Source organism: Dyella subtropica (genome assembly GCF_026283965.1).
GTDB lineage: Bacteria > Pseudomonadota > Gammaproteobacteria > Xanthomonadales > Rhodanobacteraceae > Dyella_D > Dyella_D subtropica.
On record NZ_JAPDPD010000021.1, the window covers coordinates 57672 to 104680 of the forward strand.

Annotated in this window: 21 protein-coding genes (1 of these 21 only partly in view); 6 read left to right on the top strand and 15 right to left on the bottom strand. The window is 63.3% G+C overall.

Annotated elements, in window-relative coordinates:
* A protein-coding gene (locus OUZ45_RS17120) for an NAD(P)H-quinone oxidoreductase (protein ID WP_266171377.1) crosses the window boundary here: on the top strand, window positions 1–154 show its end. Its footprint begins 851 nt before the window's first position; 154 of the gene's 1005 nt are visible here — the last part of the coding sequence; its start codon lies off the left edge, out of view; the stop codon is at window positions 152–154.
* 177 nt (window positions 155–331) lie between these two features.
* Here the strand turns inward: OUZ45_RS17120 and OUZ45_RS17125 are convergent, their stop codons facing one another.
* Together OUZ45_RS17125 and OUZ45_RS17130 are read right to left on the bottom strand one after the other, a co-directional pair.
* Entirely contained in the window at window positions 332–601 is a 270-nt protein-coding gene (locus tag OUZ45_RS17125) for a BON domain-containing protein (RefSeq protein WP_266171378.1), read from the bottom strand.
* 249 nt (window positions 602–850) lie between these two features.
* Window positions 851–2206 (bottom strand): hypothetical protein, encoded by a 1356-nt coding sequence (locus OUZ45_RS17130; RefSeq protein WP_266171379.1) that lies wholly within the window; start codon window positions 2204–2206, stop codon window positions 851–853.
* Window positions 2207–2264: 58 nt separating this feature from the next.
* Here OUZ45_RS17130 and OUZ45_RS17135 point away from each other — a divergent pair, with 58 nt between their 5' ends.
* Complete coding sequence (locus OUZ45_RS17135) at window positions 2265–2969, top strand: response regulator (protein WP_266171380.1); 705 nt, start codon at window positions 2265–2267, stop codon at window positions 2967–2969.
* 26 nt (window positions 2970–2995) lie between these two features.
* Entirely contained in the window at window positions 2996–4330 is a 1335-nt protein-coding gene (locus OUZ45_RS17140; RefSeq protein ID WP_266171381.1) for a HAMP domain-containing sensor histidine kinase, read from the top strand.
* Between the two features lie 153 nt (window positions 4331–4483).
* Here OUZ45_RS17140 and OUZ45_RS17145 read toward each other — a convergent pair whose 3' ends face one another.
* Window positions 4484–5947 carry a phytoene desaturase family protein gene (locus OUZ45_RS17145; protein WP_266171382.1) on the bottom strand — a complete coding sequence of 488 codons (1464 nt, stop codon included), beginning with the start codon at window positions 5945–5947 and terminating at the stop codon, window positions 4484–4486.
* Between the two features lie 137 nt (window positions 5948–6084).
* On the opposite strand from OUZ45_RS17145, the gene OUZ45_RS17150 reads away from it, so the two are divergent.
* Window positions 6085–6687: a TetR/AcrR family transcriptional regulator gene (locus tag OUZ45_RS17150; RefSeq protein WP_266171383.1), complete on the top strand. Its 603-nt coding sequence runs from the start codon at window positions 6085–6087 to the stop codon at window positions 6685–6687.
* 198 nt (window positions 6688–6885) lie between these two features.
* Here the strand turns inward: OUZ45_RS17150 and OUZ45_RS17155 are convergent, their stop codons facing one another.
* The 7 genes from OUZ45_RS17155 to OUZ45_RS17185 form a co-directional block, all read right to left on the bottom strand.
* Entirely contained in the window at window positions 6886–9480 is a 2595-nt protein-coding gene (locus OUZ45_RS17155; protein WP_266171384.1) for a S53 family peptidase, read from the bottom strand.
* A gap of 785 nt (window positions 9481–10265) precedes the next feature.
* Window positions 10266–11663, bottom strand: a complete 1398-nt coding sequence (locus OUZ45_RS17160) for an MATE family efflux transporter (protein WP_266171385.1) — start codon at window positions 11661–11663, stop codon at window positions 10266–10268.
* Between the two features lie 17 nt (window positions 11664–11680).
* Window positions 11681–13144, bottom strand: a complete 1464-nt coding sequence (locus tag OUZ45_RS17165; RefSeq protein WP_266171386.1) for a cytochrome P450 — start codon at window positions 13142–13144, stop codon at window positions 11681–11683.
* 209 nt (window positions 13145–13353) lie between these two features.
* Window positions 13354–37302, bottom strand: a complete 23949-nt coding sequence (locus OUZ45_RS17170) for a non-ribosomal peptide synthetase (RefSeq protein WP_266171387.1) — start codon at window positions 37300–37302, stop codon at window positions 13354–13356.
* A 42-nt stretch (window positions 37303–37344) separates the two neighbouring features.
* A complete protein-coding gene (locus OUZ45_RS17175; RefSeq protein ID WP_266171388.1) occupies window positions 37345–37506 on the bottom strand; it encodes a hypothetical protein in 162 nt (53 codons plus the stop codon).
* Between the two features lie 458 nt (window positions 37507–37964).
* On the bottom strand, window positions 37965–38177 hold the full coding sequence (locus OUZ45_RS17180) for an MbtH family protein (RefSeq protein WP_266171389.1): 213 nt from the start codon (window positions 38175–38177) through the stop codon (window positions 37965–37967).
* Window positions 38178–38560: 383 nt separating this feature from the next.
* Window positions 38561–38695, bottom strand: coding sequence for a hypothetical protein (locus OUZ45_RS17185; protein ID WP_266171390.1), 135 nt, complete (start codon window positions 38693–38695; stop codon window positions 38561–38563).
* Window positions 38696–38961: 266 nt separating this feature from the next.
* On the opposite strand from OUZ45_RS17185, the gene OUZ45_RS17190 reads away from it, so the two are divergent.
* The gene (locus OUZ45_RS17190; RefSeq protein ID WP_266171391.1) at window positions 38962–40083 is read left to right on the top strand and encodes an NHL repeat-containing protein; all 1122 of its coding nucleotides are present in this window, start codon (window positions 38962–38964) and stop codon (window positions 40081–40083) included.
* A gap of 126 nt (window positions 40084–40209) precedes the next feature.
* Here OUZ45_RS17190 and OUZ45_RS17195 read toward each other — a convergent pair whose 3' ends face one another.
* Window positions 40210–41955 (bottom strand): ATP-binding cassette domain-containing protein, encoded by a 1746-nt coding sequence (locus tag OUZ45_RS17195; RefSeq protein WP_266171392.1) that lies wholly within the window; start codon window positions 41953–41955, stop codon window positions 40210–40212.
* A 436-nt stretch (window positions 41956–42391) separates the two neighbouring features.
* The gene (locus tag OUZ45_RS17200) at window positions 42392–42667 is read right to left on the bottom strand and encodes a hypothetical protein (protein WP_266171393.1); all 276 of its coding nucleotides are present in this window, start codon (window positions 42665–42667) and stop codon (window positions 42392–42394) included.
* Window positions 42668–42676: 9 nt separating this feature from the next.
* On the opposite strand from OUZ45_RS17200, the gene OUZ45_RS17205 reads away from it, so the two are divergent.
* Complete coding sequence (locus tag OUZ45_RS17205) at window positions 42677–43438, top strand: nickel-dependent hydrogenase large subunit (RefSeq protein WP_266171394.1); 762 nt, start codon at window positions 42677–42679, stop codon at window positions 43436–43438.
* A 39-nt stretch (window positions 43439–43477) separates the two neighbouring features.
* Here the strand turns inward: OUZ45_RS17205 and OUZ45_RS17210 are convergent, their stop codons facing one another.
* The 3 genes from OUZ45_RS17210 to OUZ45_RS17220 all read right to left on the bottom strand — a co-directional run bounded on the left by OUZ45_RS17210 (window position 43478) and on the right by OUZ45_RS17220 (window position 46781).
* Window positions 43478–44923 (bottom strand): dienelactone hydrolase family protein, encoded by a 1446-nt coding sequence (locus OUZ45_RS17210; RefSeq protein ID WP_266171395.1) that lies wholly within the window; start codon window positions 44921–44923, stop codon window positions 43478–43480.
* A gap of 5 nt (window positions 44924–44928) precedes the next feature.
* On the bottom strand, window positions 44929–45240 hold the full coding sequence (locus tag OUZ45_RS17215) for a cysteine peptidase family C39 domain-containing protein (protein WP_266171396.1): 312 nt from the start codon (window positions 45238–45240) through the stop codon (window positions 44929–44931).
* A 140-nt stretch (window positions 45241–45380) separates the two neighbouring features.
* Window positions 45381–46781, bottom strand: coding sequence for an ABC transporter transmembrane domain-containing protein (locus OUZ45_RS17220; protein ID WP_266171397.1), 1401 nt, complete (start codon window positions 46779–46781; stop codon window positions 45381–45383).
* Between the last annotated feature and the right edge of the window lie 228 nt (window positions 46782–47009).

The following is a 47009-nucleotide window of genomic DNA, read 5'->3' on the forward strand; positions in this document are numbered from 1 at the left end:
CGAACCGCTTGAACGAGGCGAAATCCGGCCAGTGATTTATGCCACTCACCCCATCGCCGAGGTAGCTCAGGCTCAGCACCTGATGGAAAGCCATCAGAACATCGGCAAGATCGTGATCGCCGTTCGCGATGCGAACGGACGGATGTTGTTGTGAGCAGGCGCTGCGGGGTGTTTTTTGAGTTTGCGTTCTCCAGGTCGCGATAGCCCAAAACCAAAGCAAGAAACCGCGAACCAAAGGCTTACCTCCCCATGCAGCCTGATTAGCGTCGACTCTCAGCTGGTGCGGTTTTGCCCCTCCCCTTGCTTGCGACGCAAAGCTAGTCCCGGCGAATCAGCGGGCCACAGTCACCCCACTGTGCACGTCGCTGACACCTGGCGTATCCAGGGTGAGTGTTAAGGCTTTTGCCAGCACTTCGGGGTTGGTGGTGAAACCGGTCAACATGACATGGCCTTCGTCGCTATGGACACTGAGCTTGGCGTCACGCGTCATGGGATCATCAGCTAGCCTGCCTCGTACCGCTTGGGATAGCTTGTTATCCGCATTGAGATCCAACCAGTGGACGCCGACACGCGAATCAGCCGAATGGTCGGCAATCCGCATCACGCATCCACCCAGGCTACTCACCAATAATTCGGCTACTAAAACGCCGCGCAGCAATTTCGTACTTGCTCCTTTTCGGTCTCCGAAGATCAGGGCTTCTGCGGCCCCCTGGATTCAGCGCGCACGCTATGGTCATACGCTGGGGAGTGGCTTCAACATGCCGGTTGTCACGTAGCCTGCAAGATCGGCGTGCGCATCGATCCGCTCTATTCCTTCGTTCGCCGATGAGTACTGCTGTGCCAGCTGCAGTCATTCTCGTCGAACGCCCCCGTCCCGCAGAATCCACCCCGGAGAAAGCTTCAGGTTCCAGCCCTTACCGCGATACTCGCCACCTTCGAAGGAGACGGTGCCTGGCACCGAGGCTGTCTTACCATCGGCGGCCACGAGCACGCCATCGCTTACCGTAAGCGTTCCCCACTCGTCGCGGATCACGACGGTCGGATACACGGTGCCGCTGGGTGGCAAGGCAAATAGGTTCCGGGGGTCAAACTGGAAACCTGTGTGTATAAGCGGCAGCCGGATCGTAGGGCCGTCGACCAGCAGGGTTTTCCACTGAGCTGCCTGACGATCGTGCGCTTCTTCCTTTGTTCGCTCTTCCTTGCTGATATCGGCGTAGCCATACCGGTCACGGATCGATGCGACATCGGGTAGCGCGGCATCGGCGATCGAATGATGCAGTATGGCGCCGAGATCGCTATCGGAACGCAGCTTCATACGCCAGCTCGGTGCAAGAGCATCAAGCAGCAGCCCATAGGCAGGGCCGGACGCATAGGCAAAGCTGCGCATGTAGCCGTTGCGTTTGTCGTAACTAGCCAAGGTCTCGATTGTCGAATGGGCAGGATCGGTCGTGTCACCAAGGCGCTTGCCCGTGTATTCGGCCAGCCCTTCGTTGATTTCCAACGCATTTTCACGCTTTGCAGCATCTTCGACCTGCTTCCGACGCCAGGCACGAAAGGCCAGTGCATCGCGCGCGGCTACCAGTCGATCCTGTCCGCGCGTTTGCAACGCGAGCGCCAGCGCCCGCCATTCGAGCCGCATGGCCACACGCTCGTCATAACCATCGAGATGATCCGGTAGTGGCAGGACAGGCGGCGGAAGTCGATGCGGCTGAATGCGATGATACGCTTCGTGCATCAGCAACTCTGCGCGCTGCTGCCGATCGGGCGGAAGTGGAAGCTGAAGCATCGTCCAACGGACCCCGGCCCATTCTGTCGCGGTGTTGGCAACGCTGATGTCTGCGGGTAGCGAGCCGGTAAATATCTTGCCTTGCCGACGAAGTTCGTGGCCCGGTGTGTCGCGATCGGTGTAAATGGCGCGTGTGTCACGATTCACCAGCATGATCGGTCCGCAGAGGCTCATCCCCCATAGACGGCCGCCATCGCGGGTGCATAGTGTCCGATACTCGTCGATCGCAGACGATGCCGACTGCGCCTGAGACGAGGAGAACTGCTGGGTTGGTGATGCCGCGGCCAGCGCACATCCGAACATTGCTCCGATCGCCAGGCTAAAGCGATAACGATTCTTTGCGTGCATTGTTGTTTGAACTCGCATCGGTAATGGAGTTGTCTTTGTAGACGACGATGGTGTCGCGAGCATGCCGGCCATGTATCAAAGATTCGCATCGCGACATAATCGCGATACGTTCTCTTTCTATAGTTAAGACATGTCGAGCAAAGCAGCCAGGATTATCCTCGTCGAGGACGACGACAGCGTGCGCGAAGCGATCGTCGCTTATCTCGGCCGGCACGATTTCGACGTGTCGGGCGCTCGCGATGCCAGTGAATTCGACGCCCTATCAAACCATCGCCGCGCGGACATCATCATTCTCGACATCATGCTTCCGGGGGAAGACGGATTATCGATCTGTCGCCGGCTGAGGGACGGAGGGCCACCTGTTCTGATACTGAGCGCTTTAGGCGACACGACCGATCGCATCGTCGGCCTGGAGATCGGCGCGGCGGATTATCTGGCCAAGCCGTTCGATCCTCGCGAACTGCTCGCTCGCGTGCGGGCCATCCTGCGCCGTGAGGCACCGCGAACCCAGACATCCGAGCAGTCCTTCCAGTTTGAAGGGTGGCTGTTCGAGCCCGGTGCGGCTCGCCTGACCGCGCCCGACGGGACACTGGTGCCCCTACCCGCTGGCGAGCTGCGGATGCTGCTCGCCTTCGTGCAGCATCCGGCGCAGGTTCTCAGCCGGGACAAGCTGCTCGATCTGACGCATGAAACGCCAGATGGCCCCTTCGATCGGGCGATCGACATCGCGGTCAGCCGGTTGCGTCGAAGATTGTCCGCTGCTGACGGATCGGCGCTGATCGAAACCATGCGCGGTCTCGGCTACCGCTTTCGTGTCCCGGTCCTGCGCCGGTGAGGCGGTCGCTTCCCATTCTGGCGCAAGTGGCGGCGCTGGCATTCAGCACCCTCGTCCTCGCCTTCACCCTGTGCTTCGGCATCGTACTGTTGACACCGGCGCCTACCCCCATACGGATGACGATACGCGAGGCGGCGATCGCCCTGCGCGGCGATGCAAGTGACGGGTTCCAGACCGCCGTTCGCGCTACGCCGCCGACCGGCCCGTATGTGCGAGAGGTGGAAACCGCGCTGGCACAGGCCATGCGCGTCCGACCCGAACGAGTACGCGTGCGCTGGCTGGACGGCGATGGTGCCGGGAAAGCGAGTGGAACGGGGCAGAGCGTCGTCTTGGTTGGCGACCGGACATTGCTGGTGGACAGCGATGCCGGCGGCTTCCGGATGCGCTACGGTGCCGACGCCCTGATTGAACCGGATGCGGAGATGCCGGCATTCGAAGCATCCATTCAGCAGATGGATGGTCGCTGGCGTTCGGTCACGCCCACCGACCGGCACCTGGCCGCATGGCGCCTGAGGATGATGTTGGCCTTCGCTGCGGCGCTCGGCTTATTGGCAGTCCCGGTGTGGATCGCCGCACGCAGTCTCTCCAGGCCCGTCCGGAAATTGGCTGAAGCCGCGGCGCGTAGCGGTCTGAATACGAAAGCGCCCTTTCCCCTCGACGGCCCGCCCGAAGTCGAAGCGGTCGGCGCGGCCATGAACGCCATGCACGCGCGATTAGCGAAACAGGCCGAAGAACGGTTCCGCGATTTCGCGGCGGTCGCGCACGACATACGCACACCGTTGACGGCCCTTCGCATCCGTGCCGAACTAGTCCCGCAAGGCGAGCGCCAGCGCATGATCGATGACCTCGACCGTATGGCTGCCATGATCAGTGAGGTGCTTGACTATGCGCGGATCGATCGGCAACCGGCCAGCCTCGACAGGATCGACCTGACCAGCTTCGCGGCAAAGATGGCGGCCGACCGGCGCTCGCTTGGGCAGGATGTCAGCGTCATTTCCGGCTCGGCCCATGCCTCCGTGTTGGCCGATGAACCGATGTTGCATCGAGCCATCGACAATCTTGTCGACAACGCTTTGCGCTTCGCCGGAAGCGCCGCGCTGACGATCGAGGATGCGGGCGATCAGGTCGAAATTCACATCGACGACAACGGCCCCGGGATCCCAGCCAATGCGCTTCCCGGTATCGTCGCTCCCTTTCAAAGGATGGAACCTTCCCGCAGCCGTTCAACCGGAGGCGTTGGCCTCGGTCTGGCCATAGCCGATCGCATCGCAACGGCGCATGGCGGTCGGCTGATATTGACGAACCGTGTACCGCATGGGCTTCGCGCAACGATCACCCTTATGTCACGCAGCTCGGCTTAGCGCCTGTTTTCGCGCCATCCTCTCGAAGCCTGTTCAAAATCTCCGCGTAGCCCGTTGCAGGAGATTTTGAACAGACTCTGAGCTGACGGGAACGGTTGGGGGACCGTATGGACGAAGCATCCATGTTCCGACCTACGAACTCCGCCCTGAGAACTAACGGTCCGCTGTCAACAAGCCTGCTGCAGCCTGTAGGCCCGACAGCATCGCCGTGGGTACGCCAAAACCCGGAAACGTCGTCTGGCCCGCCAGATGCAGGCCCGGCAGCGCGGTGCGATGCGGAAAGTAAGCATTGGGATTCGCGCCAGGTGCGATGCCGTAGAGTGCGCCTTCGTGTAGATGCCGTTCGCGCGCGAAGGTGGCTGGATCGATGGTTCTCATCGTCTCAACTTCCATGGCCGGCAGATGCTTTCGCAACGCGGTCAGATGCCCTTCGAGCGCACGCTCTGTCATGGCCGGCGTCCACTGTTCGGCGTGATCTATTCCGGACACCGGCGCATACAGTTCAATGACCGCCCTGCCCGCTGGCGCCACGCTCCTCAACACCTGGCTCGGCGATGTCCAGGAAAGCCAGCGGGGTGTACCGGTCCCGACCCGATGCAACTCGCCTTGCCGGCTCATGGCAGGAACGTGATTGACGATGAAGGATCTGGAGGCCGCGTCGAAGCAGCCACCAAGTTGCACGGCGACGGCCCGATGCGACAGCGGTGCCTTGCGCACGACGCGCTGCAATGCACGCGGCACGGCGGTCGCCGGCAACAAATGATTGACCACGCTGAAACCGGCACAGGTGGCGATGACGTCGCGTGCTGGCAGGTATTCGCCGCCTTCCAGCATCACACCCGTCACGCCACCGCTGCCCACTTCGATCCGCTCGACTTTGCAGCCGCAACGCACAGGCACACCCAACACCTGTAGCGCGCGATGCGGCGCGGCGGTAATCGCGCCCATCCCGGTCTTCGGCAAATGGAAGCCTTCCTCCAGCAAAGCCAGCAGACCGATCAGCTGGGAGGACGGCAGGCGCTCTGGCGCGGTGCCGGTGTAGAGCAGGATAGAAGCCACTGCCGCCTGCAGGGAGGGGTCGGGAAAGTAGCGGGCGATCAGGCGATCCGCACGGCCAGCCAGCTTCGGCAGATAGCGCCAGAGTTGCGCCAGCGTTCGCGGCAATGACGGCTCGAACGGCAGCACGTCATCAAGCAGCCGGCGATAGATGGGTTGCCAGTCGCCCTGCAGTTTGCGCAGGCCGTCGCGCAATAGTGCAGTACGAGATGATGCCTGAAGCCCCTCCACCCGCGCCGTTTCGAGTGCCCCAAGATGCACCGTCGTGCCATCGTCGAGATGCGTCTCGTGCGGATGATCGATAGGCACCAGAGGCACCTCCGCGTCGAAGTCCAGCCCGAGCTGCTCAAACGTCAGGCGAAGTAGCGATGGCACGGCCACGTAGACAGCGCCATTGTTAAACGTATAGCCGTCCACTTGTGCGGTGGAACAGCAGCCCCCCGGTTGATCCGCCGCCTCCAGCACGATCACTTCGCGGCCAGCACGGGCCAGCGCCAGGGCGGCAGAAAGGCCGGACAGGCCGGCGCCGATCACGATGACGGGAGTAGTGTTGCGGGACATGGGTAGCCTCGTCCAAGCGTTGTGAATGCGGGAGCGCACGCACGGCCGGCGGGCGACCATCGCCGCGCCATGGTATGCTCGCTCCACCATAATTGAACAATGCCCAATTATGGGCATTGTTCAATATCGAGTCAGACATGTCCACACCCACCCGAACCCTCGGCAAGCGCGACCGCACTCGCGAACACCTCTCCGCAATAGCGCTGGCGCTGTTCTGGCAATTTGGCTACGAGACCGTCACCATGGAGCAGATTGCAGCCGAAGCGGGTGTCGCACGCGGCACGTTGTACAACCACTTCCCCGTGAAAGAGGCGGTACTCGTGCACGCCTTGCACGGCGAACTGGCTAACGATCTCGGGCCATTGCTGCGCAAGGCGATGGCGCGTCGCACCCTACAGACGCGACTTGCCGCGATCCTGGATGCCTCGGCGCAATGGTGGGAGTCGCACCGCGACTATGCCGCGCCATACATTCGCTACCGCTTCCAGGCCATCGGGAATGAACAGCCTGGGCAGAGCGACTCCGACATGTTGCCGCTCTACGCGCAATTGATCGCACAGGCGCAGGCGGAAGGCGAAGTCCGCAACGATATCGCCGCCCCACTCCTGGCCAGCCACCTGCATTTCCTCTATCTCGGTGCAGTGCTTCGTTGGCTCGACGATGACTCGGTAAGTTTGCCTGCCGAGCTTGCGCGGACGCTGAAATTCTTCATGGCGGGAGCAACTGTGCCGAAGCTCTAGACACATCGCTCAATGAGCATCACCTAACCCACTTCCACGATTTTCTTGCCATACACCCATAGAGCCTGTTCAAAATTTCTACGCCGGCCTATATGTCGCCGAATGCAAACGCCCCGGTATTCACCGGGGCGTGCCGTTTTCCAGATGGCGCGTGCGGAGCGGCTGCCCTATTCCGGCTATGCGCCGTTGCGGATCACGCTAGTTCCAGGGATTGGCGGGCTGGTCGTTGATCGCCGTCCAGAACCGCGTGATGCCGGCAGGGATCGCGCCGTAGCCCCAATAGCTCCAGCCGCCGCCGCCGTCGTGGAACTCCGCCATCCGCCAGCCGCTGCCGAAGGTGGCGGAGCATTTGCCGTCCGCTACCGCGCGGCTGGTCAGTTGCGATCCCTGTAACGCCCCGGTGAACGCCAAATTGCCGCTTGCCCAGCCATCGGAGAAATCGGTGGTGATGCCCGTAGGAACCGCGCTTCCGGTCACGTTGAGGCACAGGATGGGCAAGGACGCGCTGGGAGACGTATCCCCGTTGTACGGATTGGTGGTGTTGTCGCGCCCGACATGAATCACCGTGGATGTTCTCACCGACCAGGTCATCGCTTTTCCCGTCGTCGTATTCCACGGGTTGGCCGGCTGGTCGTTGATGGCGACCCAGAAACGGCCCAACCCGCCGGGAGTCGCACCGTAGCTCCAATAACTCCAGCCGCCACCGCCATCATGGAACTCGGCCATACGCCAGCCGCCGCCGAAGGCGCTGGCGCACTTGCCGTCCGCCACCGCCCGGCTGGTCAACTGCGATCCCGGCATCGCCCCGGTGAACGCGACCGTACCGCCCGTCCAGCCATCGTAGTAATCGGTGGTGATGCCAGCAGGCAGCGCACTGCTGCCAGTGCTGACGCACATGATGGGCAGCGCCGTGCCAGTCGAGGTATCCCCGCTGTAGGGATTGGTGGTGCTGTCGTTGCCCACATGGACCAGGCCCGCCGTGTTGCCCGGAAAGAAGCTGGCCCAGGTCATGCCAAGATGGCTGGCGCCGCCGGAGCCGCCGCCCGAAATGAAGCCCGGATTGGCGGCGATGAAAGCCTTGGCGGCCTGGATGTCGAAGCTGCCCCAGCCCGTCGCATTGTCACGCCCCGCGGTGGCTGGGTAATGGCCGTTGCCACCGGTTGTCACGTCGTGGAAAGGAAACGTGCCGGCATAGGCGGACAACGATGGCGGAGCGAAACCCAGCGCATTACCGTTGGCTGTCTCCAGCCGCGCCCAGGCGCCGACGAACAACGGCGAGGCCAGACTGGTGCCGCCATTGGTGTAGTAGCCCGACGCGGTAATTCCCGACCCGGCGCTGGCCGTGAAGTAGGCGACGATCGGCGTATTCGTCCAGTCCGCGTCGAAGGCGATATCCGGCAATTGGCGATAGGAACCCGACAGCGAACTCTGCCAGGTGGGCTTGGCTTCATGCGCGCTGATGCCGCCGCCGCTATACGCCCAGGACGACTCGGAGATGTAGCTGTCCGCGGTGCTGGTGTTCAAGGTCGTGCCGCCAACCGTCACGACATAGGGCGAAGAAGCCGGATACCCCACGCCCAGGGTGGTGCCGTAGCTACCGTTGGTGGAAGCACCGCAGGCATAGGCGCCGTTGTCGCCACTGGCCGCGGAAAAGGTCTGGCCCTGGGCGATGCCCAGCTGAAACGCGGAGTCCGCCCAGCCGGTGCTGGCGTCTTCGCAGCCGGGCCAGCCCCACGACATGTTGATGACCCTGGCCGCGTTGTCGCTGACCACGCGATTGATCGTCTGCAACATCAGGCCCTGGTCTTCGGCACCGCCCGCCGTGTAGAAGATCAGCTTCTGCACGCCGCCGCTGATGCCGACGATGGCCTGCGCATCCATGCCCCATTCGCCCTGGCCGGCATCGTCGCCATTGTCGCCGCCGAGAATCACCACCTGGGTCGGCACGGCGGCAAGGCCCTGGCTGCTCTCCATCTGCGCCAGATCGTTGACCGAATTGGTCATGCTGCCCCAGCCAATGATGGCTGCGGTCGTATTGGTCGCGGCGGGTGAGCTGCCCGCGTTGTACACGGTAGCGAATTCCTGGGGATAGTAGCCGTGCGCATTGGTATTGCCGTCGGGGCTGGTGACGATGTGGTAGCCCGGGCGCGGCTGCGAAGTCGCTACAGGATGCATCTGGCCATGCCAGGAAAATGTCTGCGCGTGATCGAGCGTTTGCAGGCCAAGTACGCGGTCGACCGTATCGCTCAGCGCGGTGGGCACCTGTACATCGAGGATGTTGGCGATGCCGGCGCGTCCATCGCGAGTGAAGTGGCCGATCTGCGTGCGAAACGCCGAGCGCGCATTACCGACGGTGCCGTCTGCAGTGACCAGCATGCGGTTCGGCGCGATCCTGACGTTCGTGTAGCCATGCTGCCGCAGATAGTCCGCCACCGCCTGGGCCTGTTGCTCGGTCGGCGCAAAGGTAGCGGTGGATTGCGCACTGCTGAGGAACTGGTGATAAGCCGGACTGCCCGGGCGATGCAGCTCGCGGACGAAGCTGTCCAGCGCATCTTTGTTGCGCAATTTCAGTGTCACCGTGATCGAGGCCGGCTCCTGGTCTGCCGCCAGGCCGCCGAAGGCGGCATTGCCGGTCGCGGCGACGCGCGTTTGCGTCGTCGCCCATGCGGCAGTGTTCGAGGTCTGCGCCGACGCTTCGTACATCACGGTTTGCGCACCGAGCGCAAGCATCAACGCGACTGCCAGCCGCGATCGTACCGAAGCGGGCGGCAAGGCATGCTTTAATCTTTTCATGATCAAATACTCCATTATTTGCGAATAATCGGATATGGCGACATTGCGTCGTCCATTTATTGCTATCGAACATCGCTTGCAGCGCCTCGCGACAACGGTTATCCGTTTGCGATCCAGCAAAATGATTCGTGGCGCCTTGCTGGAAATCGGGGCATCATGGCACAGCTAAAGGCAGTCAAGCACGAAGCCACGAAACATTTATTCCTCGCCACACCGCAAGGAAAAACAGGCACCTTGACGAAGCTTGCACACGTACTGTGGTGAGAGATTCGGTAATCAAACGAAATATTCAAATAGGGATCATCTGAACAATTCACCCGCCGAGAAGTTAAAAGCCGCCGATACGTCCACGGAGCGGCTTTTGAAACAAACGGAGGTGGCATTCAGGGCAATGCCTGACAGGATTCCATATTCGACACACCTCCCCGGCCGCATGGGTGATCCGCCATCCCCAAGTCCTCGACGCGCAGTCGGTCGCGGTCGATCAAACGGTCGAGCGAGCGGAAAAGGTCTTTGCTTTCTTCAATCAGCTTCTATGAAACGGGCGAAGATTCCCTGGTTGATCCCATATGCCATGGCTCTTAAGTCTGATAGGAGCCGGCGCCGCTGAGGTCGACTTCGCCCCATGGCTTTCGTCCTTGCGATGAATGCCCTTCAGTACCTTAAAAACATTCTTCTTGTTCAACACGTTTACGCGAGGATCGTGGCGATAGACGTGGTGCAACAAACCTTTGAGTTCTTTCTCGCAACTGCGCTTCTGACGGCGTGACGGTCTGTCAGCGGCATCACAAAGCGGCCTCCTGCGCCAACAGGATCCCATTCTGCCGATGCCTCACCGCCATCCTGATCCGCCAGAAGTACATCGCGCCGATCGCCCCTTCGAATATCGACCCGACCACCCAGCACGTCGGGAGGAAGCTCGCGTCTCCAACGTGACCGGTCATCAGGACGTAGGTGGTGGGAATGCTGATCGCCCACATCAGCACGACTCTGGTGAGGAACAGAAACCTCGTCAAGCCGAAGCTCTCCAGCACCATGCCTCCAGTCATGGAGAAGGCGAACGCGAGCGAATAGAGCCACAGCACCCGCACGGTCGCGACGGATACCCGCTGAATCTCTTCTCCCTTATCGATCAGCCCGAACGGGTTGAGCAGGAACAGGGGTGTCACGATCTGGAGAAACGAGATGACCGCGAGATACGACAGCTCGATCCCCATCGTCACGAAGAGGATCCGCGTTACCTGCGGATAGTCGCCCTCGCCGATGGCATTCCCGCACAGGACGCCGCACCCGATGCCCAGGCCGATCAGCGGCACGCCGCCCAGGTAGTTCACCGTCAGGTTGACGTTGTTGGCCGCGAGCCCGGCGGCGCCCAGGCCGGCGACGATCCAGACGAAGGCCGCGCTGCCGAGGTTGGTGAGCCCGGTGGAGCTGCCGATGGCGAGCCCTTTTCTGACGCGCGGGATCAACTCGCCTCCGATGTGCCTTCCACGCTGGAACAGCAAACCACCCAGATCCCTCCAGACCTCGCGCGGCATGCAGCCCACGTAGCAGACCGTCATCGTCAGCGTGCCGATCAAGGTTCCGATCGCCGAGCCCCGCATGCCGAGCTCCGGCAAACCGTATTTGCCGAATACCAGGCCGACGATCATGAAGATGACCACGGCCTGGCCGATCAGCCCGACAACCAGCGTCACGCGGGTCCGGCCGATGCCGCTGAAGTAAGCCGAGAGCGCCATGTTCAAGGTCATGGCGGCACCGAAGAACGCCGACCAGAACAAGAACTGCGACTCCAGCCGGGTAATCGCCGGAGGCCGGTTGCTCAGCGACGGAATCCACTCGATGAGCGGTGCCATGAGACACAGGATGAGCGCCAACGCGGCGCCAACCAGGATGCCAAGCGCGGCCTGATAGGCGGCCTGCCGCTGCCCTGATCTACCGAACGCCTGCGCCACGCATGATCGCGAGAACCCGGCGAACCCGGTGAAGAAAGTGACGATCGCCATCGCCGTATGGATGGCCGGCCCGGACGCCTCCAGCGTGTCGGTCGAATATCTGGCCAGGCAGATGCGATCGACCAGCATCATGATCAGGTTACCCAGCATCGCCCCCATCAATGGTGCGGAGACGTTGAGGATTCTCCTGCCCACCTGGAAATAGGTAGCGCCGTCATTCGACTTCAAGGCCGTATCCATCGCCATCAGGTCCGCGACCTGAGTCGCACCGGTACGGCGCTCGGCCCCATGAAGAAGGTCATTACCTGCTGCACCGGCGGCGCCGTGGTGTCGAACTCCAGCTCGAAGTTGCGCATGATCGCCGACACCACCACCTTGACCTCGATCAGCGCCAGGAAGCGGCCTGGGCACAGGCGCTGGCCGCCGCCGAACGGAAACACCTTGCGCGCGGGGTCGTCATCCTTCTGCGGCTTGTGCTCGAAGATCCAGCGCTCCGGCTGGAACTGCTCATGCTGCGGGAACTGTGTCTCGTCCAGCCCGTCGCCAAACGTCGTCGGCACGAAGATCACCATGCCTTTGGGGAGGAAGGTGTCGGCCACCACGCAGTCGGCTTTAGCGAGCAAGCCCAGGAAAGGCGTGGACGAGCGCAGCCGCTGGGTTTCGCTGTGCGCGGCGTCGAGGTACGGCAACAATTTCATCTGCTCCCACTCGCGCGACATCCGGGCATCGCCCAGTACCGCATCGACTTCGGCGGTGAGCTTGGCGGCCGTATCAGGATTCTGTGCCAGCAGGTTGATCATCCACGCGATGGAATTGGCCGTGGTGTCGATGCCGCCCACGACGCTGGCGATGGCATTGCTGACGAGGTCCTGGTCGCTGAAACCCGACTCGGGGTCTTCGCTGGCGACGATCATGGCCTCCAGCATGTTGGTGGGCTCTTCGCGCAACTGAGGCTGCTGCTTCATTCGCTCGCGTGCCTCCGTGATCAGCCTGAGCACGGTCTGTTCCACGTCATGCGCGGACTGGTCGGCCGCGCGATCCACCGGCAGGCGGAAGCGGCGCCAATAGGGGTAGAGCGACGTGCCCCGGCTGGCGAGGCGCCGCATCAGGCTGTCCAGGTCGTGCTGCAACGGGTGGCTGTCGTCGCTTACCACGTTGAGGTCATAGCCCATCGCGATACCGACGATGATGTCCAGCGCCAAGGCCTTCAAATCACGGCGCAGGTCGACGCGCTTGCCGTCGGCCAGCGTGGCCTTCCAGCGGTCCACCATGCGCTGGGTCATCATGCCCATGGTGGGGAAGAAATTCCGTATCACCTCGACACTCAGCCCGCCCGTGACCAGCTTGCGCTGCTTGCGCCAGTCCTCGCCTTCCGCGGTGAACACGCCGCCCACCTTCAGCTCGTTCATGCGCATGCGCAGGCCTCTGCTGCGCTCGAAGCTCTCGGGTCGATCCTTCAGCAGGCTGCTGATGGCCGCGCGGTCGGAAACAACCACGATAGGAATGCCGAACGCATTCAGGCGGTAGATGGGCCCGAACTCGCGGATGTAGTTCGACAGCGTCACATGCCATTGGCTGCCCCGCATCTGCAGCTGATTCCCAAAGAAAGGGATCCCCTTCGGGCCCGGCAGATCCTCGATCGTGCGCGAGTATTTGAGTTCGTCCGCTTCTTCCATATTCAGTTCGGCGGCTTCGATGTTCGAGTTCATGATGGCTTTCCCTCAGTGCAAGCGTGAAATTCCCGAAACCTGCGTGATGGTGGCTAGCAGGCTGTTGAGAAACAGCTTGCTAGTGCAGGCCATGGATGGCCTGCCTTGAATCAAGCACGTTATGTGCTTGATTCAAGGAGCCGAGTCCGGACATGTGCCGGACTCGAGCGAGTTGAGAAAGGGCAGGACAGCCCTTTCTCAACACCCTGCTACACCGACGACAACTCGGCGCTTGGCGAGCGGCGCCTGAGTCGCCGCGCGATCTCGCGCGCCAGCTTCTCGATGCGCGGCGCCTTGACGATCGACGCATGGCTGCCGCCGATGCGCATCACCTCCAGGCTGTCCCCAAGCAGTTCGCCCCAGCCGAACGACACGTCCTCGCCTTCGCCGCGATCGGCGGCGAAGTAAGTCACGGTCGTGGCCGTGGACGGCGCTTCGTACGCCAGCGCCGCCGTGGCGCCCGCGCGGTAGACCGCCAGCACGCGCTTCATCAGTGCCATGTCCAGGTGCGCCGGCAGCAAGCCTTCGCGCTGGGACACGGCGATCATGGCGGCGACATCGCCACGTTCGGCGCAGGCCATCAGTTCGGCATGCGCGGGATGCTCCCGCACGTCGCCGCTTGGCGGCTGCAGATCGGCGATCCAGTGCATCAGCGCGAGGCATTCGTCGAAGCCGGCTTCGTTCGCAAGCAGGTGCGCGCGCAGGTACGGGCTGCTCCCGGTGTCGATCATGCCGACAAAACCCACTTCCTCACCCGCGGCCAGCAACTGGCTGGCGATCTCGTACGCGATCATGCCGCCCAGCGACCACCCCGCCACCAGGTACGGTCCAGACGCTTGCACATGCCGCATGGCGTCCAGATAGACTCGCGCCATCCCGACGATGCTTGCGTGTGGCGTTTCGCCGGCGGCGATGCCGGTGGCCGCCAATGCGTAGACCGGCTGGTCGGCATCCATGTGCCTGGCCAGGTCAAAGGCGTACTGCACTTCGCCGCCAATGGGGTGGATCAGGAACAGCGGTGTCGATCGCCCATGTGTGCGGATGGGAACGAGATTCGGATGCCGCGACGAAACCTTGCTCGAATCGATGAAGGCCGCCAAGGCACCAAGGGTCGGATGCGAGAACAGATGACGCAGCTCCATCTCGATGCCAGCACGCTTGCGCAACTGCGAAACCAGTTGCACCGCCAGCAGCGAATGACCACCCAGCGCAAAGAAGTCGTCGTGGACGCCGACCCGGTCGAGCTTCAACACCTCGGCCCATAGGACCGCCATGGTCTCTTCGATCGGCGTGCGCGGCGCGACGTATCCTGCCTCGCTGCGCGTCATGTCGGGCGCCGGCAGCGCACCGCGGTTGACCTTGCCGTTGGGTGTCAGCGGCATGCGCTCGAGCGCCATGACGTGGCTCGGCACCATGTACTCGGGCAACGTCTGCGAGAGAATCGCGCGTAGTTGTGCCTCCGTGGGCAAGCTCTGCCCTTCGTACGCCACCAGGTACGCCACCAGCCGCTTATCGCCGACGCTGTCCTCGCGCGCCAGCACCAGCGCCTGGCGTACTCCAGTGCACGCAGTCAACTTCGCCTCGATCTCGCCGAGCTCGATGCGGAAACCACGGATCTTTACCTGGAAATCGTTGCGCCCAAGATATTCAATGCTTCCATCGGTCCGCCAACGCCCCAGATCGCCGGTCTTATAGATCCGCGCATGCGGGTCGGCGAGGAAGGGATCCGGCAGGAAACGCTCCGCCGTCAGCTCCGGACGGTTCAGATATCCGCGCGCCACACCGTCACCGCCAATGTAGATCTCACCTGCAACCCCCACGGGCACCGGCTCCCCGTGCTCATCGAGAATGTACACGCGCACATTGCCGAGCGGCCCGCCGATGCTTGGCCAGTCGCCAGCGTCACGCAACGCACAAGCTGTCGCATCCACCGTGCATTCGGTCGGGCCGTAGACGTTGTAGAAATTGATTCCGCTCGCCTGCCGCAAGCGCTGCCAAAGCGGCAACGACAGCGCCTCTCCACCCACCAAGATGGTTTTCAGTGCCGCTTCGTGGCCAGACGGCGCCAGCAATCCCGCATCAAGCAGCATCTCCAGCTGCACCGGCGTGCAGTCGAAAGCCACTAGTTGCTGCTGCCGGATATAAGCGAGGAGCGCGGCGCTCTCCGTGCGCAAGGACTGCGGAAAAATAACCAGCGTCCGTCCCGACAGCAATTGCGTCAGCGATTGCACGGACGCATCGAACGTCACCGATGCATTCAGACCCACCCTCGCCGCTTGTTCGCATTCGGCAAAGGCCACGCGTTCCAGGCTCAACCAGAGGTTCAGGATGGAACGATGTTCGACCATGACGCCCTTGGGCATCCCAGTCGAGCCTGAGGTGTAGATCACATAGGCCAGGTTGTGCGCTTGGGCGTGGTGATCCAGATTGCTGTCGCTGTAAGCAGCCAATGCATCCGCGTCGCTATCCAGGCAGAACAGCGGCGAACCTGGTGCCGCTGGCACCGCATCGCGCACAGGCTGTTGCGTCAGGATCACCACCGGTTTCGCATCGTCCACGATGGCTGCCAGACGATCCGAAGGGTGACTCGGATCGAGCGGCACATAGGCACCGCCGGCCTTCAACACACCTAGCAGGCCGACGATCATCGCCACCGACCGTTCCACACACAACCCCACCAGTACGTCCGGACCGACGCCCAGCGAGCGCAGATGACGCGCCAGACGGTTGGCCCGGACGTTGAGTTCCGCATAGGTCAGCGACTCGCCTTCGTACACCACGGCCACCTGCTCGGGCGTCCGCGACGCCTGGGCTTCGAACAACTGATGCAGCGTCTGCGTGTTGGGCTCGAGGTCCGGATAAACCGTGGCGGTGTCGTTGAACGCATACAGCAGTTGATGACGCTCGGCATCGTCCAGCATCGCCAGCTTGCCAACCGGGCGGCCCGGCTCGGCCACGATCGCCTGCAGTAAGCGGGTGAAGTGCCCTGCCATGCGTTCGATCGTGCGCGCCTCGAACAGCTCGGTGCTGTACTCGAAGCAGCCCTGCAATCCCTCCCTGCCCTCGGTCAGGGTCAGCATGAGGTCGAACTTGGCGGTGGCACCTTCGCTTTCCAGAAGGCTCATCGACACGCCCGGTAGGGTCAGCTCGCCTATCGGCATGTTCTGCAGCACCAGCATCACCTGGAACAACGGCGTGTAACTGGTGTGGCGTTCCGGCTTCAGCGCTTCGACCAGCTGCTCGAACGGCACGTCCTGGTGCGCATACGCATCCAGCGTGTGCTGTCGCACTTGCTGCAGCAGGCCATCGAAGTCGAGCGTCAGATCCACCTGGGTGCGCAGCACCAGCGTGTTGACGAAGAAGCCGATCAGGTCCTCGATATCCGCGCGGTTGCGATTGGCGATCGGCGTGCCGATGCAGATGTCGCTCTGCCCCGAATAGCGGGCCAGCAGCACGTTGAACGCCGCGCACAACGTCATGAACAGCGTGCTTTGCGTGCGTCGGCCGAGCGACTGCAGGCCCGACACCAACGCCGCCGGCACCGAGAACGGCAACGTCGCGCCGACATGGCTCGACTGCGGCGGCCGTGGCCGGTCCGTGGGCAAGGCCAGCAGGCTGGGGCTATCGGCCAGCTGCCGTTTCCAGTAACTGAGCTGCCGCTCCAGCACCTCGCCGCGCAGCCACTCCCTCTGCCAGTGGGCGAAGTCCGCATACTGGATCGGCAGGTCGGGCAGCGGCGAGGGCTCGCCTTCGAGGAAAGCTCGATACAGCGCAGCCATCTCCCGCACCACAATCCCCATCGACCAGCCATCCGAGACGATGTGATGCATCGTCAGCAGCAGGATGTGCTCCTGCGCATCAAGCCGCAGCAGCGCACCGCGGATCAGCAGATCGGATTCCAGGTCGAATGGCGTCTGCGCTTCTTCCATCAACAGGCGGCGCGCTTCCACCTGCCGTTCCCTCAATGGCAGGTCGGAGAGGTCACTCAGGGCCAGTGGCAAGGCCGTGGCCGGCATCACGATCTGCACCGGCGAGCCTTCCTGGTCCGCGAATCGTGTGCGCAGCGCCTCGTGGCGTTGCAGGATCGCATCGAGCGTACGGCCCAGCGCATCGATATCCAGATCGCCGGACAGACGCAACGCCAACGGGATGTTGTACAGCGCACTCTGGCGATCGAGCTGATCGAGGAACCACAGGCGCGTCTGGGCGAACGACAACGCCAATGGCGTATCGCGTCCTACCGGCTGCAGCGGCGGAGCGCCAGCCCCGGTATCGGCATCGGCCACCCGATGCGTCAATGCCGCCACCGTGGGCGCGTCGAACAAGGCACGCAATGGCAGTTCGACGCGCCAGGCACGTTGCACGCGCGACACCAGCTGTGTCGCCAACAACGAGTGACCTCCCAGTGCGAAAAAGTCGTCGTGAATGCCGACCCGATCCCGCTTCAGCACCTCGGCCCACAGGCCCGCCATGATCTCTTCCGCGGGCGTGCGCGGCGCCACATAGCCCGCCTCGCTGCGTGCCATGTCCGGCGCCGGCAGCACACCGCGGTTGATCTTGCCGTTCGGCGTCAGCGGCATCCGTTCCAGCGCGATGAAGTAGCTCGGCACCATGTACTCAGGCAGCGTCTGCGACAGCAGCGCCCGCAGACCGGCCTCGTCGGGCAGCGCCTGTCCTTCGTGCGCGACCAGATAAGCCACCAGACGCTTGTCGCCCGCGTGGTCCTCGCGCGCCAGCACCACCACTTCGCTGGCCAGCGCCTGTAGCGCGGACTCGATCTCGCCCAGCTCGATGCGGAAGCCGCGCACCTTCACCTGGTGATCGATACGGCCCAGGTACTCGATCTCGCCATCCGCCCGGTAGCGGACCAGATCGCCGGTGCGATACATGCATGCGTCCGGCACGGCACTGAAGGGGTTCGGGACAAACTTCTCCGCCGTCAGTTCCGGCCGTTGCAGATAGCCGCGCGCCAGGCCGTCACCCGCAATGAACAGCTCGCCAGCCACGCCCAGCGGCACCGGCTCCCACTGCGCATCGAGAATGTAGGTCTGCGTGCCTGCAATCGGTCGACCGATCGACACTGGCGTGGTCGATCCCTTCATCACCAGGGTGAAGGTCGAATACGTCGTGTCTTCCGACGGACCATATAGGTTGTAGACCTTCTCCACCGACGGCTGCTGATACAGCGCCTGTGCCAGCGTGTTTGCCAGCGCCTCGCCCGCCAGGTTCACCACCTTCACCGACGCCGGCAGCCCGCGGCCACGCAGCACCTCCACCATGGCTGACGGCACCGTGTTCACCAGCGTTACCGGCAACGCATCGGCGTGTTCCATGAAGTCGAGGATGTTGTCGACCAGCCAGGCGGCACCGCCCTGACTGAGTGGCACGAACAGCTCGAAGATGGACAGGTCGAAGCAGACCGAGGTCGAGGCCAGCACTTTGCTCAAACTGTCGCGGTCGAAAGTGGCCTGAGCCCAATGGATAAAGGCCACCGCGTTGCGGTGCTGAATCCCCACCCCCTTGGGTTTGCCGGTCGAGCCCGACGTGTAGATCACGTAAGCCAGATGATCGCCACGGGTAACGAATGAAGGATGGTCGTCGCGCTCGCCGGTCCACAACGCGTCGGCGGCATCGACACGAATCACCGTCATCCCATCCATCACGGGCAATTCCAGCTGCAATGCTTCCTGCGTCAGCAGCACGCGCGGCTGCGCATCGAGCAGCATCGTCGCGATGCGCCCCGCCGGATAGGCCGGGTCCAGCGGCACATAGGCACCGCCAGCCTTCAGCACCGCAAGCAGGCTCATCACCAGGTCGGGCGTACGCGCCATGCACACGCCCACCAGTACATCCGGACCGACGCCCAGGCGCCGCAGATGGTGCGCCAGGCGATTGGCGCGCCGGTTCAACTCGGCATAGCTCAGCGCGGTGCCGCGATGCATGAGCGCCACGTTATCGGGCGTGCGCGCGGCCTGGGCTTCGAACAAACCCTGGATGGCCGGCGTCCCGGTTGACGACGCCACCACCGTCGCGGCGTTCCACTCATCCAACAGCAACTGCCGCTCGGCGACCGGCATCACATCCAGGCTGTCGATCGACGCCTCCGGCTGGTTCTCCAGCGCGTCGGCCAGTTCCCCAAGCACGGTATGCATGTACTGGCAGACCCGCCGCGCGCGATCCTCACCCGGGATTTGCACCGCGATGCCAAAGCCGTCGCCCGAATCGTCGATCGACACCAGGCACGGATAGTTGGTGCGTTCCTTCACCTTGATCGGCCGCATGCCTTCCAGCACGTCGATAGCGGACGCGTCGGCACCGGCGTTGTGGCGGTAGTTGAGCAGCGACGAGAACAGCGGCGTCGGCGCCGCCACGCCACTGGCGCGCTGCGCCAGGGCCAGCGACGCGTGCTCGTGGCGCAGCAGCCGGGTCAAGGTCGCGTGCGTATCGCGCACGCCGTCGAGCACCGGCTTCGCACCGGTTGGAATGCACACCGGCAACGTATTGATGAAGATGCCCAGCACGCGGTCCGCACCTTCGCCGCTCTGCATGCGGCCGAACAGCACCGTGCCGAACACCACGTCCTGCCGCCCCGAGAGGCGCGACAGCACCTGCGCCCACGCCAGATGCATCAGGCTGGCGGTGCTCACGCCAAGCTTGCGCGCCTGCTGCCGCAGGCGCCGCCCCAGCAACGTCTCCACCTTGAGCTGTGCCTCGGCGATATCCGTGCCGTCGCCCTGCACATCCAGCAGGCCGAACGGTGCGGTGGGCTCGTCGACATGCGCCAGCATCGGGCGGAAGAACGCTTCGTGCTCCGCCTGGCTCACCCCGAGTCGAGCCTGGGCCACGAAGTTGCGGTACGGCAGCGGCTCGGGCAGCGTGCCGCCCTGCCCTTCGAGGATGGCCTTCAACTCGCCCATCAGCAGTTTGAGCGAGGTGTTGTCGTCGATCAGGTGATGCAGCATCACCTGCATCAGCCAGCGGCCCTGCTTCGCATCCTCTGCCACAAAACAACGGATCAGCGGCGCCTGCCGCACATCCAGGCGATAGTTCAGCGGGTTGTAACGCTCGCTCAGTTGCGCCGTCACATCGCCGCCCTGGTCCAGACTGACCTCTTCGAGCGGCAGCGGTGCCTGTCGCCATACCACCTGCACCGGTTCGGCCAGGCCATCCCAGTGCATGGCCGTGCGGAAGGCGTCATGCCGCGCAATCACCGTCTCCAGCGCCGCCACGAACCGGTCGAGCAGGCCGCGCGTCTCGAACGCCCACAGCATCTCCATCAGGTACGCATCGCGCTCTTCCGCCATGCGGTGATGGAACAGCAGGCCCTCCTGCACCGGCGCCAGCGGATAGATGTCCTGGATATTCGCGGCACCGCCCGGCACGCGTTCGGCGATCGCGGCAAGCTCTTCGTCGCTGAGCTGCACCAGCGTCACCATCGCCGGCGTAATCCGCGTGCAGCCGGCCGGAATGCCGTTGGCCGGCACCGCGATCTCGCTGCCACCCTTGCTCGCCGCCACGGTCAGCGCCGCCACGGTGGGCTCGGCGAAGAACTGGCGGATATCCACCGACAGCTCCACGCGGCGCATCCGCTCGATCATCGCAATGGCGAGCAAGGAATGGCCGCCCAGGGCGAAGAAGTCGTCGTGGACGCTGACCTTGTCCAGCTTCAACACTTCCGCCCAGATACCGGCAATCACTTCCTCCACCGGCGTGCGCGGCGCGACATAGGCCGCCTCGCTGCGCGTCGTATCCGGCGCCGGCAGCGTCTTGCGGTCGAGCTTGCCGTTGGCCGTCAACGGAAAGCTGTCGAGCGCCACGAAATGGTTCGGCACCATGTACTCAGGCAGGTGCTTGCCCACTGCGGCGCGCAGCTGCGCTTCGTCCGGTATGGACTGCCCGGCCTTCGCCACCAGATACGCCACGAGCCGCTTGTCGCCGGGCTGGTCTTCGCGTACCAGCACCAGGGCATCGCGCACGGCCGGATGCTCGGCGAGGCGAGCTTCGATCTCGCCCAGCTCGATGCGGAAGCCGCGAATCTTGACCTGCTCGTCGTTGCGCCCGAGGTATTCGATGCTGCCGTCCGCCAGCCAGCGGCCGACGTCGCCGGTCTTGTAGAGACGCGCCTGCGGATCGTCGACATGAGTACTGTCGATAAAGGGATGCGCGATAAAGCGCTCGGCCGTGAGTTCCGGCCGGTTGAGATAGCCGCGAGCTACGCCCGCGCCGCCCACATAGAGCTCGCCGGCCACGCCGATCGGCGCCGGCTGGCGATGCGCGTCCAGCACATAGAGTTGCAGGTCGGGAATCTGCCGGCCGATCGGACTGGGGCCGACGCGATACGCATCCGACGGCTCCAGCGCCAGATAGGTCACGTGCACGGTCGTTTCGGTGATGCCGTACATATTGACCAGGCGCGCCGCGGCATTCACCGGCCGCTCGTACCAGGGCTTGAGCGCACTCAGCTCCAGCGCCTCGCCGCCGAACACCACGTAACGCAAACGATGCGCCTTGCCCTGCGCACCCTGCGCGGCGATCAACTGCCGGAACGCGCTCGGCGTCTGGTTCAGCACGGTCACACCTTGCGCGCACAGCAAGTCATAGAACTCCGACGGCGAACGCGTCACCGCCTGCGGCACCACCACCAGCTTGCCGCCATAGGCGAGCGCGCCCCAGATTTCCCACACCGAGAAATCGAAGGCGAACGAGTGGAACAAGGTCCACACGTCGTGCGGCCCGAAGCCGTACCAGTGATCGGTGGACGACAGCAGCCGCATCACGTTGCCATGCGCCACCATCACGCCCTTGGGTTTGCCGGTGGAGCCGGAGGTGTAAATGATGTAGGCGAGGTGATGCGCTTGCAGGCCGATCGATGCGGCGTCGAGATTGCTCGAGTCCGCATTCGCCCACGCCTCCGCGCCGCTGCGCAGATTCAGCACCGGCGCTGCCGAGGCCAGCAGCATGTCCTGCACCGCCGGCGGCAGGTTTTCCCAGCCGTTGACCAGCACCGCCACCGGCGAGCTGTCGGCCAGGGTGTAGCTAAGACGGTCGGCCGGATACGCCGGGTCGAGCGGCACATAGGCGCCGCCGGCCTTCAGCACGGCGAGCAAGCCCACGATCATGTCCACCGAACGCGGCACGCATAGGCCCACCAGCACGTCCGGCCCCACGCCCAGGCCGCGCAGATGGCGTGCCAGGCGGTTGGCCCGCGCGTTGAGTTCCACGTAGGACAGCGACTCGTCCTCGTAGGTCACGGCGACAGCGTGCGGCGTCCGCGCCGCCTGCGCTTCTAACAGCCCGTGCAGCGTGCGCGCGTCAGGCGTACTGCCCGGAGCCACCATGCCCGTATCGTTGAACGCATACAGCAACTGGTGACGCTCGGCTTCACCCAGCATTGGCAGCTCGCCCACCGGGCGTTCCGGCTCGGCCACGATCGCCTGCAGCAAGCGGCTGAAGTGGCCGGCCATCCGCTCGATGGTGCGGGCGTCGAACAGCTCCGTGCTGTACTCGAAGCGACCCTCCAGGCCATCCCGGCCTTTCGCCAGGGTCAACGTCAGGTCGAACTTCGACGTAACGCTCTCGCTTTCCTTCAGGCTCAGCGACAGCCCTGGCAGCAACTGCTCGTCCGTCGGCATGTTCTGCAACACCAGCATCACCTGGAACAGCGGCGTGTAGCTGGTATGGCGTTCCGTCTGCAGCGCTTCCACCAGCTGCTCGAACGGCACGTCCTGGTGGGCGTAGGCCTCCAGCGTGTGCTGACGTACCTGCCCGAGCAGCTCGGTGAAGCCGCGTTGCAGATCCACTTGCGTGCGCAGCACCAGCGTATTGACGAAGAAGCCGATCAGGCCCTCGATATCCGCGCGGTTGCGATTGGCGATCGGCGTGCCGATGCAGATATCGCTCTGCCCCGAATAGCGCGCCAGCAGCACGTTGAAGGCCGCGCTCAGCGCCATGAACAGCGTGCTCTGCGTACCCCGGCCCAGCGACTGCAGTTGCGTCACCAGTGCCGCCGGTATCGCGAACGGCACCGTCGCACCGGCGTGGCTGGCCTGCGGCGGACGCGGCCGGTCGGTCGGCAGCGCCAGCAGGCTCGGGCTGTCCGCCAGTTGCCGCTTCCAGTAATTCAACTGGCGCTCCAGCACCTCGCCCTGCAGCCACGCCCGCTGCCAGTGCGCAAAGTCGGCGTACTGGATCGGCAGCTCCGCCAGCGGCGACGGCAGCCCTTCGACAAAGGCGGCGTACAGGGCCGCCATCTCGCGCACTACCACGCCCATCGACCACCCATCCGACACGATGTGGTGCATCGCCAGCAGCAGGACATGCTCTTCGTCGGCCAGCTTGAGCAGACTCGGGCGGATCAGCGGCCCTGTCGACAGATCGAAGGGAGCGACCGCCTCTTCCTGCAAGCGCAGGCGCGCCTCCGCTTCGCGTTGCGCGGGCGGCAGGTGGCTGAGGTCCATCACCGGCAGCGCCAGCGATGGCGCTACCGCGACGCGCTGTACCGGCTCGTCCCCCGCCAGCACAAACGTGGTGCGCAGCGCTTCATGGCGACGCACGATTTCATTGAACGTGCGCGCCAGCGCGTCCACATCGAGCCGCCCCGTCAGGCGCGCAGCGGCGGCCAGGTTATAGATCTCGCGGCGGGACTCGTACTGGTCGAGGAACCACAGGCGCTGCTGAGCGAACGACAGCGGCAGCGCCGCGTCGCGCGACACGCGCGGTATCCCTCCCTGTATCGGCGGCGCCACGACGGCCGGTGCCTCCTGGATGGCACGCAGAGTTACTTCCTTGCCGAACTCCACCGGGCGACCCCATCCACGCGCGGCGCGACGTTGGGATGCCATGACCGGCGCGGACTCCACCACCGGCGTCGTTATGGCCGCCGTCACGGCGCGCGCGGCTACGCTCGTTTCGCTGGCAGGTGCTCCGGCGATCGCCGGGTACGCGCGCGCCAGGTGCTCAGCCAGCCCTGCCAGCACCGGGTATTCAAAGAAGATCGTCGGCTTCAGCTCCAACCCATACCGCTGGTTCAGCGCATTGGCGAATTCGGTGAAGGTGATCGAATCGAAGCCGTACTCGCTCAAGGACGTCTCGTCGTCGATGTCTTCCGGCTTGACCTTGATCAGTGCCGAAGCCACACCGACCAGTTCGCGCACAAGCTTGTCCGACGATGGCTGCGCCACGGGGGCGGCTTCATCGCGAGGCACCTGGGCCGCCGGCGCCTCCGGCCGACCCGAGAGCACCTGTCGGATGCGCGCGGCATCGCCCGCCATCACCAGCAACTGGTGCTGCGTGCCGGCCCATGCCCGGCGCAGCGCCGCAACGCCGCTATCGGTCTCCAATGCATGCATGCCCAATTGCCGCGCCAGCATGGCGCGCGTCGCAGCGTCCACCTGCATGCCGCCCTCGTCCCACAACGGCCAGTTCACCGACAGCGTGCGCCCGCGGCGCTGCCCCTTGGCTACCAGCTCGCCGCGGTAGTGCGCGAACGCATCCATGAAGGCATTGCCCGCGGCGTAGTCGGCCTGCCCGATATTGCCGAGCGCGCCGGCAATCGACGAGAAGGTGATAAAGCAATCCAGCGGCATGTCGCGGCTGGCTTCGTCCAGATTCAGCGTGCCGGCCACCTTGGTGCCCAGCACGTCGCGCAACTGTTGCTGCGTCTTGCCGGCCAGGTAGCCGTCGCGCAGAACGCCGGCGCTGTGGATGATGCCGTCGAGGCTTTCGAACTCCTCCGGAATGCTGTGCACCAGCGCCGTCAACGCCGCCGCGTCGGTGACATCCACGGCGTGGTAGCGCACCACCGCGCCCAGTGTTTCGAGCTCGCGGAGGTTGGCCTGAATGCTTTCGCTCAGCGCCGAACGGCCGGTCAGGATCAGCACCGGGTTGCGAGCCTGCCGCGCGATCTCCCGCGCGAAGATCAGGCCCAACCCACCGGCACCACCGGTGATGAGGTAGACACCTTGCGCCTTCCACGGGATAGGCGCCTCGGCGACATCCTCATGCGCATCCCACCCCGCCACCTGCCGCTCGCCGTGGATGTAGCGCACCTGCTGCGCATCGTCACCGTAGTTGTCCAGCAGCGCGCGGGCGACATCCTGCCCCGGCTCGACGCTGATGATCTGGCCGGCGATGCGCGGGTTTTCCAGTTGCGCTGTACGCAACATGCCGCCAAGGCCCCGCAGAGTCTGTTGCACACCGCGATCGGGAACGACGACCTGCACCAACAAGGTTCCGCTCTGGCCGTTCCAGTTCTGGAGCTGCTCCAGCAGGACGCCCGCGGCATCCATATAGCCCGTTGCGGCATCGGGTCCAGTCGGCAGCCGCACGCAGATCGCATCCGGCAGCACGTGTGCGATATCCGTATCCACACCCAACAGCACCACATGCCTGGCGTAGCTGGGATTCGCACCCTTCGCGGCCGGGCGCGAATGCCATGCGGGCTGGAACATAAGTGTCTGGATCGGCAGCGTCTGGATCGGCGTCGCGGACGACGGCTTGGCCACCGCCGGCGCTCCCAGCATCGGTCGCAGGCTGAAACCGCGCAGACGCACGCATACCGCACCTTGCTCGTCGCACAGATCCACATCGAGCCGGCGCACGGCGTCACTCGCATGGCTGCCGGCGCTGGGGCGCACTACCGCCCACATCGAAGGCGTGCACGAACGCAGCATTTCCAGAACATCCAGCGCAAACGGCAGCACCGGCGTGGCGTCGGCCTTGCCGGTAGCCGTATCGACTTGCATACCGATGGTGGCCTGCAACGCCGCGTCGAGCAGGCTGGGATGCAGTCCATAGCCCTCCCGCGGCGCGGTGGCCGGCAGCGCAATGCGGGCCACCACCTGTCCCAGCCCCACCCACAGTTCCGCCAGCCCCTGGAAGGTCGGCCCATAGTGCAGGCCCATCTGCCCGAACAGCGCATAGCACTGCTCCGCCGCTAGATGGACAGCGGAGCACTCGCCACGCAGCGCAGACAGATCGTGCGTTGCCGCCATGGGCGGCTCGGTTACCGCCAGCGTGCCGCGGCTGTACACCACCGCCTCGCCGTCGCTGCCGTCGCTATAGATCTCGAACGGCAGCTCACCGGAGGCTTCCGGATAGAGCGCGATATGCAGATCGAGACCATCGGCGCCCACGGTCACGGGGCGCGTCCACGCTATATCCCGCAGTTGCAAGCCGCGGTCGTCGCCGAGCGCTTCACGCGCAGCGCAACGCGCCATCTCCATCTGTGCGGCCCCCGGCAGAACGCGCGCTCCACGCACACGATGGTCGTCCAGATAGAACTCATGGCCTGAAAGCCGCGTGGTAAAGCGCAGGCCCGCCACATCGGAAGTGTTTCGATGCAACAGCGGATGCAGCACCGCGGCAACGGACGCCGCCACGTTTTGCGAACGGGTATCGAGCCAGTAGCGCTCGCGCGCGAACGGATACGTCGGCAGGCTGATCCGTCGCGGCAGCAACGCGCCGTACAGCATCGCCCACGCCACCGGCAGGCCCTTCACCCACAGGTCTAGCAACTTGCCGTGCTGGCCTTGCGCGACCCAGCCGGACAGCAAGGTATCCATCCCCGGGTCGCCAGCCAGCGACCTGAGCACGTCCTTGGTCCGCTTCACCTGGCCGCGGTAGATCTCTTGCTCGCCGCTCGTCTCGCCATCCAGGTAACCGGCCAGCGTGGAGCGCAGTTCGCCCAGCGTGTGAACCACGATACCCAGGCGCTCGTCCATCGCCTCGCGGCCGACCTGCAGCGTGTAGGCCAGGTCATCGAGATGCAGCGTTGCATCGACTTCGCGCCTGTCCAGGAACGCAGCCAGCCGCGCTACCTGTTCACGCAGCCGTTCCTCGCTGCGCGCCGACAGCACCACCAGGGCCGGGCCTTGGCTCGCCACCTCGGCTCGTGCCGGTGCTTCGTATTCCTCGATCAATACATGCGCGTTGGCGCCACCGGCGCCGAACGACGAGATGCCCGCGGTACGCGGGTAGGTCTTGCTGACGCCACCCGTTACGACCACCGGTCGTTCCCACGGCCCCAGCGTCTGCTGCACCACGAACGGCGTGCCGGCAAAGTCGATGTTCGGGTTCAATACGCTGGAGTGCAGGCTCGGCGCCAACTGCCGGTGCTTCAGCTGCAGCAGCACCTTGGTGACACCCGCGATGCCCGCCGCGCTCTCGCAGTGACCGATGTTCGATTTGGCCGAGCCGATCGCGCAGAACTGCTTGTCCTGCGTCCAGTGGCCGAAGGCCTTGCTCAATCCCGCGATCTCGATCGGATCGCCCAGGCTGGTTCCGGTGCCGTGCGCTTCGATGTAGCTGATCGCGCGCGCATCGACGCCGCCTTCGCGCAATGTCCGCTCGATCACCTGGGCCTGCGCATTCGGGTTCGGCACGGTGTAGCCGTTGGTCTTGCCGCCGTGGTTGATCGCGGTGGCTTTGATCACGCCGTAGATATGGTCGCCATCGGCGATGGCCTGCGACAACGGCTTGAGCAAGACCGCGCCCACGCCTTCGCCTGGCACATAACCTTCGCCGCCTTCACCGAAGCTCTCGCAGCGTCCCTTGCCAGAGATGAACTTGCCCTGCGCCAGCATCAGGTATTTGTTCGGGTGGATCGATACGTTCACGCCGCCGGCAACCGCCACCGCGCAACCGCCCTGCCGCAGGCTCTGGCACGCCAGGTGAATCGCCGTCAGCGACGACGAGCACATCGTGTCCAGTGCCAGGCTCGGGCCGTGGAAATTGCAGAAGTACGAAATACGGTTGGCGATCGATGCCGCGCTATTGGACACCGACACGTTCTGTCCACGGGCCTGCGCCTGCGCGCCGTAGAGCTGGTACTCCTCGTACATCACGCCGACGAACACGCCGACGTTGCCTTCCTGCCCGTCCGCTACGCTGTCGCGCGTATATCCGGCGTCTTCCATCGCGCCGTGCACGCATTCGAGGAACAACCGCTCCTGCGGGTCCATCAGTTCCGCTTCCCGCGGAGAAATGTTGAAGAACAGCGGGTCGAACTGGTCCACCCCGTCCAGGAACCCGCCCCACTTGCTATACGTGGTTCCGACCTTGCTGCGGTCCGCGTCGTAGTAGCGCTGCCAGTCCCAGCGCTCCAGCGGGATCTCGGTGATGCTGTCCTTGCCGCCGCTCAGGTTCGACCAGAACGTCTCCATGTCACCAGCCTGCGGATAGCGTCCCGATAGACCAATGATCGCAATCGCTTCGTTCGCCGGCGACGCATGGCGCAAGGCGAACCGTGAGCGGTGGTGTTGAATCGATGCGACCCGCACACTGTCGCGAGGTTTCGCTACGGCAGCCGGCGCGGCGACATTCGTTTTCTCGCCAAGCAGCTCGACCAACGCGGTGCGATGGTGTTTCAGGAAATAGTCGGACAGCGCCGCGATGGTCTGGTATTCGAAGAACAACGTCTTCGGCAGCGAGCCGAAGACCTTTTCCAGCTTGGCGGTCAGATCCATGACCATGACGGAATCGATGCCGTACGCTTCCAGTGGCGCGCTCGCATCGATCTTTTGCGCCGGCAATTTGAGCGTCGACGACAAGGTGCGCACCAGGTGGCGAACTGTCTTCTCGTGCAGGTCTTCGGCCACAAGGCTTGCGCTGTCCGCCTCGACGGCAACAGCGACGGGTTCTGCCGGGGCATCCTTCATCGACAGCGTGGCTTTCAGCCGTTGCGGCAGGCCTTCGACCACCAGGACCTGGGGCGCACCGCTCGACCAGGCCTGGGCCAATGCCGCGCAACCGTTGGCGGTATGCAACGGCGTCATGCCGATTTCGCGCAACAGATACTGCCGCGTCGCGTCATCGACCTGCATGCCGCCCTCGGCCCACAGCGGCCAGTTGATCGACAGCGTGCGGCCATGGCGCAAGCCCCGGTCCGCCAAGTCGCTGCGGTAGTTTGCGAACGCATCCATGAACGCGTTCGCCGCTGCGTAGTCGGCCTGGCCTACATTGCCGATCGCGCCGGTGATCGAGGAGAAAACGATGAAGCAATCCAGCGCCAGATCCGCGCTTGCCTCATCCAGATTCAGCGTGCCGGCCACCTTCGCGCTGAACACCTCGCGCATTTGCGCCGGCGTCTTCCGGATCAGGAAACTGTCGCGCACCACACCTGCGCTGTGGATGATGCCGTCGAGGCTTTCATAGTCTTCCGGAATGCTGCGCACCAGCCGCGTCACAGCGGCTTTGTCGGCGACATCGACCGCGTGATAGCGCACGACCGCGCCCAGGATTTCCAGCTCGCGCACGTTGGCCTGGATGCGTTCGTCTAGCGCCGAACGCCCGGTAAGAATCAGCGTGGCGCCCTTCGCCTGCCGTGCGATCTCGCGCGCGAAGATCAGGCCCAAGCCACCCGCGCCGCCGGTGATCAGGTAAACACCTTGCGACTTCCATGGCGAGCGCGCCTCGGTCGCCTGCTCGTACTCGGCCCAGCCAGCGACCTGACGTGCGCCGCCGGCATAACGTATGTGCGCAGCAAGGCTGCCGCGGTTTTCGGCCAACGCCTGCACGATGTCCTGGCCGGCCTCGACCTGGATGACCTGACCTGCCAAACGCGGATTCTCCCGTTGTGCCGTGCGCAACATCCCGCTCAACCCCGCCAGCAAGGCGCCTTCGCCGTCGCACGGCACCACCACCTGGATCAGGTGCTGCCCCGGCTGGCTGTTCAATCCCTGGAGCTGCTCCAGCAACGCCACAGCCGCCGTTTCGTAGCCTCGCGACAGGTCCCCGTCGACGGTGGTAACCAGGCGGATCGCATCCGGCATCTGCGCCTGTACGCGATCAGCGTCGATGGCATTCACGCCGCACAGCAGTACCCGATGCTGCGCGAACACGGGATCCTGCGCGTGACGATGGGCGACAGGCCGCGCTTCCCATGACGGGATCATCAACAAGGTCTGCAAAGACTTGCCGGACTCGGCGATCGCCTTCGCCAAGCGCAATTCAAGCCGACGGAAACGAATACATACCGAACCCGTTTCATCGCACAGCTCGATGTCGAACCTTTGCGATGCCTCGTCCATGGCGTCGCCCGCGCTATGCCGCACGACGGCCCACATAGCCGTGGTGCACGGCGCCAGCATCTCCAGCGAACCCAGCGCGGCAGGCAACCACAGGGTGGACTCATGGGCGCCATCGGTTGCCAACATCCATCCGAGGGTGGCCTGCAGGGCCGCGTCCAGCAGGCTGGGATGCAGGACGTAATCGTCCTGAGTTGCCTGCACGGTCATTGGCAGGGCGATCCGCGCCAGCACCTGCTGCGACCCGACAAACAACTCGGCCAAACCCTGGAAGCCGGCGCCGTATTGCAGACCCAGTGGCTCGAACGCGGCATAGCACTGTGCCGCGCTCATGGAAGCAATGCTTTGCTCACGCAAGGCGGCAAGATCGTGTGCTGCCGTCGCCACAGACTCATCGGCGATGGCGGTCACCAGGCCCTGGCTGTAGCGCACGGTATCGCCGTCTTCGGCGTCGCTATACAGCTCGAAATCGATGCCACCGTCCTCGTGCGGCACCAGGGCGATATGCAGATCGAGCCCTTCCGCCCCGACCACCACGGGGCGTATCCAGGCAACGTCTCGCAACTGCAGCGCGCCATCGTCCTCGATCGCCTCGCGCACGGCCCGGCGCACCATCTCCAGCTGCGCCACGCCCGGCAGTACCCGCACGCCCCGCACCACGTGGTCGGCCAGGAAGAATTCCTCGCCGCTAAAATGCGAACTGAAACGTTGCACCGAAAAATTCGAGGTATTGCGATGCACGAGGGGATGTAGCACCGCGCCCGTCGTCGTCGCCATACCTTGTGCCGCATCGGTGTCGATCCAGTACCGCTCGCGCGCAAACGGATAGGTCGGCAGACTGATACGGCGTGGCTTCGTCTCGCCGTACAGCCTCTCCCACGCGACCGACAGACCTTTCACCCACAGATCCAGCCACTTGCCGTGCTTGCCCTGGGCGATCCAGGCGACCAGCAGGGTATCCATGCTGTCGTCGCCGGCCAACGCCGTGAGCGCTTCTTTCGTCCGCTTCACCTGGCCCCGATAGACTTCCTCGAGCCCGGCTTCGCCACCCAGGTAAGCGACCAACTTCGCCCGCAGCTCACCAAGCGTGCGCGCCACGATTCCCAGGCGCTCGTCCATCGCCTCACGGCCTACCTGCAGTGTGTACGCCAGGTCATCCAGCCGCAGCGTGGTGTCTGCTTGCCGTGCCTCAAGGAATGCCGACAGCCGCGCCACCTGCTCTTGCAACTGCTCCTCGCTGCGTGCCGACAGCACCACCAGCGCCGGGCCGTTGATGGTGGCCTCCGTTCGCACTGGCGCCTCGTATTCCTCGATCACTACATGCGCATTCGCCCCGCCCGCGCCGAACGAGGAGATGCCCGCGATGCGCGGGTACGTCCGCTTCAACCCGTCCTGCTCCAGCGTCGGCCGCTGCCACGGTGACAGCGTCTGCTGCACCACGAACGGCGTGCCGGAAAAATCGATGTTCGGGTTCAATACGTTCGAATGCAGGCTCGGCGCCAGCTGCCGATGCTTCAGCTGCAGCAGCACCTTGGTGACGCCTGCAATGCCCGCCGCGCTTTCGCAGTGACCGATATTCGATTTGGCCGAGCCGATCGCGCAGTACTGCTTGTCCTGCGTCCACTGACCGAACGCCTTGCTTAGCCCCGCGATCTCGATCGGATCGCCAAGACTGGTTCCGGTTCCGTGCGCTTCGATGTAGCTGATCGAGCGCGCATCCACGCCGCCTTCGCGCAACGCCCGCTCGATCACCTGCGCCTGCGCATTTGGGTTCGGCACGGTGTAGCCGTTGGTCTTGCCGCCGTGGTTGATCGCGGTGGCTTTGATCACTCCGTAGATGTGGTCGCCATCGGCGATGGCCTGCGACAGTGGCTTGAGCAATACCGCACCGACGCCTTCACCGGGCACGTAGCCTTCACCACCCTCTCCGAAACTCTCGCAACGCCCTTTGCCAGAGATGAACTTGCCCTGCGCCAGCATCAGGTATTTGTTCGGGTGGATCGATACGTTCACGCCACCGGCGATCGCCACCGCGCAGCCGCCCTGCCGCAGGCTCTGGCACGCCAGATGGATCGCCGTCAGCGACGACGAGCACATCGTGTCCAGAGCCAGGCTCGGGCCGTGGAAATTGCAGAAGTACGAGATACGGTTCGCGACTGATGCCGCGCTGTTGAGCAGCGCTACATTCTGGCCGCGCGCCTGCGCCTGCGCGCCGTACAGCTGATACTCCTCATACATCACGCCTACGAATACGCTTACGCTGCCTTCCTGGCCGGCACCGGCATGCCGTGTCACGCTCTCACGCGTGTACCCCGCGTCCTCCAATGCGCCATGCACGCATTCAAGGAACAACCGCTCCTGCGGATCCATCAACTCCGCTTCCCGCGGAGAGATGTTGAAGAACAGCGGGTCGAACTGGTCTACCCCATCCAGGAATCCGCCCCACTTGCTATACGTGGTTCCGACCTTGCTGCGATCCGCATCGTAGTAACGCCGCCAGTCCCAACGTTCCAGCGGGATCTCGGTGATGCTGTCCTTGCCGCCGCTCAGGTTCGACCAGAACGTCTCTATGTCGCCAGCCTGCGGATAGCGTCCCGACAGACCGATGATTGCGATCGCTCCCGTGTCGCTGGCCACCGTGATCGGACCGGAGCGAAGCGCCTCTTCGGGTCTCCCGCTATGGAAGCGGCTGTCCTGCGTTCCGAAACGAGGGCGCCGACTCAACGGTGCCATGTTGGCTTCTGGCGGCACCTCTTTCGTTTCCGGCTCCACAACGGGAGTGTCAGTCAGGGTTTCGCCCAGCAGTTCGCTCAAGCGCGTGCGGTGGTGTTGAATGAAATAGCCGGCCAGCGCGGCAATGGTCTGGTATTCGAAAAGCAGCGTCTTGGAAAGCGATCCGAACACCTGCTCCAGGGTTCGGGTCAGCTCCATCACGAGAATGGAATCGATGCCGTAGGCTTCCATCGGCGCATGAGCGTCGATGCTGTGCGCCGAGCGCTTCAACGTGCTCGCCAGCAGACGCACGAAATAGCGGACGGACTTGTCCTGCAAATCCCCTGAGATATTTTCCGGCGTGGCGGCTTTGGCGGCCTCCGGCGTAGCGGCGGGTTTCGCGCCGTGCGCAAGGCTGGCCTTGAAGCGGTCGATTGCCCCTTCGGCGACAAGGACCTGAGACATCCCGCTGGCCCATGCATGCGCCAAGGCCTCGCGGCCGCTTTCGGAATGAAGCGGAACCAGGCCCGTGTCTTGCGTCATGGCGCGACGGGTCGCGGCATCCACCTGCATGCCGCCCTCTTCCCACAAAGGCCAGTCGATCGAGAGCGTGTGGCCGCGGCGCGCGCCTTGTCGCACCAGATCGGCCCGGTACGTCATATAGCCGTCCATAAAAGCATTGGCCGCCGCGTAATCGGCCTGCCCCACGTTGCCGAGCGCACCCGAGGTCGATGCAAAGCAGATGAAGCTATCGAGCTCCATGTCCCGGCTGGCCAGGTCGAGGTTGACCAGGCCGGCAACCTTAGCGCGAAGCACCTCGCGCACTTCCTGGGCGGTCTTCCTGACCATGAAACTGTCGCGCAGTACACCGGCGCTGTGGAGGATGCCGTCCAGGCCCTCGAACTCGTCGTGGATACCCTGCACCAGATGCGTGACGCTGGCGGCATCGCCGACGTCCAGCTCGCGGTATCGCACCACCGCACCCCATCGCTCGAGTTCCTGGATGCCCGCGCGCGCTGCCTCGGTGGCCGGCGAACGACCGGCCAGGATCAGCACGGGGTGCTTCGCGCGACTGGCGATGTCGCGGGCGAAGATCAGGCCCAATCCGCCGGCACCGCCGGTGATCAGGTAGACGCCGCGATCCTTCCAGGGCGAGGAGACATCGGTTACTTGCGGCAACTCGCTCCAGGCCAGCGTCATACACTTGCCTGCGACGTAACGCACCTGTGGCGAATCGCCGGCGCCATGCTCGGCGAGCACGCGCGCGATGTCCTGGCCGTGCTCGACAGCGATCACCTGGCCCACGATGTTCGGGTTTTCCAGATGGGCACAGCGCAGCATGCCGCCGAGACCAGACCACGCCATGCCGGCGCCGTCATCCGGCAGCACGATCTGGATCAGGTGCCGGCCCGGCGAGCCGTAGAGCGCCTGGATCTTTTCCAGCAAGAGACAGGTCGCCGCCTCGAAAGCGTGCGCCAGATCGTCGTCTGCGTTGACGACATGGACCTCGACTCCGGATATATGCGGCTGCGGCGCATCCGCGACACCGCACAAGAACACCACGCGCTGCGAGAAGGCTTCTGCTCCCACCGCCGCGGCTGGCGCTTCGCGCCACTCCGGAGACAACAAGGCCATACGCGAAGGCGGTTCGACCGCCTCTGCCGCCGCGCGTACGCAGAACTCCTTGAGACGAACGCAGACGGCACCCTTGTCATCGCACAGATCAATGTCGAACTTCTGCATCGCACCGCCGGTGCGTCGGTTTACGACCGCCCACATCTGCGGCATGCACGGTGCCAGGATCTCCAGCTCCCCGAGCGCAAAAGGCAACAACAGCATTTTCTCGCCCGCGTCCCGCTCCCCTTCCCGCATGCCGATGGCCGCCTGCAGGGCGGCGTCCAGCAAGCTGGGATGCAACACGTAGCTGCCTTCCGAAGCGCGCAGCGCTTCCGGCAAGGCAATACGCGCCAGGGCCTGTTCGTCTCCCACGAACAGCTCGATCAGACCGCGATGTCCGGGTCCATAACTCAAACCCGCCTGGTCAAAAGCGGCATAGCATTGCTCCGCGCTCAAGTGGGCGCTTGCACAGCTTCTGCGCAGATTTTCGAGATCATGCGGCGCTGGCTGTTCGGAGACGAGCTTCGTTACCGTGCCCTGGGTGTACACGACGGGCTCTTCGCCATCGCCCTCGCTGTAGATTTCGAAATCGACCTTTCCGTCCTGCTCCGGAAACAAGGCAAGGTCCACATCGATCGGGCCAGCATCCGCCGCGACCGGACGCATCCACACCACATCTTTCAGTCGGTATGAGCCGCCCGGCCAGCCGATCGCCCGATCCATGGCGCAGTGGGCCATCTCCAGTTGCGCGGCACCCGGCAAGGTACGTCTGCCCTGTACGACGTGATCGGCCAGGAAGAATTCGTTGCCGTCGAAGCGCGAGCTGAAACGCAATCCCGCAACGTTGGAGGTATTCCAGTGCACCAGGGGATGCAGGGCCGCCGGCCCCTGTTTCGCAGCGCCCGCTTCAACCCAATGCCTTTCCTTGACGAAAGGATACGTGGGCAAAGCGATGCGACGAGGCGTCTTCGCGCCGTAAAGCCCTGCCCAGTCGGGCTCATAACCAGCGACCCACCGCTTCGCGAGCTCGGGAAGGTTCTGCTCGGACAGCAGCTTTGCGAGCTGGTCATCGAGCGGCGGCTCTCCCGCCATGCGTGCCAGGACTTCCGCGCCGACCTGTCCGGTGAAGACATCCACGGCATCGCCCGCAAGCCAGGCTGACAGATGCGTCTGCACCGCCTCGAACGAATCGGCCACAAAGGCCAGCCGTGCCTCCATCGGCCGGCGTCCAACCTGCAACGTGTAAGCGAGATCGCTCAGGCCATGGCGACGGACCTCTGGCGATGCGATTGCATCCAGCAGCTGGTGGGCGCTTTCCCGCAATACAGGCACGGTCTTCGCGGAAAGCAGAATCAGGGCTGGCTCCGATGCCGTCCCGCGGTTCTTGTCCAGTTCTGGCTCCCGGTATTCCTCGACGATCACATGCGAATTCACACCGCCGAAGCCGAATGAACTGATCCCCGCACGACGCGGAATCGCCAGACCGGCTTTGTCGACCAATGCAGGCCACGGCTGCGCTTTGTCGACAATGAAGAACGGACTTCCGTCAAAGGCGATGCGCGGATTGAGCTTTTGATAATGCACCAGCGGCGGAAACGACTGATGCCTCATGCACAGCACCGTCTTGATGACACCGGCCAGGCCGGCCACCGACTCCAGGTGTCCGACATTGGTCTTGACGCTGCCAATGCCGCAGGAGTGTTCCTCCAGCGTTTCGCCCTGTTCGGCGGCAACGCGCGAGAAGGCCATCTTCAGCCCTTCCACTTCGATCGGATCGCCTTTGGGTGTGCCCGTGCCATGCGCTTCGACGTAGTTCACCGTACTGACCGGGACACTTGCCTGACGCAAGGCTTCGGCCACTACCTTCGATTGTGCGAGCGAGCCGGGATAGGTCACCGTACGTGCGCGGCCGCCGTGATTCATCGCCGACCCGCGCAGCACCGCGACGATGCGGTCGTTGTCCCGAATCGCCTTGTCGAGCGGCTTGATCAGGACCATCGCGGCGCCTTCACCGCGAACGTAACCGTTGGCGCGTTCGTCGAAGCTCTTGCAACTTCCGTCGGGCGACAACATGCCGGTCTTGGAGAAGGAGATGAAATGCGTCGGGCTGCACAACACGCTGATGCCGCCGACCAATGCCTGGTCGCACTCGCCTCGACGAATGGCGTGCGCGGCTTTGTGCAACGCGACCAACGAGCTTGAGCAGGCGGTATCGATCGGCAGGCTCGGCCCATGCAAGTTCAGGAAATACGAAATGCGATTGGGTATGAGCGCGGTATGCGTACCGGTGGAAACGTGGCCTTCGATCGCATCGAGTGCGTCGCCAAGGCGATCTTCGTAGTCGAAATTGAACACACCGATATAGACACCGGTGTTGCTTCCGCTGAACACCTTCGGGTCATAACCGGCGTCTTCGATACACGCCCACGCCTGCTCTAGCATGATCCGCTGCTGCGGATCCATGACCAGGGCCTCGCGTGCCGAAATGCCGAAGAAATCGGCGTCGAAGAACTCCACCCCATCGACAAAACCGCCCCACTTGCTGATGGACTTGTTCTTCTCGCGAGGATCGGCCGAATAGAACGCCTCCTTGTCCCAGCGGTTCTCGGGCACCTCGCTGATGTTGGACAGCCCGCCGCACAGGTTCTGCCAGAACTGCTCATAGTTTCCCGCACCGGGAAAACGGCAGGCCATGCCGACTATCGCGATAGGTCCGCCCTCACCGGCACGGATGGTGGTGTCATCACTCGCGCCGCTGTTGGACAGAGACGCGTTTTCCCGGGGCGGTAACTGATGAGTGCTCATGCTGGTGCCTGTCCTGTGATGTGTTCTTCGGGAAACGCTGGCTCAGTGATCAAGGAAGCGGGCGTAGGACCGCCTCTCGCTGGCCTTGATGGCGGCGACTGTCTTGGAAAGAACGCTGGCCCCCATGTCTTCGAACTCGACCACCCATCGCCCCATCGGATAACGGATCGAATCCACCCACGGCATGGGCGACGCCATCTGCATAGCCAGCGTTTCTGCAATGCGCTGTCCGTCGCAGGGTCGCGCCGTGGCGTTGGCGATGACGGGAACGCCCGGGAGCTGCGTTCGCCGCAACGCGCGCGCGCCACGCCGTCCGCGTGACGCATCGCTTCCCGAAAGCCCGCGTCACACTCGAATAGCTCAAGCCCCATCTGAAAATGGTGCGAGCTCTGTCCTGAGAAAAGCAGTACGTTCTTCACATGTAACGCACACATTTCGGGCCACAATCCCACCCCAAAATCACGCCATCCTCCAGGACGCTGGCAGGCGGGCGCAGGTGTGACGTGCGGCAGACTCGGCAAGCAGCCCCCTGGGGCGTGCGCGCAAACACGCGCGTGGCGTCAGATGCATGGCACAGAACAAACCGCGCCGTCCATCTGGCGAGTCATGGACCCAGGAAAGGATGCCGTTGCTTTATTGCATTTTTCCGCTTGCGACGCGGACTAACTCACGCGCATCTCTTCGCGAAGCGAAAGAGGCCGCATATCCGCCCAGACCTCATTGATGAACGCCAGGCAGGCCGCTTTCGAATCCTGCTTGCCAGCCTTCGTCCACCCGAGCGGCAAGGCCTTGATCAAAGGCCAGATGGAATACCGCGCTTCCTGGTTGACCACCACTTCATACAGCGTTTCCGACTGAATCGAACGGTTGGACATGCACGCTCCTGCGAAAAAAAACCGTCATCGCCCTGCCGGACGACGAACACATTCACCACACGGAATTGGCCTGCAACGAAAAGGCGAAGCGCGCCACGCTGCTGCGTGGCGATCTGATCTTGAATCCATTTCAAGGCATGAACAGAGGAGAGACATGCAGACACAAATCCATTGCACTCATCGCCTGTATTCTTCGAGTACCACGGAGCGGCTTGTCAACAAGCACGTTCTTGCGATTAGCCGCAAGAATGTGAAAATCATCATTTCACGTGACCTGCTCGCGCGTAAGCATGGCTCATGCGTGATCGAACGCACTCGTCCACATGCATTGATATCGATTCAATGCGAAGCAGTTCTCAAAAATGCAATCGAAGCGACCCGGCCTACCGCCGTTCCTGCTTTTGCCAGGTTCGTGCGCCGTTGATCGCAACATCCATCGGCAGGACGCTGGCATGCGTATCGCTGCTGCCATGGCTTGGCATCTTGTCGAGCGCGATCTGCTTACGCAGGAGCCTCATAGCAGACGCGCCAAGCCCACCCCAGGTATGTCGTACCGCGGTTTCGCCTGCCGCACACCGCCCCGCGAAGCTGGATAAACGTGATCTAAATCACTCTCCATGACCGATGAACCATCGCGCATGGTGGGATGGATTCACTTCAGGCAATGCACATCTCCGACGTGCGACCGACCATGGCGCGGCGCATCGGCGTGCACCGCACCCGGGCCACACGTTCCAGGGGCGTGGAGAGGTCCTGGTGTCCCCGACTGAAGCAGGAGACAACCATGAGCATGGATATTCGAAGGGTGACCCGCGTATCCGCGATCGGACTCGCCTATCTACTCCTTTACTCCATCGGTATTGCGCAAGCGACGGATTTCCTACCGCGCAGCATCACATCGTCGACGATCCCGGCGAACGGTGACTTGAACCCATACGGCGTTGCATTCGTACCCCGGAACTTCCCTCAAGGCGGATCCATAGCTCCCGGCGATGTGCTGGTATCGAATTTTAACAACATCAACAATCTGCAGGGCATTGGAACAACGATCATCAAGTTGACGCCCACCGGTGACCTGGCGCCCGGTGTCGCAGCGGGCATTCCCGGCAATGCCACGACGTTTTTCCAAAGCCATCTTCCTGGCCTGACAACCGCACTGGGTGTGCTTAGCCGTGGCTTCGTAGTCGTTGGAAACGTGCCAACGACAGATGGCACGGTAAACACGATTTCGCAAGGAGCGCTCCAGGTCATCGACCGCCACGGCAATCTGGTGACTACGCTGTCCGATAGCACGTTCCTGGATAGCCCCTGGGATCTTGCTGTCAACGATCAAGGCTATCGCGCGCAAATATTCGTCTCCAACGTGCTCAGCGGCACCGTATCGCGATTGGATGTCAGCATGGGTGCCTCGGGGTTCGTGGTCACCAGAAAAGTACAGATAGCCATGGGGTATGCCCATCAACCCAACGCGGCAGCGCTGGTCCTGGGGCCAACGGGGCTGGCTTATGACGGAGGCTCGGATACGCTGTTCGTCGCTTCTACCGCGGACAACGCGATCTTCGCCGTGCCCAACGCGGGCGGACGCAACACGGCAGTGAACCAAGGCCACGTTGTCTTTGTGGATCCCCACTTGCGCGGCCCCCTGGCGTTAGCGTTTGCTCCCAATGGGCATCTACTCACCGCCAACGGTGACGCGGTCAATGCAGATCCTCTGCATCCGAGTGAAATTGTGGAATTTACGCGCTTCGGTCGCTTCGTCGGAGAATCCAATGTCGACGCTTCACAAGGCGGTGCATTCGGCATAGCCACGGTACTGTCGGCTCAGAACGCGGCATTCAACTACGCGGCGATCGACGATGTCGCCAATGACCTCGTCGTTGCTCTCGTCCCGCCCACCGAGGATTAGAAGTAAACATTTCAGTGCCGCCGCGCCAGGAAGTCAGGTCGGGCACGGCGGCCTGCTTTTTCCAGGTGTCTCGCCTGTCTTCGTAGAAAGCAACGACAGGTCATCGATCAGCGTCCCTGGATCAACTCATTCAACCGATGAACCAAACGATGGCGTTGTGCGTCGCAGATCAGCTTTCCCGGCAACCGTAGTGACAAGGTTATGGCTGATGTTCAGGCGTTGATCTGCGATCGCCGCCACGCCGGGCCGGTGCGACACGACGATCAGGATCGTCCGCGGCAGACGACGCTTTATCGCTGAAAGAACCTCGATCTCAGAGGCGGCATCGAGCGCACTGGTGGCTTCGTCCAACAAGGCCAGAAAGGGCTGCCGCAAGATAGCCTGGGCCAGCATCAGTCGCTGCAACTCACCTCCGGAAAGCCGGCTCGATGAGCTGTGCAGCGTGGTGTCGAGTCCGTGTTGCGAACCGGTCAGACGCCTATCGAGGCCAACGTCAGTCAATGCGCTGCTCAACATCTCATCCGTTGCTTCGGGCGCAGCCCACAGCAGGCACTCACGAACGGAATGCTGCCAAGGCCGCACATGCTGGCTGATATAGGCACCCTTCCGCACGAGCTCGCGGTATTCGTCGAATCCGATAGGTCGTTCGCCGACGCGTGCCGCGAAGTCCTTGGGCGTCATCATGCCCGCCAGAATATCGACAAGACTGCTCTTGCCGATGCCGGAGTCACCAGAAATCAAGGTCAGCTCACCCGGCACTAGCCGTAGGTCACCGATATCGAGGCCGGGTGCCGGCGGCGTCACCCGCATCCTCTCAATGTGCAGTGCGCCGCGAGGAGGCGCCGTGTGCAATGCCGCAACCGGCAGCCGTGATGGATCCAGACTCATATACCGCTGCCACAGCTCGAAGGCCGGAGCGGCCGAACGCAGCTGTTGGAAGCTCTGCCGGGTCGACACCAGGTAAGGCAGCAAGCGTCCGAGCAGCAGGCACACGGCAATCAGTGACGACTGATCGATACCGCGCCAGCGATGGGCGAGCACGAAGAGCGCCGCAATGCCGATCGCCGCCAGCAGTTCGAGCATCAACCGCCCGGTGGCCACCAGCTCCAGCTGACGCCGGTAGCCGTGGCCCAGCCGGGCGGAAATAGCACCGTAACTCGCTTTCTCCGCATCCTCCTTCTCGAACGAGCGGACGTGGCGCAAGCGCCGCGGAAAGTCCTCGCTGTGCCAGAACAGTCGCGTTATGTCCGCGACGTACTGACGGCTGACCAACGATTGCTCGCGACCATAGACACGCGAAGTCAGCAGCCCGAGAGCCGCAAGCAGCGGCACCGCAAGCATCAGTGGCGGCGAAACCCAGAACGCGAAACCGAGACTGACAGCAGCGGTGACACCAGCGACCAGCAATTGCTGCAGGGCGCTGAAGCCCTGGACGATGATCTCGACGTTGTGGGTGAGGACGTTGGCGATTTCCGCGGAGGTCGAATCCGCCAACGACGTCAACGGAGCATCGATCAGGCGCGCGTGAACCCGGCACCGCATGCTCACGCCGTATTGCCCCACCAGGCGCGCACCTAGTCGCGCGGCCTGCCAACGCAACACGGCAAAGGCCACCATCGCGACGGCAAAGATGGCCGCTTGCATTTCGACGCTACGGCCCGCGTCGAACAGCGCGCCACCGAACGGCAGCGTGCGTCCCGGCTGTACCAGGGGTACCAGCAGCACCGCCGCAAGACTGGCAGCAAACGCCGCGCCCAGGGACAGCACGACATACGTCGCCGTTTCCGCCAACTCGATACCCGTAAGCGTGCGCACAAGCGAGCGCAACGGATCATGGGCACGATCGTGTGACTGGGACGGTTCGCCTGACATCCTTAGAGCCATCCCTTTCAGTGTCTGCGAGAAGCTTCAGGTGGCGTGGTTTTAGCTCCCTCTCCCCTGCGGGGAGAGGGTTGGGGTGAGGGGGCAATCTTGCGACGCCGCAGATTCGAAGCGGGTTTCGATGTACGTGACCGCGAGCACCCGCCGTGGATGAGTGCGTCCCTCAGGAGAAAAGGTTGCGCCTACGCCACCGCCGCAAGCGATTCGGCTCTTAGAGCCATCCCTTTCAAGGTCTTTTAGGTCGAGCTCGGGCACACGATGTGTGGAAAGGTGGGCGCGGGCGATGGCCCACGCCAACAGGTCGTCGCCGAAGGCGTCACCGAATCATGTGGATGCCAACGCTACCGCGGCATGGCCGACAAGAGCATCGAGCCACGCGGCGGTAGAGCCGATATCGAGTAAAGGCCCGAAGAAATGATGGGCCGGATTATGCCCCGCGCAACCCATGGTTCGACGCTGGCATCGCCAGCGAGGCCATCAAGTGCAGATCAGGCATGATCGGCGAAGCTTCCCACGCTCCTTGCCCGGCATCGAACGAGGCCATGGCCTGCACCAACTGCTGCGCCTGGCTCTCCGTTTGTGCGGACGCCGTCGGATGGCCGTACAACGACTGGATATCCGACACATCCCTGGCATCCAGTGTCCGGTTATCCGCCGTCAAGGCGTAATACATGATCGAGTGCGCGTCGGTGTTGGAGGCCAAGCCCAGCGCATGGCCGATAAAGGCAACCCCATCTCGCACCTGCACCCATGGAACAAAAGGACCGAACCGGCCAGGGCGCACAATCCGCGTGCCTATAGCTGGGGTTCGAGCCTCACCTGGCGCGGCCACAATTTCGAGGTCGGGGCCTATGCACGGCTTTACCTGAGCGCAGCGGCGCGAGCATTGCCGCCCGGCAAGCACGTGGCGGCCGACGGTGCCGGACTTGATTTCAGCCTGCCAGATGAACATGGCGGCGAAATCACCTTGCGCTGGAACATCCCTTCGCTATGGAACGCATTCGAACGCAACCGCGCCCGTGCGTATTCCCTCGCGTTCAATATCGGAGTCACTCGCGAGAATATCGCGCTGGCCGAGGCAGCCATTGCCTCCGGCGAAACCAGAACGCGTGTATCGCTCGACAACGTGCCGACGGGACAGCGACTCGGCGTCGGCTTGTGGGGGGCCAGTCGTGGCTTCCTGGCGCACTGGGCCGTGCTGGATGAACAGGTGATCGACAACTACCAGATTGCCATCCCTTCACGCATCAATGTCGGAACACGCATGCCCGATCGTACGCCGGGGCCGCTCGAGCAAGCCTTGGCCAACACGCGCATCGTTGAAAGCCGCTACAACGGTCCGGATGATTTTGTCGGCATCGATATCCAGCGCGTCGTTCAAAGCTTCGATCCATGCATGGATTGCACGGTTCATATCCTGATCGGCGATGATGCCACTGTGCTGGAACGAACCGTCGATACGCGCGTTCGTTAGTGGATGTCATCGTTGCGTCGCTAGCGGCCCTCGTCCACCTCACTGCTGCCATACCACATCACCATCTACCGCATAGAGCCGACACCCCGGGTGCTTGGCGTTGCACGCTTTTAGCGCGTAAGCCGCCGGGTCCATTCCCATGGACGCCGCATCCCAGCCGCCATCCGGCGCAATCGCAAACGCGCGCGGCCGCCCCATCTGCAAGAACCTCTCATAACCGATGCGCCCTTGCGCATTGAGAAATGGAACGGCGTCCTTGTTCGTCAGCTCAGCAAAATGGCTCGGCACAGGCACAGGAGTCTGGCGTGTCCAGACCACGTCGTTATTGACCGCGTAGAGACGACAGCCCGGCGTCGTCTTTGCGCAATTTTCCAGTGCTTGCGCAATGGGATCAAATCCACCAGCGGCCCTGCCGGCGCCGCGCAGACCGATAGCGATGGCACGCGGTACCGGCTCCTTCAAGAACTGCTGATAGTAGGGGCGCTGGGCCTCGCCAAAATAAGGTAGTGCCTGTAAATCGTCGATGGCCGCGTAATGACTGGGCGGCGGAGGTGGCTGTGGCAAATATTCCGGAAATACAGGGGCATTTGGCAAGCCTATGCGCGCAAGAAAGGCGTCCAACTTGGGAACCCAGAGCCGCAGGCCGTCGCCAGAGCCGAGCACGTTGTGCGAATCCGTTCCAAATTTGCCGTAGACAACCAGCTCAGCCGGCGAACCGCCTGCTGCATAGCTCTCAAACATCGCATGCCACAGCGGTGTGGCAAAGACCGAATCATTGTCGCCAAAGAACCAGATGGAGGGCAGCCTGACTCGTTTTCCCAGCGCGCCCGCCGCATCAACAAGGGCCTTGTCAGGATCCTTGCAATCCGAGGCTTTCATGCCGCCGGCGAAGCTGACTAGCCCCTTCACGCCGGGCACGCCGAATTGGCCTAGAGATAGCGTGTTCCAACCACCAAAACTCTGGCCGGCCACTACGATCCGCGATCCATCGATATATGGCTGCTGCCGCAGATAGTCGATCACACCACGAATATCTCGCGCGGCCAGCTCGCCCGTTGCAAGATCATCGCAGCCGTGACGCTCAATATGACCACCGGAGCCGGCGTAGCCACGCATCATCGGCAAAGCAACAGCGTATCCCCGAGAGAGAAAGTAATACGCAGAGAACGAGAAACGGTACCGCTCTTGCTGATCCGCAGGTACTTTGCCGTTTGACCCATGATTCATCACCGCGAGCGGAAAGGGACCTTCACCAGGCGGGGTATAGAGCGTCATTTGCAGCGCAACAGGACGTTCGCTATCCCCGGGAACACGCAGTACACGCTCATGCAGCAAGGCCGCATTGGGCGCCTTCGAAGCATCTGTCACCCCGTCCGCTGAAGCTGTTTTAGAAATTGAAAACAGCACGACCAGCATCAGTGTGACCAACCTGATGCCCAAACCCCGAACAAAATGAGGTGCATGACGAAATTGATTTGCGAGCATCTCGACTACTTTTGGTTCCATAAAGATGAAGCACTAGGAAAAGATCGCTCCGGCGTCGATCGAACAGCTTTTGCCTTGAGTCCCAGCTTTTTGGCCGCCAGCAGGACAAGGTCACGGTCGAACGAGCGGCCCGGCTCCTTGAATTCGTGAGCGAGCTGCACGGGATCGGCCGCAATGCCGTGAAGCCGCGCAATTGGCACCAAGCCCAATATCCCGGTGTCGGGAGGGGTGTCGGAGGGAGCCTCTGAATTGGCCGTTGCTGAAGTGTCCACAGTATCGGCATGACACTGCCCTGCCCCGTCGTTTCCCTGGCTCACATAGCACATCCATCCATGAAATTCCCCGGCGCAATGTTCAATCGCGGTGATTCATCTGGTCAAGACTTGACCTTCTGCAGGTGATACTTTACGACGGCAATGCCGTAGTCGAGCCGTCGCTTCGCTAGCGACCAACGAGGTTATTGCCGATGTTCAGGCATTGGTCCGCAGTCGCCGCCACGCCGGTTCGGTTCGGCCAGCCGCTTGTCGAGCCCGACGTCCGTCAGCACACTCCGTAGCATCTCATCGGTGGCTTCAGGCGCAGCCCACAGCAGGCACTCGCGCACAGAATGCTGCCAGGGCCGGACATGCTGACTGACATAGGCACCTTTCCGCACGAGCTCGCGGTACTCGTCAAAATCGATGGACCGTTCGCCTACGCGTGCTGCAAAAGCCTCGGGCGTCGTCATGCCCGCCAGAACGTCGACCAGGCTGCTCTTGCCGATGCTGGAGTCACCAGCAATCAGCGTCAGTTCGCCGGGCATCAAAACCAGATCGGCGACATCGAGACCGTTGGCTGGCGGGATCAACCGCATCCGCTCAATGTGCAGAGCGCCGCCAGAAGTCGCCGTGTGCGCCGGTGCAACAGACAACCGTTCTGGACCCAGACTCATATATCGCTGCCAGAGCTCGAACGCCGAAGCGGCCGAACGCAGCTGGTGGAAGCTCTGCCGGGTCGCCACCAGGTAGGGCAGCAAGCGTCCGAGCAGCAGGCACACAGCAATCAGCGACGACTGATCGATACCGCGCCAGCGATGGGCGAGCACGAAGAGTGCCGCAATCCCGATCGCCGCGAGCAGTTCGAGCATCAACCGCCCGGTGGCCACCAGCTCCAGCTGGCGTCGGTAGCCGTGGCCCAGCCGGGCGGAAATAGCGCCGTAACTTGCTCTCTCCGCATCCTCTTTCTCGAACGAGCGGACGTGGCGCAAGCGTCGCGGAAAATCCTCGCTGTGCCAGAACAGTCGCGTTATGTCCGCGACGTACTGACGGCTGACCAAGGCCTGCTCGCGACCATAGGCACGCGAGGCCATCAGCCCCAACGCAGCTAACAGAGGTGCAGCAAGCATCAGCGGAGGCGATACCCAGAACGCGAAACCGAGACTGACGGCGGCGGTGACGCCGGCGACCAGCAATTGCTGCAAGGCACTGAAACCCTGGATGATGAGTTCGACGTTGTGGGTGAGTACGTTCGCGATTTCCGCGGACGTCGAATCCGCCAGCGACGTCAACGGAGCATCGATCAAGCGCGCGTGAACCCGACGCCGCAGGTTCATGCCGTAACGGCCCACCAGGCGAGCTCCCAGCCGCGCTGCCTGCCAACGCAACAGGGCAAAGGCAACCATCGCGGCGGCAAAGATGGCCGACCGCATTTCGACGCTAAGGCCTGCGTTGAACAGCGCACCGCCGAACGGCAGCGTGTGCCCCGGCTGGACCAGGGGCACCAGTAGCACCGCTGCAAGACTGCCGGCAAACGCCGCACCCAGCGACAGCACGACATACGCCGCCGTTTCCGCAAACTCGACACCGGTGAGCGTGCGCATAATTGAGCGCAGCAGATCATGGGTCCGATCATGTGACTGGGACGGTTCGCCTGACATCCTTAGAGCCATCCCTTTCAAGGTGTTCGCCACCTGCCCCCTCTGGGGAGAGGACTGAGGTGAGCAACTGTGTTGGCAGTCAAGCGGATGTCGCATGTTCCAGATGCCACGAGGCGTTGTCGCGAACCATGGCGTTGAGCACGGTTAATAGCTTGCGCATGCAAGCGACGA

What these genes read in the sequence shown, in the direction of transcription:
- OUZ45_RS17125 (WP_266171378.1), bottom strand. Translation starts at nt 601, where the DNA reads ATGCGGATTGCCGACCATTCGGCTGATTCGCGTGTCGGCGTCCACTGG.
- OUZ45_RS17130 (WP_266171379.1), bottom strand. Translation starts at nt 2,206, where the DNA reads ATGGCCGGCATGCTCGCGACACCATCGTCGTCTACAAAGACAACTCCA.
- OUZ45_RS17135 (WP_266171380.1), top strand. Translation starts at nt 2,265, where the DNA reads ATGTCGAGCAAAGCAGCCAGGATTATCCTCGTCGAGGACGACGACAGC.
- OUZ45_RS17145 (WP_266171382.1), bottom strand. Translation starts at nt 5,947, where the DNA reads ATGTCCCGCAACACTACTCCCGTCATCGTGATCGGCGCCGGCCTGTCC.
- OUZ45_RS17150 (WP_266171383.1), top strand. Translation starts at nt 6,085, where the DNA reads ATGTCCACACCCACCCGAACCCTCGGCAAGCGCGACCGCACTCGCGAA.
- OUZ45_RS17155 (WP_266171384.1), bottom strand. Translation starts at nt 9,480, where the DNA reads ATGAAAAGATTAAAGCATGCCTTGCCGCCCGCTTCGGTACGATCGCGG.
- OUZ45_RS17165 (WP_266171386.1), bottom strand. Translation starts at nt 13,144, where the DNA reads ATGAACTCGAACATCGAAGCCGCCGAACTGAATATGGAAGAAGCGGAC.
- OUZ45_RS17170 (WP_266171387.1), bottom strand. Translation starts at nt 37,302, where the DNA reads ATGAGCACTCATCAGTTACCGCCCCGGGAAAACGCGTCTCTGTCCAAC.
- OUZ45_RS17175 (WP_266171388.1), bottom strand. Translation starts at nt 37,506, where the DNA reads ATGCAGATGGCGTCGCCCATGCCGTGGGTGGATTCGATCCGTTATCCG.
- OUZ45_RS17180 (WP_266171389.1), bottom strand. Translation starts at nt 38,177, where the DNA reads ATGTCCAACCGTTCGATTCAGTCGGAAACGCTGTATGAAGTGGTGGTC.
- OUZ45_RS17185 (WP_266171390.1), bottom strand. Translation starts at nt 38,695, where the DNA reads ATGAGGCTCCTGCGTAAGCAGATCGCGCTCGACAAGATGCCAAGCCAT.
- OUZ45_RS17190 (WP_266171391.1), top strand. Translation starts at nt 38,962, where the DNA reads ATGAGCATGGATATTCGAAGGGTGACCCGCGTATCCGCGATCGGACTC.
- OUZ45_RS17195 (WP_266171392.1), bottom strand. Translation starts at nt 41,955, where the DNA reads ATGTCAGGCGAACCGTCCCAGTCACACGATCGTGCCCATGATCCGTTG.
- OUZ45_RS17205 (WP_266171394.1), top strand. Translation starts at nt 42,677, where the DNA reads ATGGCCGATAAAGGCAACCCCATCTCGCACCTGCACCCATGGAACAAA.
- OUZ45_RS17210 (WP_266171395.1), bottom strand. Translation starts at nt 44,923, where the DNA reads ATGCTCGCAAATCAATTTCGTCATGCACCTCATTTTGTTCGGGGTTTG.
- OUZ45_RS17220 (WP_266171397.1), bottom strand. Translation starts at nt 46,781, where the DNA reads ATGCGCACGCTCACCGGTGTCGAGTTTGCGGAAACGGCGGCGTATGTC.